The organism is Candidatus Kuenenia sp. (assembly GCF_027493735.1).
GTDB classification, from domain to species: Bacteria; Planctomycetota; Brocadiia; order Brocadiales; family Brocadiaceae; genus Kuenenia; species Kuenenia stuttgartiensis_A.
In genome coordinates this window covers 1-57,671 of the sequence record NZ_JAOSKF010000020.1, presented here as the reverse complement: position 1 = coordinate 57,671, position 57,671 = coordinate 1, and the positions used below count along the sequence as shown (strand labels likewise).

The 57,671-nt window shown below is 41.7% G+C and carries 54 protein-coding genes and 1 tRNA gene (1 of these 55 running past the window's edge); 34 read left to right on the top strand and 21 right to left on the bottom strand.

What is annotated here, in order from left to right; translation table 11 throughout:
* The 9 genes from M5U24_RS13035 to arfB all read left to right on the top strand — a co-directional run.
* On the top strand, positions 1–2,000 hold the 3' portion of the coding sequence (locus M5U24_RS13035; protein ID WP_164994377.1) for a glycoside hydrolase family 15 protein. The gene continues 331 nt to the left of window position 1, outside the view; 2,000 of the gene's 2,331 nt are visible here — the last part of the coding sequence; its start codon lies off the left edge, out of view; its stop codon occupies positions 1,998–2,000.
* Complete coding sequence (locus M5U24_RS13030) at positions 1,997–4,453, top strand: response regulator (RefSeq protein WP_099325111.1); 2,457 nt, start codon at positions 1,997–1,999, stop codon at positions 4,451–4,453. Before M5U24_RS13035 ends, M5U24_RS13030 begins: the two co-directional genes overlap by 4 nt.
* Positions 4,454–4,626: 173 nt before the next feature.
* Positions 4,627–4,998: a response regulator gene (locus M5U24_RS13025; protein WP_099325112.1), complete on the top strand. Its 372-nt coding sequence runs from the start codon at positions 4,627–4,629 to the stop codon at positions 4,996–4,998.
* A gap of 96 nt (positions 4,999–5,094) precedes the next feature.
* Positions 5,095–5,811 carry a response regulator gene (locus tag M5U24_RS13020; RefSeq protein WP_099325113.1) on the top strand — a complete coding sequence of 239 codons (717 nt, stop codon included), beginning with the start codon at positions 5,095–5,097 and terminating at the stop codon, positions 5,809–5,811.
* A 20-nt stretch (positions 5,812–5,831) separates the two neighbouring features.
* Entirely contained in the window at positions 5,832–7,316 is a 1,485-nt protein-coding gene (locus M5U24_RS13015) for a PAS domain S-box protein (RefSeq protein ID WP_099325114.1), read from the top strand.
* 354 nt (positions 7,317–7,670) lie between these two features.
* Entirely contained in the window at positions 7,671–8,117 is a 447-nt protein-coding gene (locus tag M5U24_RS13010; protein WP_099325115.1) for a response regulator, read from the top strand.
* 16 nt (positions 8,118–8,133) lie between these two features.
* Positions 8,134–10,707 carry an EAL domain-containing protein gene (locus M5U24_RS13005; RefSeq protein WP_099325116.1) on the top strand — a complete coding sequence of 858 codons (2,574 nt, stop codon included), beginning with the start codon at positions 8,134–8,136 and terminating at the stop codon, positions 10,705–10,707.
* 697 nt (positions 10,708–11,404) lie between these two features.
* On the top strand, positions 11,405–12,445 hold the full coding sequence (locus M5U24_RS13000) for a zinc-dependent alcohol dehydrogenase family protein (protein ID WP_099325117.1): 1,041 nt from the start codon (positions 11,405–11,407) through the stop codon (positions 12,443–12,445).
* An 18-nt stretch (positions 12,446–12,463) separates the two neighbouring features.
* Entirely contained in the window at positions 12,464–12,877 is a 414-nt protein-coding gene (arfB, locus tag M5U24_RS12995) for an alternative ribosome rescue aminoacyl-tRNA hydrolase ArfB (RefSeq protein WP_099325118.1), read from the top strand.
* Positions 12,878–12,922: 45 nt separating this feature from the next.
* Here arfB and M5U24_RS12990 read toward each other — a convergent pair whose 3' ends face one another.
* A complete protein-coding gene (locus M5U24_RS12990; protein WP_099325119.1) occupies positions 12,923–13,621 on the bottom strand; it encodes a hypothetical protein in 699 nt (232 codons plus the stop codon).
* A 303-nt stretch (positions 13,622–13,924) separates the two neighbouring features.
* Between M5U24_RS12990 and M5U24_RS12985 the strand changes: the two genes are divergently transcribed.
* Together M5U24_RS12985 and M5U24_RS12980 are read left to right on the top strand one after the other, a co-directional pair.
* Entirely contained in the window at positions 13,925–15,151 is a 1,227-nt protein-coding gene (locus tag M5U24_RS12985; protein ID WP_099325120.1) for a tetratricopeptide repeat protein, read from the top strand.
* Between the two features lie 80 nt (positions 15,152–15,231).
* Positions 15,232–15,711: a response regulator gene (locus tag M5U24_RS12980; protein WP_157820505.1), complete on the top strand. Its 480-nt coding sequence runs from the start codon at positions 15,232–15,234 to the stop codon at positions 15,709–15,711.
* A 256-nt stretch (positions 15,712–15,967) separates the two neighbouring features.
* Here the strand turns inward: M5U24_RS12980 and M5U24_RS12975 are convergent, their stop codons facing one another.
* The 7 genes from M5U24_RS12975 to lon all read right to left on the bottom strand — a co-directional run bounded on the left by M5U24_RS12975 (position 15,968) and on the right by lon (position 23,698).
* Positions 15,968–16,450, bottom strand: coding sequence for a gluconokinase (locus M5U24_RS12975; RefSeq protein ID WP_099325123.1), 483 nt, complete (start codon positions 16,448–16,450; stop codon positions 15,968–15,970).
* 103 nt (positions 16,451–16,553) lie between these two features.
* Positions 16,554–17,948, bottom strand: a complete 1,395-nt coding sequence (locus M5U24_RS12970; RefSeq protein WP_099325124.1) for an aspartate ammonia-lyase — start codon at positions 17,946–17,948, stop codon at positions 16,554–16,556.
* A gap of 89 nt (positions 17,949–18,037) precedes the next feature.
* On the bottom strand, positions 18,038–18,742 hold the full coding sequence (gene tmk / locus M5U24_RS12965; RefSeq protein WP_099325125.1) for a dTMP kinase: 705 nt from the start codon (positions 18,740–18,742) through the stop codon (positions 18,038–18,040).
* Between the two features lie 54 nt (positions 18,743–18,796).
* A complete protein-coding gene (locus tag M5U24_RS12960; RefSeq protein WP_099325126.1) occupies positions 18,797–20,248 on the bottom strand; it encodes an RtcB family protein in 1,452 nt (483 codons plus the stop codon).
* Between the two features lie 70 nt (positions 20,249–20,318).
* Complete coding sequence (locus M5U24_RS12955) at positions 20,319–20,735, bottom strand: archease (RefSeq protein ID WP_099325127.1); 417 nt, start codon at positions 20,733–20,735, stop codon at positions 20,319–20,321.
* A gap of 83 nt (positions 20,736–20,818) precedes the next feature.
* Positions 20,819–21,292, bottom strand: coding sequence for a universal stress protein (locus M5U24_RS12950; RefSeq protein WP_099325128.1), 474 nt, complete (start codon positions 21,290–21,292; stop codon positions 20,819–20,821).
* A gap of 15 nt (positions 21,293–21,307) precedes the next feature.
* A complete protein-coding gene (gene lon, locus M5U24_RS12945; RefSeq protein ID WP_295102370.1) occupies positions 21,308–23,698 on the bottom strand; it encodes an endopeptidase La in 2,391 nt (796 codons plus the stop codon).
* A 264-nt stretch (positions 23,699–23,962) separates the two neighbouring features.
* On the opposite strand from lon, the gene nadC reads away from it, so the two are divergent.
* Positions 23,963–24,865, top strand: a complete 903-nt coding sequence (gene nadC / locus M5U24_RS12940; RefSeq protein WP_099325130.1) for a carboxylating nicotinate-nucleotide diphosphorylase — start codon at positions 23,963–23,965, stop codon at positions 24,863–24,865.
* Positions 24,866–24,886: 21 nt separating this feature from the next.
* Here nadC and purD read toward each other — a convergent pair whose 3' ends face one another.
* Complete coding sequence (gene purD / locus M5U24_RS12935) at positions 24,887–26,152, bottom strand: phosphoribosylamine--glycine ligase (protein ID WP_099325131.1); 1,266 nt, start codon at positions 26,150–26,152, stop codon at positions 24,887–24,889.
* Between the two features lie 216 nt (positions 26,153–26,368).
* On the opposite strand from purD, the gene M5U24_RS12930 reads away from it, so the two are divergent.
* From M5U24_RS12930 to trpC, 4 genes are all read left to right on the top strand, one after another.
* A tRNA-Met gene (locus M5U24_RS12930) sits at positions 26,369–26,445 on the top strand.
* A 268-nt stretch (positions 26,446–26,713) separates the two neighbouring features.
* On the top strand, positions 26,714–26,986 hold the full coding sequence (locus tag M5U24_RS12925; protein WP_099325132.1) for a TMEM165/GDT1 family protein: 273 nt from the start codon (positions 26,714–26,716) through the stop codon (positions 26,984–26,986).
* Positions 26,987–27,436, top strand: coding sequence for a hypothetical protein (locus M5U24_RS12920; RefSeq protein ID WP_099325133.1), 450 nt, complete (start codon positions 26,987–26,989; stop codon positions 27,434–27,436).
* Positions 27,420–28,199 (top strand): indole-3-glycerol phosphate synthase TrpC, encoded by a 780-nt coding sequence (gene trpC / locus M5U24_RS12915; protein WP_099325134.1) that lies wholly within the window; start codon positions 27,420–27,422, stop codon positions 28,197–28,199. The genes M5U24_RS12920 and trpC overlap by 17 nt, the downstream gene beginning before the upstream one ends.
* Positions 28,200–28,204: 5 nt before the next feature.
* Here the strand turns inward: trpC and trxA are convergent, their stop codons facing one another.
* The 7 genes from trxA to M5U24_RS12880 form a co-directional block, all read right to left on the bottom strand.
* On the bottom strand, positions 28,205–28,531 hold the full coding sequence (gene trxA / locus M5U24_RS12910) for a thioredoxin (RefSeq protein WP_099325135.1): 327 nt from the start codon (positions 28,529–28,531) through the stop codon (positions 28,205–28,207).
* 38 nt (positions 28,532–28,569) lie between these two features.
* Entirely contained in the window at positions 28,570–28,860 is a 291-nt protein-coding gene (locus tag M5U24_RS12905) for a ferredoxin-thioredoxin reductase catalytic domain-containing protein (RefSeq protein WP_197705391.1), read from the bottom strand.
* Positions 28,861–28,945: 85 nt separating this feature from the next.
* Complete coding sequence (locus tag M5U24_RS12900; protein WP_157820506.1) at positions 28,946–29,239, bottom strand: TIGR04076 family protein; 294 nt, start codon at positions 29,237–29,239, stop codon at positions 28,946–28,948.
* A gap of 163 nt (positions 29,240–29,402) precedes the next feature.
* On the bottom strand, positions 29,403–30,173 hold the full coding sequence (locus M5U24_RS12895) for a transglutaminase-like domain-containing protein (protein ID WP_099325137.1): 771 nt from the start codon (positions 30,171–30,173) through the stop codon (positions 29,403–29,405).
* A gap of 120 nt (positions 30,174–30,293) precedes the next feature.
* Positions 30,294–30,659, bottom strand: coding sequence for a response regulator (locus M5U24_RS12890; protein ID WP_099325138.1), 366 nt, complete (start codon positions 30,657–30,659; stop codon positions 30,294–30,296).
* Between the two features lie 33 nt (positions 30,660–30,692).
* Positions 30,693–32,768 carry a cache domain-containing protein gene (locus tag M5U24_RS12885; protein ID WP_099325139.1) on the bottom strand — a complete coding sequence of 692 codons (2,076 nt, stop codon included), beginning with the start codon at positions 32,766–32,768 and terminating at the stop codon, positions 30,693–30,695.
* A gap of 79 nt (positions 32,769–32,847) precedes the next feature.
* Positions 32,848–34,737, bottom strand: coding sequence for a radical SAM protein (locus M5U24_RS12880; protein ID WP_164994374.1), 1,890 nt, complete (start codon positions 34,735–34,737; stop codon positions 32,848–32,850).
* 409 nt (positions 34,738–35,146) lie between these two features.
* On the opposite strand from M5U24_RS12880, the gene M5U24_RS12875 reads away from it, so the two are divergent.
* Positions 35,147–35,881: a tetratricopeptide repeat protein gene (locus M5U24_RS12875; protein WP_099325141.1), complete on the top strand. Its 735-nt coding sequence runs from the start codon at positions 35,147–35,149 to the stop codon at positions 35,879–35,881.
* A 178-nt stretch (positions 35,882–36,059) separates the two neighbouring features.
* Here the strand turns inward: M5U24_RS12875 and M5U24_RS12870 are convergent, their stop codons facing one another.
* The 3 genes from M5U24_RS12870 to M5U24_RS12860 all read right to left on the bottom strand — a co-directional run bounded on the left by M5U24_RS12870 (position 36,060) and on the right by M5U24_RS12860 (position 38,434).
* Complete coding sequence (locus M5U24_RS12870) at positions 36,060–36,263, bottom strand: hypothetical protein (RefSeq protein ID WP_099325142.1); 204 nt, start codon at positions 36,261–36,263, stop codon at positions 36,060–36,062.
* Positions 36,264–36,329: 66 nt separating this feature from the next.
* Positions 36,330–37,016 carry a tetratricopeptide repeat protein gene (locus M5U24_RS12865; RefSeq protein WP_099325143.1) on the bottom strand — a complete coding sequence of 229 codons (687 nt, stop codon included), beginning with the start codon at positions 37,014–37,016 and terminating at the stop codon, positions 36,330–36,332.
* Positions 37,017–37,219: 203 nt separating this feature from the next.
* Positions 37,220–38,434 carry an ISAzo13 family transposase gene (locus M5U24_RS12860; protein WP_099325144.1) on the bottom strand — a complete coding sequence of 405 codons (1,215 nt, stop codon included), beginning with the start codon at positions 38,432–38,434 and terminating at the stop codon, positions 37,220–37,222.
* 514 nt (positions 38,435–38,948) lie between these two features.
* Between M5U24_RS12860 and M5U24_RS12855 the strand changes: the two genes are divergently transcribed.
* Both M5U24_RS12855 and M5U24_RS12850 read left to right on the top strand, forming a co-directional pair.
* Positions 38,949–39,710, top strand: a complete 762-nt coding sequence (locus M5U24_RS12855; RefSeq protein WP_298202649.1) for an AAA family ATPase — start codon at positions 38,949–38,951, stop codon at positions 39,708–39,710.
* A 183-nt stretch (positions 39,711–39,893) separates the two neighbouring features.
* Positions 39,894–40,499, top strand: a complete 606-nt coding sequence (locus M5U24_RS12850) for a hypothetical protein (protein ID WP_099325146.1) — start codon at positions 39,894–39,896, stop codon at positions 40,497–40,499.
* A 94-nt stretch (positions 40,500–40,593) separates the two neighbouring features.
* Here M5U24_RS12850 and M5U24_RS12845 read toward each other — a convergent pair whose 3' ends face one another.
* Positions 40,594–41,400, bottom strand: coding sequence for a biotin--[acetyl-CoA-carboxylase] ligase (locus M5U24_RS12845; RefSeq protein WP_099325147.1), 807 nt, complete (start codon positions 41,398–41,400; stop codon positions 40,594–40,596).
* 466 nt (positions 41,401–41,866) lie between these two features.
* Here M5U24_RS12845 and groL (M5U24_RS12840) point away from each other — a divergent pair, with 466 nt between their 5' ends.
* The 13 genes from groL (M5U24_RS12840) to M5U24_RS12780 all read left to right on the top strand — a co-directional run bounded on the left by groL (M5U24_RS12840) (position 41,867) and on the right by M5U24_RS12780 (position 55,358).
* Entirely contained in the window at positions 41,867–43,540 is a 1,674-nt protein-coding gene (gene groL, locus M5U24_RS12840; protein WP_211435976.1) for a chaperonin GroEL, read from the top strand.
* Between the two features lie 89 nt (positions 43,541–43,629).
* On the top strand, positions 43,630–43,920 hold the full coding sequence (groES, locus tag M5U24_RS12835; RefSeq protein ID WP_099325149.1) for a co-chaperone GroES: 291 nt from the start codon (positions 43,630–43,632) through the stop codon (positions 43,918–43,920).
* A gap of 49 nt (positions 43,921–43,969) precedes the next feature.
* Positions 43,970–45,589 (top strand): chaperonin GroEL, encoded by a 1,620-nt coding sequence (gene groL / locus M5U24_RS12830; RefSeq protein ID WP_099325150.1) that lies wholly within the window; start codon positions 43,970–43,972, stop codon positions 45,587–45,589.
* Between the two features lie 518 nt (positions 45,590–46,107).
* The gene (gene dnaJ / locus M5U24_RS12825) at positions 46,108–47,226 is read left to right on the top strand and encodes a molecular chaperone DnaJ (protein WP_099325151.1); all 1,119 of its coding nucleotides are present in this window, start codon (positions 46,108–46,110) and stop codon (positions 47,224–47,226) included.
* 76 nt (positions 47,227–47,302) lie between these two features.
* Positions 47,303–47,590 (top strand): zinc ribbon domain-containing protein, encoded by a 288-nt coding sequence (locus tag M5U24_RS12820; RefSeq protein ID WP_099325152.1) that lies wholly within the window; start codon positions 47,303–47,305, stop codon positions 47,588–47,590.
* Positions 47,577–47,780, top strand: a complete 204-nt coding sequence (gene yacG / locus M5U24_RS12815; RefSeq protein ID WP_099325153.1) for a DNA gyrase inhibitor YacG — start codon at positions 47,577–47,579, stop codon at positions 47,778–47,780. Before M5U24_RS12820 ends, yacG begins: the two co-directional genes overlap by 14 nt.
* Complete coding sequence (locus tag M5U24_RS12810) at positions 47,773–48,978, top strand: hypothetical protein (protein WP_099325154.1); 1,206 nt, start codon at positions 47,773–47,775, stop codon at positions 48,976–48,978. The genes yacG and M5U24_RS12810 overlap by 8 nt, the downstream gene beginning before the upstream one ends.
* A 144-nt stretch (positions 48,979–49,122) precedes the next feature.
* Positions 49,123–50,313: a ribosome biogenesis GTPase Der gene (gene der, locus M5U24_RS12805; RefSeq protein ID WP_298202648.1), complete on the top strand. Its 1,191-nt coding sequence runs from the start codon at positions 49,123–49,125 to the stop codon at positions 50,311–50,313.
* Positions 50,314–50,684: 371 nt separating this feature from the next.
* Positions 50,685–51,239 (top strand): class I SAM-dependent methyltransferase, encoded by a 555-nt coding sequence (locus M5U24_RS12800; protein ID WP_230408063.1) that lies wholly within the window; start codon positions 50,685–50,687, stop codon positions 51,237–51,239.
* Entirely contained in the window at positions 51,236–53,425 is a 2,190-nt protein-coding gene (locus M5U24_RS12795) for a UvrD-helicase domain-containing protein (RefSeq protein WP_298202646.1), read from the top strand. Before M5U24_RS12800 ends, M5U24_RS12795 begins: the two co-directional genes overlap by 4 nt.
* A gap of 21 nt (positions 53,426–53,446) precedes the next feature.
* Positions 53,447–54,610: an IscS subfamily cysteine desulfurase gene (locus M5U24_RS12790; protein ID WP_164994370.1), complete on the top strand. Its 1,164-nt coding sequence runs from the start codon at positions 53,447–53,449 to the stop codon at positions 54,608–54,610.
* A 28-nt stretch (positions 54,611–54,638) separates the two neighbouring features.
* On the top strand, positions 54,639–55,085 hold the full coding sequence (gene nifU, locus M5U24_RS12785) for a Fe-S cluster assembly scaffold protein NifU (RefSeq protein ID WP_099325158.1): 447 nt from the start codon (positions 54,639–54,641) through the stop codon (positions 55,083–55,085).
* A 42-nt stretch (positions 55,086–55,127) separates the two neighbouring features.
* Positions 55,128–55,358, top strand: a complete 231-nt coding sequence (locus M5U24_RS12780; protein ID WP_099325159.1) for a sulfurtransferase TusA family protein — start codon at positions 55,128–55,130, stop codon at positions 55,356–55,358.
* A gap of 143 nt (positions 55,359–55,501) precedes the next feature.
* On the opposite strand, the gene M5U24_RS12775 is transcribed toward M5U24_RS12780, so the two are convergent.
* Entirely contained in the window at positions 55,502–55,714 is a 213-nt protein-coding gene (locus tag M5U24_RS12775; RefSeq protein ID WP_205713351.1) for a phage integrase N-terminal SAM-like domain-containing protein, read from the bottom strand.
* A gap of 853 nt (positions 55,715–56,567) precedes the next feature.
* Between M5U24_RS12775 and M5U24_RS12770 the strand changes: the two genes are divergently transcribed.
* Positions 56,568–57,443, top strand: coding sequence for an Rpn family recombination-promoting nuclease/putative transposase (locus M5U24_RS12770; protein ID WP_164994369.1), 876 nt, complete (start codon positions 56,568–56,570; stop codon positions 57,441–57,443).
* 20 nt (positions 57,444–57,463) lie between these two features.
* Positions 57,464–57,671: hypothetical protein (locus tag M5U24_RS12765; RefSeq protein WP_298202645.1), on the top strand; the 208-nt coding region annotated here is incomplete at its 3' end.

The window sequence follows — 57,671 nt, the reverse complement described above, 5'->3', positions numbered from 1 at the left end:
AAAGAGAAATACGCCTTTTTTTCCATCAGGATCTGAGTGTTATGGAAAATGAAATCGGCGATACGGTGTTTTACGACGCAAAACAAAACTGCCTCATTCATTATAAAGGTCCCCGTTACTTTTTAATCAACTGTTCGGCCGGAGACGTGTGGGGGGTGCGCGAATACGCTACCGGCATAAAACGGCACCAGGGGGCGGAAGGCACCTGGCGTGATGCGGAAGACGGCATTCTGGGAGGTAATCCAATTGCCCAGGGATCTGTAGACTCGACAATCGGCATTTCCCTGAAAATCCCTCCTTTCGGAGAATCGGTTGCATACTATTGGATTGCCGTCGGCAGGACGTATGCCGAAGTAAATTTGTTAAATAATATTCTTTTAAGCGAAAAGCCGCAAGCCATACTCGACCGTACTGCAAGCTACTGGAAACATTGGGTCAATAAAGAGGAATTTAATTATGGGAACCTTCCGGCTGAAGTAATTAATCTCTTTAAACGCAGTTTGTTGGTGCTTAAAACACAGATCGACAACGGCGGGGCAATTATTGCTGCAAATGATTCGGATATCCTTCAATACGCAAAAGATACCTATAGTTATATGTGGCCAAGGGATGGTGCTTTAGTTGCCCATGCGCTCATGAGCGCTGGCTATAGCACTGTCTGCAGAAAGTTTTTTGACTTTTGTGCGAACGTGGTTGCTCCGTACAACTTTTGTGCAAGTGTTATGGTCGAAGACGGCTTTTTATTGCACAAATACAACCCTGACGGTTCATTCGGCAGTTCGTGGCACCCTTGGGTAAGAGGAGAAGAAATACATGTGCCTATCCAGGAAGACGAAACAGCCCTTCTTCTCTGGGCGATTGGGCAATATTATGACATGTATCGGAAAATCGATGTAATACGCCCGCTATACCATTCGTTTATTGAAAAGGCCGCAGATTTTCTTGTAAGCTACAGAGATGATGAAACGGAATTGCCCCTCCCTTCGTATGATCTTTGGGAAGAAAGACGCGGTATTTTATCGTTTACAGTAGCTACCGTATACGGAGGCCTGATGGCCGCGTCCAGGCTCTCCGAAATATTCAATTACACGGAAAAGACAAAACTATACCGGCAGACTGCTGAAAAAATTAGAAAAGCGATGGATCAATATCTTTATAGTGAAAAGCTTAACCGGTTTTTACGCATGATAGTTCCGAAAGAAGAAGGTGGATTTGAAATAGACGAAACTGTTGACGCAAGCCTTTACGGGCTGTTTGCCTTTGGCGCTTACCCACCGGATGATGTCAGAGTACAAAACACTATGAAGGCAATTGAAGAGGTCTTGTGGGTAAAGACGGAAATAGGAGGAATTGCCCGATACGAAAGGGATTTTTATCAGCGTGCCGGCAATGATGACTCAATTCCAGGGAACCCCTGGATTATTTGCACTATGTGGCTGGCGCAGTATTATATTGCAATTACAAAATCCGTGAAAGACCTTGATAGGTCAATATACTATTTAAAATGGGCTGTTTCACGCGCACTGCCTTCCGGCGTGCTTGCGGAACAAATTAACCCCTTTACCGGAGAGCCGATGTCTGTCTCACCCTTAACATGGAGCCACGCCACCCTCGTTCAAACAGTCATGGACTACCTGAAAAAATTACAGGAACTGCATACCTGCGGGCAATGTGGCAGATCAATATTTCTGCATGAAAGGGATGGCAGGCAGCAAATAAAAAAACATCTGCCCGGGAACCTTGTTTCTTTTGAGGAACAAGATGTCCGCCAGTATGCCGATAACGTAATCTTAAAGAAAAATGGCGCGGCTATCTCTGTAAATATAGACAAAAATAAATGTGTTGGCTGCGGAATTTGCGCAGTAAGAGCCGGCGATGCGATTGCACTTGTAAATGATAAGGCAAGGCTTGTTCCGGAGAAAACAGGCACGTGGGATGTTGAGGAAGGATTTGAAAAGTGTTGTCCGTTAGGGGCTATTCTCGTTAAAAAAGAAACATGAAAATAAGACATAAACTGGTAATCATTTTGGCAGTTTTACTGATCGCATTGAACGGTATCGTGGGGTTTTTTATCTACAAGCAAACACGCCAGGAATTCACAAAAGAAATCCGGGGAAAGGCAAAAATGCTGGTGATACAACTGGAAACGACACGGAATTATCTTGCCTCCATCATGCATAAAATAGAACTTAACGAGCAAACAAAAAAATTTATTCCTGCCGTTGCCACAAACGCCATCAGTAAAAATTTTGCAGAAAAAACGGGTTATGTCATTAAACAGACGAGCTTAAGATACCGGAATGAAGAAAACAAACCCGATCTCTTCGAAGAAAAAATACTCAGGAAAATGGAAGAAGACCCTACTATTAAGGAATACTGGGCAGACGATGTTTTTGATGGAAAAAGAGTAGAACGTTACCTATATCCGCTATATGTAACAAAAGACTGCCTTCTTTGTCACGGGCCAAGAGAAAAGGCACCACCGGTTGTGCGGGATTATTATGATGCGGGCTATGATTACCAACTGGGAGAAATAAGGGGGGCGTTCAGCGTCATTATACCAAAGGAAATAGCTGAACAGCGGTATGCCGCGGCTATTATATTTTTCATTATTATTGGAACGGCAAGCATTTTACTGGTAGTGGTCATTATATTTTTCACTACAAACAAATTCCTGAAGCCTATAGAAAAATTAACTGCCGCCGCCACGGCCATTAAAAAAACCGGCGATTTAACAACAAGGGTAGAAATTTCAACCAATGATGAAGTCGGGCAGTTGGGAGAAGCTTTTAATGACATGTCGGACAAGTTGAGGTCATCGTATGCTATGCTGGAGCAGCGTATTACTGAGAAAACAGAACATTTACAAAAGGCGGTCTCTGCGCTGAAGCGTGCGAACAGGATGAAATCAGAGTTTTTAGCCAATATGTCTCACGAACTCCGTACCCCTCTTAACGCAATAATCGGATTTGCGGAGGTGCTGAAAGATAAACTCTGCGGAGAGTTAAATGCCGAGCAGGAAGATTTTGTTAAGGACATCCACAGCAGCGGGAGACATCTTCTGCAAATGATTAACGATATACTGGATTTGTCAAAAATCGAAGCCGGCAAGATGGAACTGCAGTATGAATCATTTCTTGTATCCGACGCCATCGAGGATGTCTATACTATTTTAAAAGGCCTGGCCAAAAAGAAGCAGCTTCAGTTAAAAACGGTTATACAAGAAGATGTGAAAGATATTGAAGCAGACCGGGTGAAATTTAAACAGATATTATACAACCTTCTCTCAAACTCCATAAAATTCACGCCGCAGAATGGTACAATTACAACAAATGCAGCTATTGTGGACGGAAAAATGCAGGTTTCCGTGTCTGATTCAGGCATAGGGATAAAACCCGAGGACCGTGAAAAAGTGTTTAAAGAATTCTGGCAGGCAGACAGCTCGTTTTCAAGAAAATATGAAGGCACAGGGTTGGGACTTGCTTTAACCAGGAGGATTGTTGAGATGCACGGGGGAAAGATTTGGCTCAAAAGTGAATATGGGAAAGGGAGTACTTTTTATTTTACGATTCCAGTAACAAAATCTCAAAGAATCCTGCATCCGGAGGATGAGATGGCTACGGTATGTCCCATATGCGGCGAGGAGGTAGGGGATGAAGGAACACATGTGCATAAGCTGTCCCCGGTAGTAACAAAAGGAAAAAAAACTATTCTCGTTATAGAAGATAATCGTATGTCTGCCAATCTCCTTACCTTATATTTAACGAATGCCGGATATAACGTCGTTGTAACGGCAGACGGAGTAGGTGCAGTTGAAAAGGCGAAACAATGCAACCCGTTCCTGATTACGCTTGACATTTTGCTGCCGGGAATTGACGGATGGGAAGTCATTTCTAAACTGAAGGGCGATAAAGATACCGCTCACATACCGGTAATAATCGTTTCAATCTTTGACAACAAAGAACTTGGGTACAGTCTGGGTGCTGCTGAATATCTGATAAAACCTGTAGGCAGAAAACAGCTAGTAGATGCAGTAAATGCGGTTGCCAATACCTTAAAAACAAAAGAAGAACCAGTGAAAATTCTCGTGGTGGACGATGACGAGAAGGCGGTCAAACATATAACCACTATTCTAAAAGAAAAGGGGTGTGATGTTTTAAAGGCGTACAGCGGCGAAGCAGGCATCAACCTCGCTTTAGAAAAGCACCCTGATATTATCATCCTGGACCTGATGATGCCGGGCATGAGCGGATTTGAAGTCATAGAAATATTAAAAGCACATCCGGTTGCAAAAGAAATCCCTATTATTATTTGCTCCGCAAAGGATATTACCCCGGAAGAGAAAAAAGAATTAAACGGCAACATACTGGCCTTAATTCAAAAGGGAAGTCATACTGAGGAGGATCTCCTTATGGCAATCAGGAAAATAGAGCAAACCCACCATAAAGGATAGTGGTACCCCTATAATAAAATGAAACATCCATAAGCCGTTGCTCACAAGGGGAGATAAAACTTCCACTAGTCGAAGGCTCACAAAAGGGCATGAAAAATTTTATTTTTAAACAGCCAAATTCATTTTCGAAAGAAAATTACTATACAACCGATATATCGGGAAGGGGACAATGAATGTCGAATAAAAACGTAATGGTAGTAGAAGATAATGAAAAAAACAGAAAATTGATACGCGTCGTGCTTAAAGCAAAGGGATATAATGTCATCGAAGCAACTACCGGCGAGGAAGCATTAAGTTTGTTGAAAGAACAAATACCGGATATCATTCTTATGGACATACAACTTCCAGGGATTGACGGGCTGACACTGATACGGCAAATCAAAGCCGATGCCGGTAAAAAAGATATTCCCATAATAGCGGTAACTGCCCATGCAATGAAGGGGGACCAACAAAAGATACTGGATACGGGTTGTGACGCATATATGAGCAAACCTATTGATACAAGAGAATTGCCTCTTACTATAGAAAAATATTTAAAAAAATAAATAGTCTGTTCAGAACACAGAAAAAAGGACTTTGTAGTTGCTATTCCTGTATTTTGACAGGCATTACTTTTATCAGAAAGAGAACACGGGTATTCTATGGCAAAAATACTGGTAGCCGATGATATAACACAAAATGTCAAACTGCTGAGGGTTATTTTAACAGCATTCAAATATGAAGTAATCGAAGCATATGACGGAGAAGAGGCTTTAAACAAGGCAAGAACGGAAAACCCCGATTTAATTTTGCTTGACATAATGATGCCTAAGATTACCGGATACGAAGTTTGTAAAAAATTACGCGCGGATGAGGCCACAAAAAACATCCCGATAATAATGATTACCGCTTTGCATGAAATGGACGACCGCATTAAGGGGATTGAGGCAGGTGCGGATGATTTTATCAGCAAGCCCTTCAACAAAACAGAACTCCTTGCAAGGGTAAAATCATTGCTTCGTCCGAGAACTGTGGCAGGCAGGGAGGATGAATCTGAAGTACTCAACATAATACTGGCAAATATAGATGAAGGCGTTGTTGTGGTCAACGGTCAGTGGGAAATTAAAAATATTAATCAAACCGCACAGCAACTATTGCAAATCCCAGGAACGGAGCAAAAGGACATGCTTGCCTGCCTCTCTCAAATGGAGCTGACAACGCCCGTTGATACGCTTGCCAACGCACAGGAAAAAGACACAAATTTTCAGATATCCATTTCCAAAGGACAAACGCCGGTAAAAATAAACGCCCGATTAATAAAGATTTTCGATGCAGATAAAAAGTTGTCAACCGGTGTACTGATTATGAAGAATCCATAGAGAAAAAGAAGATAACTAAAATGACTACATTATTTGAAGATGGCTTGCACGGTCTTAACAAGCAACATCTTTCCATGCTCATACATAGCATAGAACATGGCTCAAGATCCGTTATCGTTACCGACGTAAAGGGCTGTATCCAATATGTCAATCCTGCCTTTGTTAAAATAACCGGATATGCCAAAGAAGAGGCCATTGGAAAAAATCCACGCATATTAAAATCCGGAGAAACCCCTCAGGGACAGTACAAACAGCTCTGGGAAACCATTGTCTCCGGAAACGAATGGGAGGGGGAATTCCACAACCGGAAAAAGACCGGAGAATATTATTGGGTCTTTGCAACCATTTCCCCAATGAAGAACGAAGAAGGGGCCATTACCCATTTCGTTGCAATTCAAAGAGAAATCACTGAACGCAAGCGTAAAGAAGTACGCTTCAATGCGTTTGTCAAAAACACGGCGGACGCCCTTATTGCCATCGATGAACAGGGCGTTGTTGAACTATTTAATCCTGCCGCAGAAAAGATGTTTGGTTATAAAAAAGAAGAGGTTGTTGGCGAAAACGTTATTATGCTAATGCCGGAATCATACCGCAAAAAACATGAAGATGGGTTAAAAAGATATTTGAACACGGGAAAGGCCAGAATACTTGGCACAGGGCCTATCGAACTGGAAGCACTGCGAAAAGACGGAACGGCTTTCCCTATAGAATTAACGATAGGAGATGCCCGCCTGGATGAATATTTTACCTTTATTGGCATTATCCGCGATATTACCGAGCGCAAATGGGCGGAACAGAAATTGATACACTCTATGGAAGAATTGTCCCGTTCCAACGCAGAACTTCAGCAATTTGCCTATGTCGCATCGCATGACCTGCAGGAACCGCTGCGTATGATTACCAGTTATACCAAACTACTGGAGCGCCGTTATAAAGACAAACTTGATTCCAATGCCAACGAATACATTGCCTTTGCAGTGGACGGCGCAATGAGGATGCAACAGCTCATTAATGACCTGCTGGCATATTCGCGTGTGACTTCCCGATGCAGGAATTTTGAACCTGTTAATTGCACGGAGGTGTTTAACCGTGTTGCCAAAAACCTTAAAATAGCCATTGAGGAAAGTGGGGCTGCAATAACCCAGGATCACTTGCCGGTTGTAATGGCCGATCCATCTCAGCTCACACAATTATTTCAGAATCTTATTGGCAACGCCCTTAAATTCCGCGGCGAAGCGCCTCCGCGTGTACATATTTCTGCAGAGAAAAAAGAGAGTGAATGGATATTCTCTGTCAGCGACAATGGTATCGGAATAGACCCGCAGTATTACGATCGCATATTCATTGTTTTCCAGAGATTGCATGGCAAAGAAGACTATCCAGGATCCGGGATAGGGCTTTCCATTTGCAAAAAGATCGTTGAACGCCATTCCGGACGGATATGGTTAAAATCAGAGCCGGGGAAAGGCGCTACATTTTATTTCTCACTGCCCGTAAGAAATTAATTCAAAGGATAGTACCTTACTGGTAATTTCTTTGCACACTTCCATTCGCCAGTGCGTGCTTTTTGGCAAAATATTTAATGGTAAAATCCGAAATTCTAAATTTCAATTTTCAAATATTTAAAAACCCGGTTTTTTAAAAAACTAAAGTGTTACGGTTTTGTTCATTGGGATTTTGTATTTTGGAATTTGTTTCGTGCTTCGTATTTTTTATCTCGTGATTGTTTGGTTCTGGCGATGACAGCGTAGGAATTTCAATGTTAATGTAGAGACGCATTGCATGCATCTCTACATTGACATCAATAACAGAATAAAGTCGCTGCTAAAGGCAGCCTAATTTATGGAGATGATTCATATATGCATACTTTATCAAATATCAGGCCTGTTGAAATTCTGCTGGTGGAAGATAATCCGGGCGATGTTCGCCTTACGCAGGAAGCCCTCGAAGAAAGCAAGTTGTACAATAATCTCACGGTAGTTACCGACGGTGTTGAGGCGATGAGATGCCTCCGCAAGGAAGGTAAATACGCTGATGCAACAAGGCCCGATATCATCCTGCTGGATTTGAATTTGCCAAAAAAGGATGGCCGCGAGGTGCTTGCAGAAATTAAAACTGATGAAAAACTGAAATTAATTCCTATTGTAATCCTGACCACATCAAGCAACGAGGAAGATATACTTAAGTCGTATGGCCTCCATGCGAACTGTTACGTAACCAAACCTGTTGATTTTGATGAATTCATAAAGATTGTGCAGGCTGTCCATAATTTTTGGTTTAGTATTGTGAAACTCCCCGCAGAATAAAAGAGATGCTATTGTTATGAAAAATGAAATAAAGGTGCTTTTGGTAGAAGACAACCCTGGCGACGTATACCTGGTTAGGGAAATGCTGGATGATATACAAAGCGTATCCTTCAGCCTTGAGTGCGCCTACCGCCTTTCTTCCGCATTGCAGAAACTGGAAAATGATTTTATAGACGTTATTCTCCTGGACCTTTCACTGCCTGACAGCCAGGGATTAAAAACATTCTGTTCAATACAAGCACATGCTTCAAGAACGCCAATTGTTGTGTTAAGCGGACTTGGCGATGAAGAGGTCGCAGTTGAAGCATTGAAGAAGGGTGCGCAGGACTACCTGATTAAAGGGAAAATAGACGGAGATTCACTTGCCCGCACCATGCGCTATTCCATGGAACGTAAGCAGATCGAACTGGAACTGCAGGACGGAAAACAGCGCTATAAACGACTTGTGGAAATACTGCCCGATATTATCTATAGAATTGACGCAAACGGCTATTTTACCTTCATAAATGAAGCCGTGCAGGTCTTTGGCTATGAGCCTGACGAACTCATCGGCAAACATTTTAGTGAACTGATACACCCTGATGACTTGAAAAAAGTAAGTCGCTCCGAAGTGCTGTCAGAATATTCAGGAAAGACAAGCGACTACAAAACCACGCCTAAATTGTTTGACGAACGAAGAACCGGACAAAGAAAAACCACAGGTTTGCAGATACGGGTAAAATCAAAGAAATCCCCGGAGTACATGGAATACACCATTCAGATTATAAAATGGCCCAAAAAGCATGAAAAGATCATTGAGGTTGCCGCTACAGGACATTACGACTCCGATATTATGAAGAACGATAAGCGATTCGTCGGAACCGTCGGCGTAATAAGAGATATTACCGGGAGTAAACACGCGGAGGAAATGATCTGTACGTTGTCCCTTGCCGTTGAACAAAGCCCGGCAATGATTGCCGTCACCGATACGGATGGCCGCATTGACTATATTAACCCGAAGTTCTGCAAAGTGACCGGCTTTGAACCGGAAGAAGTTCTGGGAAAAAATCTGATAGACATCATACAGCCCGGCGGTGAATCTTTATCCATGGCGGATAAAACGTTGTGGAAAGCAATCACCTCGAAAGGAGAATGGAAGGAAGCATTTTCCAGCAGGAAAAAACACGGAGAACTCTTTTGGACATCACTGTCTCTTTCCGCTATCAAAAGCAATGAAGGATTTATTTCCCATTATCTCGCAATTATGGAAGATATCACAGAGCATAAACAGGCGGAAGAAAGAATCCATTATCTGGCGTACTACGATTCACTGACTGCTTTGCCAAACAGGGAATTATTTCACGACCGTCTTAATATGGCAATAATACACGCTCATCGCAAACAACAAATGCTGGCAGTGGCATTCATTGATATCGACAGATTCAAAAAAGTCAACGATACACTGGGGCATAGCACAGGAGACCGCCTCCTGAAGATAATCGCAGACAGATTAAAAAGCTGCATACGCGAAGAAGATACGGTCAGCCGTCAGGGAGGAGACGAATTTGTGCTATTATTGACGGAAATTTCCAGGATGGAAGATGCAAATGACGTCACACAGAGAATTTTAAAGAAATTAAAAGAGCCGGTAATCATAGACGACCATGATCTCTGCATTAGCGCCAGTATTGGAATCGCCCTGTATCCGGGTGACGGCACAACAGCGGAAGCATTGCTGAAAAATGCCGATTCCGCCATGTACATTTCAAAGGAAAGCGGCAGGGACAACTATCATTTTTACTCCTCAACTGTGCAGGAAAAAGCCTACGAGCAGCTCCTCGAAGAAATGTACCTGCGCCGTGCCCTGGAGAACAGGGAGCTGGTTTTATACTATCAGCCGCAGGTGAATATTGCTACAGGGCGATTGGTTGGCATGGAAGCCCTTTTGCGTTGGAAACATCCTAAAAAAGGATTGATTTCCCCCGCAGAATTTATACCATTGGCGGAAGACACCGGGCAAATCGTGCCTATCGATTTCTGGGTGTTGCACACGGCCTGCAAACAGAACATGGCATGGCAAAGAGCCGGCCTCCCTTCCGTACCCATAGCGGTAAACATTTCAGGACATACTTTTGGACGCGAAAACCTGATAGATTTTGTGAATAACGTCTTACATGATACCCGTATGTCTCCCGATGCCCTTGATCTTGAGATCACGGAAGGTATTGCCATCCAAAACCTGCAAACCACCATTTACAAACTGAATAAATTGAAAAGCCTCGGGATTCAGATCACTATTGATGATTTTGGTACGGGCTTTTCCTCTTTAAGCTATCTCAGTAAATTCCCTATACAAAAACTCAAAATTGGCATGACATTTATTCATAACCTACATAAAGACCCGACTAATTCAGCGATTGTAAAAGCAGTTATCGCCATGGCAAAAAGTCTTCAACTTACGGTAATTGCTGAGGGCGTAGAGACAGATGAACAATTTGAATTTCTCCAGGGGCTGCAATGCGATGAATTCCAGGGCTATCTTTGCAGTAAAGCAGTGACGTCAGAAGAAATGGGAAGGTTTCTGGCAAAAAATGCCGGGAAGTTACTTTAAATTTATGTTTAGGAATTTCAATATTTTTATAGAGACGCATTGCAAGCGTCTCCCCGTTTACTATACCGGCCGCATTCCCGATTTTTTGTGCAACTATTAAGCGTAAACATTACACGACTCCAGGCGGGTTCAGGTTACAAATCTGAACCCGCGAATGTAGTTTCCATTGCCATTACGTTCCCAAACAGATACTTCACTATGTTCAGGACAAGATTTGAGAACGAGTTGTGCTTCGGTAGTTTAATAGATTACGCTGAATAGTTCTTTTTTGTAACCGTTCAGAGGGGTCAGGACGACACAACCCTGACAGGGTTCAGAACCATGTCAGGGTTAACACTACGGCAACGTTTCATTAAAACATGGCAAAAGTTACAAAAAATCAGGAATACCCCCCATTTTTCTTGGTATTGTGTTTGCCATGTTCTACTTTGGAACCCTGTAAGGGTTGTTTCGTACGGAGCCGATTTTGCGCCAGAGTTTCTATATCAACAGTTATGCCTTAACTACGCGCTTAAGCCGACGCCAAAAACTTAAAGCGGCTCTGGTAAGCGGAAAAACAATAGCGTAAAATGTAACTTCTCAATAAGTTGAGGTTTTTATAATAATTTCTACAGTCTACAGTAGGCAATCCACAATTTGCCGACTGTACGTATTCCCAAAAAATTGATACCGTGTTATTATAAAATAAGGGCATCTTATGAGAGTGGCAGTATATGAAAAATTTGCTCAACCATTGACTATTCAAGAGGTGCCTGATCCAGCGCCTGAGAAAACCGGCGTGGTGATTCGCGTGGGAGCTACCGGAATGTGCCGGAGTGACTGGCATGGATGGATGGGACACGATCCCTGCATTCGTTTGCCACATGTTCCCGGACACGAAATTGCAGGTGTTGTTGAAGAAACCGGGAAGGAAGTGTCACTGTGGAAGAAGGGAGACAGGGTGACCCTTCCGTTTGTGTGCGGATGCGGTGCATGCCCGCAATGCGCTTCTGGGAATCATCAGGTTTGTGACCGTCAGTCTCAGCCGGGATTCACCCATTGGGGTTCTTTTGCGCAGTACGTGGCAATCGATTATGCAGATGTTAATTTAGTACAGTTACCGGAAGATATTGATTTCGTAACCGCGGCGAGCCTCGGATGCCGCTTCAGCACTTCGTTTCGCGCAATTGTTGCACAGGGGAAGGTTTCAGCCGGGCAGTGGGTTGCTGTGCATGGATGCGGAGGCGTTGGTTTGTCGGCAATTATGATTGCAAGCGCCCTGGGGGCGAATGTTGTGGCGGTTGATATACAAAAAGAGAAACTTGATTTTGCCGGATCGGTTGGAGCTGTTGCGTTGGTGAATGCCGGGGAGGTGGAGGATGTGGCAGGAGCTATATTGGACATAACAAAAGGCGGGGTGCATGTTTCTGTCGATGCGCTTGGAAGTTCAAATACATGCTTTAATTCAATAGCTACTTTAAGAAAACGGGGGAAACATCTCCAGGTCGGACTGATGCTGGCGGAACACCGGCATCCCCCTATACCCATGGACAAGGTGATCGCAAATGAACTCGAAATACTGGGATGTCATGGAATGCAGGCGCATGAATACGGCGCTATGTTGGAGATGGTTTGCGAAGGGAAATTACGTCCGGAAAAATTGATTGGAAAAACAATCGGCCTTGAGGATGCGGCGCGTGAACTTCCAGACATGAACCGCTTCGGGTCTGTTGGTGTGATAGTAATAAATGAGTTTTAAAGGTAAGTGTAATACTATATGGTAAAAATATCCAATAAGGTAACCATTCCGATAGACGAAATATCGATGCACCCAATTCGTGCGCAGGGTGCGGGAGGGCAGCATGTCAACAAGGTTGCCACTGCTGTTCAGTTGCGCTTCGATATCAATGCGTCGTCGTTGCCTGATTTTTATAAAGAAAGGCTTTTATCGCTGAGTGACCGCCGTATTTCAGGAGAAGGGGTGATCGTTATCAAGGCGCAGAAATATCGCAGCCAGGACAAAAATAAAGAGGATGCGCTCAACCGGCTGCGGGATTTTATAAAAAGTGCGGTTATTGTGCAAAAAAAACGGAAGCCCACGAAACCTAAAAAAGCTGCAAAGGAAAAGCGTTTGGAAAGTAAGACGAATCGTGGACGATTGAAGATATCGAGAAAACCAGTGGAGTATTAAAATGCATTTGCCTGTGGGGCTGATTTTTTGCAGTTTGCGTTTTTATCAGTACTGAACGAAGTAGGCATCTTTAAAGGTACTCCCTTTATAGTTGATGCCTCTGATCTTTTCCCTAAGTTTTTTTGCCTCATCCGTAGAAACATCGGCAAAATCACCAACGTCCACCGACAATAGCTTGCCGTATTGATATATCCTTGCTTTATGGATGCCATTGCTTTGCAGATATGCTATCAGTTCTTCCGCGCCTTTTTTATTCTTTTCTATGTTCTGCAGGGTAACTATCCGGAGACTCCACATGTTATTTTGGGGTGCGGCGTCTGTTAGAATGGAAGTCTCTTCTGTTTGGGGTGACTGGCTATCCTGCGCTTGTTGTAGTTGCGCTGAAGACATGTTTGCTTCTTCAGATACCGGCTTCATTTTGCGGAATTCTTCCGATAAGGTGTTGATAGTTTGCAATATGCCTTGATTTATACTGCCCATTTTGCCGACTGATTTGGCGAGTTCCGCAATGTCTTTGTTGTGTTTTTGGGTTGCATGGTCAACCATGTCTTCCATCACGCTTATTTTGGCGTCATAACCGGCAAAGCGACGGCTATTGTCTCTGCTGGTTTTGCCCGTGAAAAAAAGCATAAATAAAAAAGCAACTATTGCCTGAGATGCGAGTATGGCCGCCACTTTTATTGCAATTCGTTTAAGGCGGTTTCCCTCTTCGTTGATTCCTCGTATTTTGTTAATAAAATGCATATCGGATACCGGGGTTATTTTATGGTTTCTGTTGATAAACGGTAATAGTTTTGTATTTTGAAAATTCTAAGTAAAGTGAAACGTAACCCGGCAGGCCATGTTGTTTTCCCCTGACGGACACCTGATAACCGGACGATACACGTCACTATCCAATTCATTATTGGGAAGTATGGTACTACATGAGAATACGCAAGTCAATGCGTTTTATGTATTTGGACAGTGCAACGCAAAAAACTTCTAAAAATCGTATCTGATTGCTAAGGAAACACACAATATTTTGCCAAAACAGGAAGGGGTAAGTGTATGAATAGATGCTTTCAAAACGTTATACTTGGTGCAATTTTCGTATCTGTGGCGGGAGGTTCTGTCTGTGTAATGGCGCGGGATGCGGCTACTTACCTGACGAATAAAATCAAACCCGCGGTTGTTTCTCTCACGTCTTTCGATAAAGACGGGAATGAGTTTAATCAGGGGGGTGGGTTCATTATAAATGAGCGAGGCGATATTATTACCCATAGTAAAGTATTCATGGATGCGCATAGTATTCGGGTTAAAAACTTTCAGGGCAATAGCTATTCCGTAACAAAAATTCTTGCGGAGGATAAAGAAGGCGGCCTTGTGCAATTGGCAATCGACAATTTTGAAAGCAGGGCGTCTCCTTTGCCGTTGACCATGATCCTGCCCGGTGTAAATGAACAAATCATGGTGATAAATAATTCATTCGATTCAGGACATTTTGCGGTGACTGGAGTTGTCTCCGGGGTTTCTGAAATTCCGTTGTTCGGAACTATAATAAGGATAAAGGCGTCGTTTCCGCTTAGTTGCATTGGAAGTCCTGTGGTAAATATGAATGGTGAAGCCGTGGGTATTATGGCCTTCATTTCTACCGGTGGGGAAGGTTACGCTCTTGCCTGCGAAAGGCTTAAAAGCCTTGTTCCGGTAAAGGAGCAATCATTTTCTGAAAGGAGAGGTTTGGGGGAGATTTCCGAAGAGGCATTTTATGGGGAAGGAATTTTCCTTATCGGAAATGAAGAATATGAAAAGGCAATTTCCTTATTGGAAAAGGCAATAACTAAAGACAGGAACTATGCCCATGCATACTTTCAGATTGGTTACTGTAAAAATAAGCTTGGCAATTATCCCGATGCAATAAAAAACCTGAAACAGGCGGTTCGTTTGAAACCGGAATTTCCGGAAGGGCACTTCCAGCTTGGCATGGCATATTTTATGCAAAAACAATATAAGGGGGCGGTTGAATCTCTCCTTGATGCGGTGCGCAGCAATGCGCAATTTTTTGAGGCATATTTCATGCTTGGTTTAGCCTACACGGCTCTTGAGCGGCATCGTGACGCCATTGAGGCATACTGGCAAGCCATTGGTATTAACAAGGATGTTCCGGAAGTACATTTTCATCTGGGTATGGCATATTTGCAAACAAAAAATAAGCTAATGGCATATGAGGAATATAAAGTACTTAAAAATATGAACAAGCATCTTGCATCAAAGCTTTTTAAGATGATTTATCAATGAGGCCGGGCTTCACTTCATACCTTCATACCTGAGGATGCGTTATTTACCCGGATTTAAATGAAAGAAAGCCTGCCATGCGAATGCGTAAAATACTCATTGTTCACGAAACCAGGATATTGCGAACATTACTCAAAACATACCTTATCTCCGCGCTTAATGATGTTGTTATCATCGAGGCGCCTTCCGCAGCAGAAGCTTTGGAAAAATTTAAAGAACAAAAATTCGAGGTAATTATTTGCGGTATGCAATTTAAACAAGCAAACGGCATTGCTCTTTTCAAAGAGTTAAAAAATGAGGAAATAAACAAAGATACGCCCTTTATTATTGTGACTTCCACAGGTTCGAAAGAAAATGATATTCAGCATTATTTTTTATCTCCCTTTACACCTATAGAATTAAGGGAAAAAATCAATACGGTTTGCGACCCACGTCAATGGTGTGCGCACGACAGTATAAGTATGCCGGATGCCAAGGCCATAATCCACGTTAATAATGACCCCATTGATGCAGGCATAATCAATGCGATAACACCTGCACAAAATCTTACAACGACTTGCTGAACAGCACCCATCTCACCGTTATATTCCCTCCCCGGTTTGATAACATACAAATAAAAATCTTATGGTGTAAGCTCCTCCGGGTAAATGTCTTTCGCTGGGATGAAGTATACTTTCCGAAGTGTACTCCGGAGCATATGAGGGTTGTTTGGCAGATAATAAAAATATCTGATGAAGATAAAGAAAAATTTGAAGAAATCTGCAGAAAAATCCAAAAAGAGCATAAGAGTATAGATGAGATCAAAAAACACTAAAAGAATTACAAAAACTCTTTTTTTATGCTGGTAACAATTGCTTCCGGGGATTGAATAATGTCGACAACGAAGGCGTCTTCCGGTTCTTCCAACGTTTCAAACTGGCTTAAAAGAAGGTTTTCGTTCAAAAAATGCCCCTTCCGCCTATTTAACCTTTGACATATGAGTTCCCGTTCCCCTTTTAAATATACAAACCGGACAGATTCATGCTTATCTGCCAAAAACCTGCGATATGATTGCTTGAGGGCAGAACAGGCAATAACGGCATGCTCTTTCTTTGCTATTGTTTTTTCAATGATTTTTTGCAAGACCTCTAACCATGGCATTCTTTCTGCATCTGTTAAGGCAATTCCCTTTTTAAGATTTTCAATATTTGAAGGAGGATGATAATCATCGCCGTCGTAAAATGTCCATCCAAGATCATCGGCAAGAATACGCCCGATTGTTGTCTTGCCGGAACCCGATACACCCATTAAAATAATAATCATGTACCTGTTTCGTCTGTAGTAAAAAACAATAGTGACCGGATATCAAAGGGTGTTTTTTTCGTCATAATATTACTCCTCATTTTTTAATACTTCCGCCGCAAGGTTAGGTCATAGACTTGGGAGATAATAATGTATCCACCTGCGCTTTCGTAAGTATCTTTTTCTCGAGGATAATTTCCTTTACAGACCGCCCGGTTTTCATAGACTCCTTCACTACTTCCGCAGCATTTGCATAACCAATAATTGGGTTTAATATCGTAACAATCCCCAAACTTTTCACTGCATAATCCTCACACTTCTCCTTATTTACGGTAATCCCCCGCACACATTTTTCATCAAACACTTTCACGGCGTTTGTAAGGATTAAAATAGAATCCAGTATTTTATGCTGAATCAACGGCATCATGACGTTTAATTCAAATTGACCCGCCTGTGCTGCAAGCATGATTGATGTGTCGTTGCCAATAACTGAAAAACACACCATCGTTAACATTTCCGGAATAACGGGATTGACCTTGCCTGGCATAATAGAAGATCCGGGTTGTACCGCAGGCAGGTTAATTTCCGCCAGTCCCGTATTTGGCCCGGAATTCATCAGCCGCAAATCATTAGCGATGCGTATCAGCTCCACGGACAAAGCGCGAAGCGCCCCGGAAAATTCCACAAACGGCCTGTTGCTTTGCATGGCTTCAAAACGGTTTTTTGATGCGACAATATCAAGTCCGGTAATCTCTCTCAGATATTCAATCATCTTCGGTATATACCCTGGAGGTGTATTGATGCCGGTACCCGCAGCGCTTCCCCCTATGCCTGATTCCTTCAATGATTCACCTGCCTTTTCAATACCCATGTTTGCTTTCCGCAAAGATTCTTTATACCCGGAAAATTCCTGCCCCAGACGAATGGGAACAGCGTCCTGCAGGTGTGTGCGGCCTGATTTCACAATAGTGTCAAATGCCTTTGCTTTAAGGTCAAATGAATCCGTTAAATCAGATACATTTGCAATCAGTTTTCTTGATGAAAGCAACGCGGCTATGCGCATGGCGGTGGGATATACATCATTTGTGGATTGTCCGCAGTTTACGTGGTCATTTGGATGAACAAGAGAGTAGTCGCCTTTTTCCCCGCCCAGCATTTCAATCGCAATATTGGCAATTACTTCATTCACATTCATATGGTGTGATGTCCCTGCCCCTGCCTGATAAACATCAACACAAAACTGTTCCTGAAACTCGCCTTTCAATATGCGGTCGCATGCTTCAGTAATCGCCTCGCCAATTTTTCTGTCAAGGCGCCCTGTTTCGCTATTTACCATGGCAGCGGCCTTTTTGACGTAAACAATTGCAGTGGTAAAAATTGGCTGGGACGTACTGTCACTAATTGGAAAGTTTTCGATAGCCCTTGCTGTTTGTACGCCATAATAGGCATTCGCAGGTATTTTCATCTCGCCCAGATAATCTTTTTCTTTTCGAAACGATATTGTTTGTTTATCGCTCATTTTGAAATTATAAGGATTTCTCAAAAAACTAAAGTGTTACCAACTATTACCCATACGGTGAAATGCAATGATTTCCCTCTTGCCGTCATTTAAGGAAGAATCTTCGCAACTGCCTGCCAAATCGTATCTGCAATGACATGCTCCGGCAATAAGGTGTTGTTTTTTGTGCAATCAACGGTTTTCCAATTAGGTTTCCCCTTTGCAATTTCTATAAAAGTTTCCTGTGCGGATTTCATATGATGCATATCTTCTTCGTGGATGTCTTTTTTTGCACCGGCAAGATATTCGCGTTGCCCTTTCTTTTCTACAAGGAAATAGGCAATTTCTGCAGGTACATAAAGCAGTATACTGAGATGCGGACGTGGGATTCCAAAAACTGTATGTTCCAGTTGGTCCAACCATTGGAAGAATTGTGCCCTTTCTTCCGAATTCTTTATTTTTCCACCCTGATGAGCCATATTATCACACACATACCGGTTCGATATAATTATTTTCCCTGCATCAATCCATGTCTGTATCTGATCTTTTTTTTCAAAGCGATCCCCTGCGTAAAGGATAGAGGCAAGGTACGGGCTTACAGCATCCGCTGCGCCGAAGCTACCCCTTAAATATTTTGCAACCATTTCGGCAAAGAAGGTCTTGCCGTATTGGGGGAAATCGATAGTCGCCACGGGATATCCCTCTTTAAGCAATCTTTCGTAAAGAAGTTTTGTTTGAACCGTTTTGCCGCTTCCGTCAATACCGGTAATAACGATAAGTTTTCCCTGCATAATACATTCTCCGTATTGTGCCATTTTTATAATGGTCTTCTATCGTTTTGTGGAAAATATTTTGCTACTCCGGAATAATCATCCTTTGATAACACACAACGGTTTCAACTGCGCAACTTTCTTGCTGATGCCTGCGTGTTGCACGACATCCACTACCTTCGTCACATCCTTGTATGCATCAGATAGTTCCTCCTCCAGAGTAGCGCGGCTGTCTGCGCGGACGAGTATCCCTTTTTCTTTCAGTTCCTGTGCGATACTCCGGCCCTTGGCCACCTTTGTAGCCTGATTTCTGCTCATGACCCGCCCCGCCCCGTGACACGTACTGCCGAAGGTATCGGAATATGCCTTCTCCGTGCCGACAAGCACATAGGAACAACGTCCCATGTCGCCCGGTATGAATACCGGCTGGCCTACTGCTTTGTATGCGGCAGGAGTGTCGGGGTGGTTTGGAGGAAATGCGCGGGTAGCGCCTTTCCGGTGAACACACAGCCGCTTTTTCTGCCCATTCACGAGATGGTCTTCAAATTTGGCGATATTGTGACAGGCATCATACACCAGCGATATCCTGGATTCCTTAGGACTTACGTGCAATGCCCTCTCAAAGGATTCCCTAACCCAGTGGGTAATCATCTGCCGGTTGGCAAAGGCATAATTGGCTGCACAGGCCATTGCTGCAAAGTAATCCCGCCCTTCCGGAGAATTAATCGGAGCGCAGCATAGCTGCCGGTCAGGCAGTTCAATATTATATTTTCCGGATGCTCTAATCATTACTTTAATAAAGTCATCACACACCTGATAACCCAATCCCCTGGACCCCGTGTGTATCATAATAGTAATACCGTCCTTTTCGAGCCCTAACGTGCGGGCAATTTTTTCGTCGAAAATCTCCGATACGTAGCCAACTTCGACAAAGTGGTTGCCGGAACCGAGGGTGCCTAACTGTGCCAGCCCCCGCTCAATTGCCCTGGTGGAAACCAGTTCCGGATCTGCTCCAAAGATGCATCCCTTTTCTTCGATATGTTCTAAATCTTCTTTTGATCCATAGCCGTGAGAAACCGCCCATTGTGCGCCGTTTTTGAGTACATTTTTTACTTCATGTTGTGATAGTTTCAAATCCTTGCGATGCGACCCCACGCCGGAGGGAATGTTGACAAACAGGCTATCAACAATGGACTCCAGTTTGCCGGAAATCTCCACTCGACACAATCCCGTTTTGAGCAATCTTACCCCGCAGTTAATGTCGTAGCCTACTCCTCCAGGGGATACCACGCCATCCTCCATATCAAACGCAGCCACACCACCGATGGGGAAGCCGTATCCCCAATGAATATCGGGCATTCCAAGTGAATGACCAACTATTCCAGGTAGACATGCGACATTTATTACCTGTTGCAGACTTTCGTCTTTTTGTATTTCCTTCATCATCGATTCGTCGGCATATACGATGCCATCCACGTGCATCTTTCCTTCTCTGAGAATACGCCAACGGTAATCATCTATCTTTTGTATTTTGTAGTTGCGTTCATTCATAATATCTCCGGTTTTTCTTTTAATGATAATAATTGAAGCTTACTCTGGTTTTAAGAGCAGATTTATCTGGCTATAAATCGAAAATAACACGTGCTCTCCAGCGGCTGTTTTCTTGTTTTATTACCAGATTATGATGGGTTACTGCCTTTATCGCTGTTTTAATAACGTGCCTCTTTTCATCCAATAGTTCGCCATGTATTGTTGCCTTTAACTGAAGGTCATTCATATCGTTAATGTAAAATTCTTTAAACAGCATATTTTTTATTTCATGCAAATATAATAATTCGCTCAGCCAGTTTACGAGCAATTGTTCTTTGTCAATTCCATCCACAGCAATGATACGTGTATCTTTTTTTTCGACAGTGGAGAGATCGGCGATTATATCAAACATGGCGAATGCGGCATTTGAGAATAATTGCGGCATTGTATCTCCGAAGATATCAATACCGATGTCTGCAGTATGATCTATTAATTTGTATTTAAGCATGATAGTAAGATTGATTTTACATTGTTGTTGTGTAAAAATTTTTGGTTGCAGCGCAGCCGTGTTGTGCCAGATAAAAAGAATTTTTACGGCGATACAAAATCGTGTTCCGGATGCCGTATGGTAAGTACCGGGCAGGACGCTTTCCGCACCACTTTTTCCGCAACACTGCCCATAAAGACATGCGCCAAACCTGTTCTGCCATGAGTGCCGAGCACAATGAGATCCGTATTGTACTCCTTTGCCGTCCTGATAATTTCTGCAAACGGAACACCCTGGACAACGACCGCTTCTACGGATATCTTGCCTTGTGTTTCTTCGTTTACCGATTTAAGCAGCCTGGATTTCAGCATATCAATCGTTTCTTCGTTTATAATATTTGTAGTAACAGGGATGTAGGGCAATTCAGGGTTATTTACGTCAAGAAATCGTGTATCCAATACATGCAGCAGGTAAAGTTTTGCCTGAAATTTTGTTGCAAGTTCTATTGCATAGGCCAGCGCTTTTTCCGAATAGATGGAATAATCCACCGGGCAAAGGATGTTGTTTATAGTAATCATGATTTAGGCCTTTCATTAAGGTTTTTGGGAAAGGACTACATCTATTGCCTCGTCTATTTTTTCAATATAGACGCATTGAATCTTTTCCCGGATTTCCTTGTCGATTTCTTCGAAATCGTCTTTGTTTTTCAATGGCAATACAATTGTTTTTACTCCCGCCCTTATAGCGGCGAGGATCTTTTCCTTTACCCCTCCTATAGGCAGCACGTTACCCGTTAAAGTAATCTCACCTGTGAGTGCAACCTCCCTTTTTGCAGGCCTGCAGGTAAGCAGCGAGATAAGTGCGATGCACATGGTAATGCCTGCTGACGGGCCATCCTTTGGTATTGCCCCAGAAGGTACATGGATATGTATTTCCGATGTGTCATAGAAGGTTTCGTCGATGCCCAGTCGTTTCGCATTACTACGAATATAGCTGAGCGAGGCGATGGCGGACTCCTGCATGATATCACCCAGTAAACCGGTGAGGGTGAGTTGTTTTTCGCCCCGCATCCTGGATACCTCTATGAAAATAATGTCGCCGCCTGTTTCAGTCCACGCAAGGCCTGTGACCACTCCAATTTTATCTTCTTCCTCGGTTACCTGGTAAAAGAATTTTCGTGGGCCAAGAAATTTTTCAACCGTTTCCGGGAGTATAATTTTTGTGACCTGAGCTTCTCCCACGATTTCTTTTGCGATTTTTCTGCAGATCGAAGCAATTTCCCTTTCTAAATTTCTTAAACCAGCCTCCCGTGTATATTCCAGAACAATTTTGGTTATTGCAGCATCCTGAAAGTCTACAGGATATTTTTCCAGGCCGTTTTCTTTTATTTGCTTCGGAATGAGAAACTGGTGTGCAATTTTCAGTTTTTCATCCTCGCTGTATCCTGAAAGATATATCACCTCCATACGGTCTCTTAATGCGACATGGACGGTATCAAGGATGTTTGCCGTAGTAATAAATAATACATCGGAAAGGTCAAAAGCCACGTCAAGATAATGATCAACGAAGCTGAAATTTTGCTCCGGGTCCAGCACTTCCAACAAGGCAGACGCCGGATCTCCTCTGAAATCTTCGCCAATTTTATCTATTTCATCGAGCATGAATATCGGATTGCATGCTCCCGCACGGCAGATTTCCTGCATGATACGACCAGGAAGGGCGCCGACGTAGGTGCGCCTGTGTCCCCTGATTTCTGCTTCATCTCTTATTCCTCCCAGAGAGATGCGGATAAACTTTCTGCCAAGCGCACGTGCGATGGATTTGCCCAGCGAAGTTTTGCCTGTTCCAGGAGGGCCGCAAAAGCAAAGGATCGGTCCCTTTAATTTTTCTTTCAATTTGTGCACAGCGAGAAATTCGAGTATGCGTTCTTTCACTTTTTTCAGGTCATAGTGGTCTTCATCTAGAATTTTTGACGCCTGGTTAATATCGAGATTATCTACCGTTTTCTTATTCCAGGGGATATTGATAAGGTAGTCGAGGTATGTGCGTGAGACGGTATACTCCGGTGATGCGGGATTTATATCCCTTAACCGCTCCAATTCTTTGGTGGCAACAAGTTCTACCTCCTTTGGCATTTCCGCCTTTTTGATATTTTCTTCCAGTTTGATGAATTCCGCCATATGGGGTTCGTCTTTACCCAGCTCTTTTTGAATTGCCTTCATCTGCTCTTTTAAAAAAAATTCACGTTGCGCCTTTAACATTTCCTTGGCGACTTCGTCGTTTATTTTACCTTTTAGTTCCCGTACCTGAATGTCTTTGTTGAGATAATGAAATACTATCCGCAACCGCTTCTGAGGATCAACCATTTCCAGAAGTTTTTGTTTTTCGTCAATGTGCAAGTCCAGATATACGGTGACAAGGTCGGCCATGATGGATGGATTGTTTATGGTATCAATCATCGGGATAATGTCCTTGGGAAGTGCTTTTCCCAGCATTGCGCTCAATTTGAAAAGCGTTTTGACGCTTTGTATTAATACGTCTATCGTTTCAGATTTTTCCGAGAACTCCCGGAGTTCTTCGATTTTTGCCGTGCAATACGGTTCAGTTTGCGTATATTCCGTTACTTTTATTCTCATAAGGCCTTCAACAAGGCATTTTATAGTATCGGAAGTGGATTCGAATATCCTGACAACCTTTGACGCCGTGCCAATATCATAAAAGTCTTCATGTCTCGGAGAGGCGACATGGTATTTTAATACGACGATACCGATACATTCATTTTTTGCATGGGCTTCATTTATAGCCGTTATGAGTCCTTTTCCATATAATTCTATTACACGGACAAGCCGGGGAAATACTATGTCCTCTTTTACCGGAATAATGCTAATTATTTCGGGCAAAGGGATGCTATCGCCATTCTTGTGTAAAGTAAAAGTCGTTTTTTCCATAGAGGGGTTAAGTGAGTTGTTAAATGTAACCTGCATTTTGCAAACCCTGTTGCATAATCAGGTTAGAAAAGGTAGAATTCCCATGGTATTAGAGAAGAAAAAAACATTTTAAAAAAATATGAGCCTGTTCGTTGTTGAATATAACACAAAAATACGGTCAAAAACAGCCAAAAAACAATACAGAAATGAGCGGAAAGGGATTTCCAATCTCGTTCCCAGGCCGGAACTCCGGAACGAGCATTTTTATTTTTTCGAAAACGAAAAGGATACTTTTGTCGTAATTCAGGATAAATCATACGAATGAATTTTGTACCGGAAAAGATAGATATACTTATTCAACTTGCGATTCGGGAAGATATTGGATCGGGTGATATCACAACGGAAAGTATTTTCCCCCCGGATTTAACGGGTGAAGGGGAATTCCTCGCAAAGGAAGATGGGGTCATCGCAGGGTTACCTGTCGTTGAGCGCTTGTTTTCAAAAATTGACAAAAATATTCTTTTAAAAAAGGGTATTTCGGAGGGGATGTTTGTCAAAAAAGGCGATGTTATAGCTTCCGTCAATGGCAATGTTCGTCCGATACTTTCCGGAGAAAGGATTGCTTTAAACTTCCTTCAGCGGCTTTCAGGTATTGCGACCCTTACTGCGCAATTTGTTGAAGAGGTGAAACCCCTGAAGGTGGCGGTTATGGATACAAGAAAAACAGCTCCCGGCTGGCGTTATTTGGAAAAATATGCCGTTGCTATCGGAGGGGGAGTTAATCATAGAATGGGTCTTTATGATCAGGTGCTGGTAAAAGATAACCACCTTGATTTTATGAAAAAAGAGTTGTTGGCGGAGGAAATTGCCGGTATCAGTGTCATCGAAAAAACGGTCTCAATGCTAAGGAGGAAAATAGGGAATCACGTTTTAATTGAAATGGAGACGCGAACGTTATCTGAGGTGGAAGATGCGATCAAAGCGGATGTTGACGTCATATTGCTTGACAACATGGACGCCGAAAAGATAAGGTCGGCTGTTTCGCTGGTCAAAAACGGGAAGTATTGTAAGGGAGCGCATCGTCCCCTTACGGAGGCCTCCGGGAATATTACATTAGACAATGTGAAATCAATAGCACAGACAGGCGTTGACCGGATTTCTATCGGGGCACTTACCCACTCGGCAAAGGCGCTGGATATTTCGTTAAAAATCTCCCTGCAGTGAGTGGTATTCTGTTATGGATGGTTAAATAGCGTCAACGCCAATATCTTTTCTGTAATAAACCCCCTCAAAAGACAAACGATCAATTGCGTCGTAAACAAACGTCCTTGCCTCCTTCAAATCCTTTCCCGTGGCGGTTATCCCCAATACACGCCCCCCGTTCGTTACAATATTGCCGTGAACGTTAGCGGTGCCGGCGTGAAATACCTGTATGTTTTTTAATGCTTTCACCGCTTGTAAGCCTGAAATAGGCAGCCCTTTCCTGTATTTGCCAGGATATCCTTTTGACGCCAATACCACGCAGACGGAATGGCTGTCGTACCATTCCAGTTCCGCTTTGTCCAATGTGTTGTTGCTTGCCGCCAGGAGAAGCGATGCCAGATCGCTCTTCATTCGTACCAGAAGCGCCTGTGTTTCCGGGTCTCCAAACCTTGCGTTAAACTCAAGCACTTTTGGCCCCGCATTGGTTAGCATTAGCCCCGCATAAATGATGCCACTGTAAGGGCGGTTTTCTCTCTTCATGGCATGGATGATTGGCACCAATATGTTTTCCTCGACATAACGCTGCATCTCATTTGTAATGAGATGCGAGGGGGAATAGGCGCCCATACCCCCTGTGTTTGGGCCTTTATTTCCCTCGTAAATTGCTTTATGATCTCTTGCGGAAGAAAGCGGGATAATTGTTTGTCCGTCGGTAATAGCAAGGATTGACACTTCTTCTCCATGTAAACATTCCTCAATCACCACCCTATCTCCTGCGTTGCCAAATATCCTTTCCACCATTATCTCTTGTAAGTGTTCCTTCGCTTCTTCAAGCGTTTTGCATACAAAAACACCCTTTCCTTTGGCCAGGCCATCCGCCTTGATAACAATGGGAGCGAAACATTTCTCCAGATATTTTTCAGCCATTTTTATGTCTTCGAATACGCGAAAGTCGGCGGTGGGAATACTGTGTTTTTTCATAATGGTTTTTGCAAAGACCTTGCTTCCTTCGATAAGAGATGCCCTTTTGCTCGGTCCGAAAATATCCAGATTGCCATCCTTGAATGTATCGACAATGCCGGAAAGCAGCGGGTCTTCGGGGCCTACAACGGTCAGATCGATTTTTTGCCTGATAGCGAAATTGAACAGGCCTTCGATATTATTGACGTCAATATCAACGCATTCGGCAACTTCCGCAATCCCGGGATTTCCCGGGGCGCAAAATATTTTCTTTACTTTCGGCGATTGCGCTATCTTCCAGGCAATAGCATGTTCTCTTCCGCCGCTTCCAATAATCAATATTTTCATGTGTGTTGTTTCCTTCATTGTAGTTGGATGGTATTCATACATTTAGTGATATTTAAGGTGCAAGGTTAACGCAGGTCGAAACATTCTATCAGAATAAAAGGAAGAATGGGAAAGTTTTTTTGCCCTTGACAGTTTTGCATTGACTGATATACTGAGTAACATGATTGCACACGAAAGATGTGCGGTTTGTTTTAAATAGGTCATTTATTTTGGCAACGCGGGGTAGAGCAGTCTGGTAGCTCGTCGGGCTCATAACCCGGAGGTCGCAGGTTCGAATCCTGTCCCCGCTACCAATAAACGAAAGGGATTGCGGTTTTTGCCGTAATCCCTTTTTTATTTATTGCGCTATTTTTTCTCCTGAGTGCTTGCAAATAGTGGTTGGTATATCCAAAACCAAAATTGTGAAATCCTAAATACGAAGCAAATACTAAATTTTAATTTTCAAATGTTCAAAACCCGGTTTTTTTCATTGGGATTCTGTATTTTGGAATTTGTTTCGTATTTTTTGTTTCGTGCTTGTTTGGTTCTGGCTGTGCAAGTTTAGGAGGGAGGGATAATTATATGCACTGGAAGATTATTATTACCACATTTATTACTATTTTTTTGGCGGAGCTTGGAGATAAAACACAAATTGCTTCTATACTTATGTCAAGCAAAACGGACAAGCCGTTGCTGGTATTTATCGGTACAATGCTTGCATTTGCATTAGTGACAATACTTGGTGTTACCGTAGGAACGGTAATGGCCAGGATGTTGCCTCTGAATTACATCAAAACGGGGGCGGCCATTACCTTTATTATGGTAGGGATTCTTATTTTATTTGGGAAAATATGAATGGGAGAAAAATACGGCTTTTCTCAGGCGCAGCAAGTAGGTAAGACGGCGAATCTTGTTATTTTCCTTGGAATCTTAGGCGTAGTTTTGAGTGTTGCGGCCTTAACCATGAGTGATAGCCTTGCCAGGAGAGGGTACGGAACTTTCTATGCTTTCACCGGACTGCTTATGGTCGGGCTTGGTTATGGGGTCCGATACCGTTATAAATATTGCTTAAATGCGGCGCTGATATTATTTGTAGCACTTTCCTGTCACTTTCTTTACAGGTTTGTTGTTTATCACACTGCATATATTTTATTACGATTATTGTTAAGTATGTGGGTTTCTTACCGCCTTTTTCAGGCACTTTCGCCAATGAAAATACTTATTGAAACGAATACATTTCCTGACAAAACCAATCGATTTATTGGATTTTTATCGAGACAAAAAAAGCATGACCATTCTGGATGAGATTTATCAATATAAATTATCGGAAGTAGCGGAGAACAAGAAGCTTGTTTCTGTGGAACAATTAAAAAAAAACATTCTGCAAAGAGCCCCTGCCCAATCTTTTGGTCGTGCATTAAAAACAAGCGGAAAAATAAACATTATTGCTGAGGTGAAAAAGGCCTCGCCCTCCCTGGGGATCATCAGGGAAGATTTTCAGCCGGTAGCAATTGCCAAAATCTATGAATCAAACGGAGCGGCCGCGATATCGGTATTGACTGACGTTAAATATTTCCAGGGGTCTCTGAAATATTTAACGGACATTAAAAATACCGTGCGTTTGCCCATTCTGAGAAAGGATTTTATTATTGATTCGTATCAAATATATGAAGCACGTTCCGCAGGAGCTGACGCAATACTTCTGATTGCGGCGCTCCTTTCGGAAGATGAAATACAATCCTTTTTAAATACGGCGGAAAAACTGGGAATGGATTGTCTTGTTGAAGTCCATTCTGCGGATGAATTAGAGAAGGTTTTACGGACAAAAGCAACTATTATAGGCATTAATAATCGCGACCTTAAAACCTTTCGCACCGACCTGGAAATTACCTTTCAACTAAAAGCCATGATTCCCGAAGACAAAATTGTCGTGAGTGAGAGTGGTATTAAATCACGGCCAGACATACTAAAATTGCAGGAACACGGCATCCATGCAGTTCTTATCGGAGAAACGCTGATGAAAAGCGACAATATCCAGTCAAAATTATGCGAATTATCAGGTACGTAGCAAGATTATAACTGAGCGTCCAGCGCTGTTTTTAAATCATTTTTAGACTTTACACCCACTATTCTATTTACCGCCTTTCCATTCTTGAAGAGTATAATTGTGGGGATTGACGTAATGCCAAATTTTGCAGGGGTACTGTTGTTTTCCTCTGTATTAAGTTTTCCAATCTTCGCCTTTCCGCTATATTCTTTTGCCAGTTCCTCAATAACTGGAGCGAGTTGTCTGCAAGGGCCGCACCAGGATGCCCAAAAATCAACCAGCACCGGAATCTTTGCATTTGTTACTTCCGCATCAAAATTTGCGTCTGTTATTTCAACCAAACCTTCTGCCATAATCCATTTTCCTTTCAATTGATATATATTAAGTTATTTTAATTACCACGCACAAAAAGATTACAGTGGCATTCACCGTCACGTTCAATTTCTTCTTTGTGGTAAACGCAAGGGCATATGGCCTTTTTGTCTTTTTCAATATCACCGCTAACGATGCGGCAAGGACAATAGGCATGCCCGTATTTTGATTTACGCATAACGAGCCCTTTGACGACTCTATCGACAATTTTTTTATCCGGATTTAACTTGTAAGGGCTATTGGTGACATAGGTATTGAGCATTTTGCGAATGTCCGCTTCTTCGTCTACCATTGAATCTTTGTTATCCATAGTTTAACCGTTTAAAAAAAGAAAAAACTGAATATACCGCTTTCAAAAACACTGTGAATCCTCACGCGAAAGAAAAATATATGTTTTAGTGAGCAGGTTCTGTATCATTTTTTTCACGCGGGGTTCGTTTCAGTTCCCATACGGCTCCCGTTGGGTCAGGGCAGTGGGCCAATAATGTATCTTCGCTTGTCTGCCATGGCAACCTTGCTCCATATCGCAGTGATTGGGCATCCCTTGAAAGAACAGCATATGCGCAATCACAAAGCCCTTTTGGGGTAAATCCCGTTAAGGGAAATGAATCACCTTTCTTATAATAATTACAACTTCCTTTTTCTGCTACCGTTGCTACCACTTTGAAACTGGAACTTTTACACTTCACAATAGGGACTCCAATAAATGTTAATGTGCCTCTTTTATTTTATAATAGTTCATTATATTTTATGAAATAAACGTATTGCAAGAACAAAAAACAAACTTGACACAGAGCAACACTTTGGTTTTTTTAAAAACCTCAGCAAGATCAAACATTAGGCGAATCCGGGTTAATAGACTATTTGCTGAGTGTTTTTTTTATCGCATAAACTTTTTAAAAGGAGGTGTGTTTTATTGAAAAATTTTCTTTCGGCAGGATATTGCTCAAGATATTTGTCCAGATGGAGAAAGGCAAGTTCATACTCCTTTTTTGCAACGTAGTTATCGATAAGCAGGATCATCGGACGATTATCATCTGGAATACACATCATTGCCTGTTCGCAAAATCTGATTGATGCGTCAAAATCCCCGTTAATATTGTGATTCCGGGCATTGTACAAGAAAATCTCTCCCACAAGTCCGATATCCTTCATGATCTTCTTTTTGGGATGATACCTGTCCTTCTTTTTAACAATCCCATCGCTGTGCGTGTGTTCAAATAAATATTCATGAGTATTATCAGAAACCATATTATAAATATGGCCGGGAACAAAAATATTTTTTACGTCAATGTCAAAATGCCGGCATAGAATGGTAAATCGTATTGCATAGGAAAGACAATTCCCGACCTTTATATTGAGAGTATCCTTGAAATCGTAGCAATCCCTGTATATTCCTTCGCACGCATACTCTTTTAGCCAGGCAAAGATTATTTTGGCTTTTTCAATAGGATTATCAATGTTATTGACGTCAGTTTCTTTTGTAATTCGCGAAATAAGAAGGTCGATTTTTTTCTGATACGCCTGAATCTTTTTATCACTATGTACGCCCGAAGCGATAAGGCATGCGCGGTCAAACGGCATATCAAGACAGTTGTCTTTAATATCCCTGAGAAGAGACATTTCGCTCTCATTGTATGCATATTGACTTGTCGGATACGTTTGCCGGGCTGGTTGGCAACCAGGGAAAAAGAAGAAGTGTATGAGACAAAAAAGGAGCGGCAAGAAAGTTTTTTTCATGTGTTATTCTATTTTTCTTTTAATAACCTCCATTAATCGTTCCTGAGTGAAGGGTTTTTCCAGATATGATACATCAGGGTCGATCTCAAATATTGTTTTATTCGAGTGGGGAGAAAAACTGCTGGCAACAATAACAGGGATATCTTTGTATGGTGGACTGGATTTTAGTTGTTTGAGGAATTCATCGCCGGGCAATTTATCAAGCAATAAGTCGAGAATGATGAGATCCGGTTTCTCTGTTTCTATCATTTCCAATGCCTGTTTCCCGTCAAGGGCGTGAACGATGGTGTAATCAGTATCTTCAAGCATCATTTCGTAAAAAAAGAAAAACTCCTGCTCGTCTTCAACAATAAGTATTTTTTTACTCAAGTATCGCTCCTTTTTAATGAAATAGTGCCTTGTTTAGGAATTTTCGGACGGCGCCACCGGTAGTGTAAATTTGAAAGAAGCTCCTTTTCCAATGCCTTCGCAATCAACCCAAATCCTTCCTTTGTGTGCCTCGACAATATTTTTGCATAGTGCAAGCCCCACCCCGGAACCATACATAGTGGGATGTTCCTGGAAAAATCTTTCAAACAGTTTAGAATATTCTTCTTTGGGAAGCCCAATACCCATCCCGGTGTCTTCAACGGATATTTCCAGATAAGAACCTTTGCATTTCCCATAAATATTAATACTGCCACTCTCCGTATATTTTATTGCATTATCGATCAGATTAATAAGTACACGTGAAATCTCGTTTTTGTCGCCAATGGTCACAGGTAAATTTCCTGAAGAATGATATGTTAATGTCAACCCCTTTTTTTTCGCCAGAAGCTTCATGCCCATAACAGTTTGATGAATAATTTCTTCCATTTGTATGGGTTCTTTTTTAAAGACGAAGCGGCCTGATTCAAGGACGGATAAATCGAGTATACTTTCAATCGTTTTCCTTAACCGTTGCAAACTGCTGTGGATAATTTGTTCGAATCTTTCTTCTTTTGAACGGTCGAGACTATCTTTTTTAATCTCATTCGTCCATAAATCTATGGCCATTTGTACTTGTGCAACAGGAGACTTTAATTCATGAGACACGTCCCGAATCATTTTGTCTTTCATTTGATCGAGGGTGAGTAATTCTTTGTATGCTTTTTCCAGATCATGGCTTTGTTTTTCAAGTTCTTTGTTTATTTGTGTCAGGTCCTTTGTGCGCTCTTCTATAATTTTCTCCAGATTGGAAGTGTATTCTTCCAGTGCGTGTGTTTTTTCTTCGACAAAGTCCGCCATTTTGTTGAAGAATTTTGATAATTCACCTATCTCGTCTTTTGCGGAGATGTTAACGCGTTTGCTGAAGTCGCCTTCAGAGATGCTTTTTGTCACATCGGTAAGATATACAATAGGCTCTGAGATTTTTTTCCCGAAGACGAATGCAAAAGATACAACGGCCAACGTGAGTAAAAACAAAATCGAGAAGGTTATTCTATGTAATTTTTTGACAGACACATACCATTCATCTTTGTCGATTTCTGCAATAATTCCCCATTCCAGTTCTGGCAACCATTGCCAGAACCCCAGAACGGTTTTTCCCCGGTAATCAATATAGCCATTTGCATCATATCCGGAACCGCCTTTTAAACATTCCGCAACGCCTTTTGTAAAATTGCCGGTAAAGGGGGCGATTAATTTTAATTCAAGGGTTGTTCTTTGTTTTACCAGTCCGAAATCTTTGAGAGAACTTAAAAACTTTGATTCAGAGATCATATACCCTTCTTTGTTAATGAGATATGTCTCTCCTGTTTTTCCAAGACGAACACTTCTCATGAGTTTATTGATTTCCATGACATCGATTCGCAGACACACGACGCCGATAATCTTACGTTCATATATTACCGGGGTAGTAATAAACAGCGTTGGCATGCCTTGCTCCAAACTACTATATTCGTTTATGATGGGAATTACAGAGGGAACTATTGGTGATACATATGTCGTACCTATTATTGCCTGTTTAAAGAATTCAAAGCCGGACACATTGGTAATAACTTTCCCGGTTGAAGTGGTAATCTTTAAATCTCCGTTTCTGTCACAAATAAAGATTTCTTTATAACGGTAAGTGTCTCTCGTGTATTTTAGATGGTGTAGCAGCCTGTAAAAATTTTCGCTGCCTTCAGATTTATAGATTACGCCGGGGACGTTAGGATTTTCGGCAATCAACCAGATGTCCGCCTTTCGTTCTTCAATCCATTTTTCGATAAGTTCCGCCTGTTTATGGCCGATACTGTCGAGGTTTTGGATTAAAGCATCACGCAAAGCATGTTCTTCCTTTGGATAAATATATACTATCGTAATAAAGATGGGAAAGGTGGAAAGAAGGATTGAAGAGAAAATAATTTTTTGCTTTATGGAAGTAAAAGAAAAAAAATGAAAATTATGAGCTATTGCGGAGCAGTAGTTTTTCAGGTGCGAATAATGTTTCAATAACTGTTGCAGTAAGTTCTCCATACGCCACGCGCTAAAATAATGCTAAAATGTCATGTTTGTAAAACGTAATTTGAGGCCGAAATTATTTAGAAGTTGTTTTCTATTGGGATTTTTTTCTTATAAAAGAAGGAATGTTTTTCAAGTGTTGGTCAATTATTTCATTGGTAATTTCTTTTACCCCTATTTTTAGAGCAAAATCTTCAATTGATTTCTTTGCCTTGCTGCGAATGAACACCGGAATTCTTTTCAGGCGGATTTCGGCGTCTTCTGTCCATACAGGTGCTGTTCGCAATGTCTTTTTATTAATGGCAGAGTTGTTTAAATATGCCTGAAATTTTTTAATAATGCCGTCATTTTTGATAGTGCGTTCATTAAGAAATGCCTTGATTTTATCAACAACTTCTTTTTTATGGGAACCGGTAAATTTTTGCTTTGCTTTGTCCCACGCTTCCATACGAAGTTCATCAAAACCGATGTTTTTAATGCGTTGCGATGCAAGCATCATTGATTCGTCCCGTATCGCAGAAAGGAATTGAGAGCTGATTTCGTGGTAACCGTGCTGCATCGCTTTTTTTTGCATAAGTTTGTAAATTCCCGGACGTACAAAATCCGGCGCGTTTAAAACGCGTTTCTTTGCTTCTTCAGACCATGGTATTTCATTATTTTCAGGATTTTCCGGTACAATATCTTCGGGATGTTCAGATACGGGTTTTGTTGTGGCAGCGTCCGGGAATGCTGTTTTATTGTTCGACATCATTTCTTCCCGCGCTGCCCTCATAACCCAGAGCGTTATTTCCTGATAATTATTTTGCGCTGCAAAACGTTCCACATTTTTTATAATCATTCCTCTTCCGAAAGAAGGTATTTGTTTCAGGATGGCGTGTGCTTCATGGCTCCAGTCCATGGTAAAACATTCTTCCGTGCCAAAGGTTTCAGAAGGTTTCAGTTTTATTACTTTGCTGCCCGACTTTCCAGGAATATAATTACACCAGGGATCTTCATCCATTTGGTTGTCTGTTGCGGTAAGGGCGCGGGCCCGGCATCCTTTGCAAATTTCTTTAAATTCACATATTCCGCATCTCCCGTTTAAATCAGCATGCCGTAAAGTTTGAAATCCGGCATTGTTGTTCCATATATCAACAAAACTTTTTTCTCTGACGTTTCCGCTAATGTCGGGTATGTATGGGCAAGGGGTGACGTTTCCTTCAGGGGTTATTCTGCAGTAATGTGTTCCCGCAGGACATCCACCGGCATATGTTCTTATCAGCGGCGAATTATTGTCATGTTCATATACAATTCTTCGGTAGTGCGGGGCGCATTTTGCACCAACCATCATCTTTCCCTTATATTTTTCATGAAGGGTGTACAGTTGCCGCAATGTTTGATCGTACTGTTCCGGTGTGATATCGGTTAAATCCTGCCCTTTGCCGGTGCATACCAAAAAAAACAAGTTGAACACCTTAGCGCCGAGTTTATAGGAAAAGTCGATAATATCGGAAATCTCCGTAATGTTATCCCGTGTAACAGTAGTTTGTATTTGAAATCCTATTCCCTGACGGCGGCACGCTTCTATTCCATTGAGAGTATCATCCCATGCGCCGGTTATTCCCCGAAAGGTATCGTGTTTTTCCGGGTGAATAGAATCGAGGCTGATGCCTACCCCTGAGACCCCGCATAGCTTTAACCTTTTTGCTTTATCATCGTCGATTACGTTTCCATTTGTTCCCAATACTACCATCATGCCTTTTTTAGATGCGTAATGCGATAAATCATAAATGTCATTTCTTAAAAGCGGTTCCCCTCCTGTCAAAATGAGTAAAAGATTGGGGTTGAGCTCCGCCATTTGATCGATAAGTTTGAATCCCTCTTTTGTATCAAGTTCATAGGGAGATTTTTTGGTTAATGCATTGGCGTCGAGATAACAATGGTCGCATTGTAAATTACAACGATAGGTTGTGTTCCATGAAATGGCGTATGGTTTGTATTGCATCAATAATTTCTATGGAATAAATTGAATTTCAGTGTATTCATTTTAAAATAAAAGACCGGTTTGTTTTGAGTATTGTACAAACGGGTTTCTTTATCTGCATCCCTTGCACATCATATACATACAGTAAAGTTTCTAGTCAAAATATATAAAATAAAAGAAAAAAAAACAATCATATAATCAAAAGAAGAAGGGACGGGGGCTTCGGTTTTAAGCATTTTTTGGCAAAATATTTAATGGTGAGATACGAAATACGCAACAAATTCTAAATTCATTCAGTTGTATAAAATTCAATTGTAAAAAAATGCGTATGAAGTAAATTGCCTTGAATCCATTGGGATTGCTGATAGAATGAAAAAAGACACCTTTTTACAGTCGGTTCGTTCATTTTAATGTGGAGATAATAAAATTAATGAAAGTGATTATAAATAATTTGAATAAAGTCGTTCCCTGTGTCCTGATGCTCTTTGTTTTCTACGGATGCGGCAAGCCTCAATCCCCGGATAATATTGAGGCAAAGGATGCGGGTAATGTTGTTGAAGGTTATGCTGCATCGCAGGAAGAAAAAAAGATAGTCAAAATTCCTGAAAATATGACCGCGGAACAATATTATAATTATGGATTGGACAATATTAAAAAAGGGCAATTTGACGTATCAATTGCGGCATGGGAAAAAGCGATAGAGTTAGACCCGGCAATGGTGGCGGCATACGAAAAACTGGGAAAGGCGTATTATACGCAGGGTGAGTTTGATAAAGCCGGCCGCATTTATAGAAAAGCTATTGAGTTTGATCCCTACAATACAATGTTATATTTTAGTTTGGGGGTTGTGTACCGGATGAATTTGCAATATGAGGATGCAATTGATGCGCAACTGAAGGCATTATCACTGGACCCGAATCTCGCTATAGTCTATAATGAAATGGGCTTGATTTATTGTAAACAAAAGAGATTGGATGAAGCCGTTGCCGCTCATAAAAAGGCTCTTGAGCTCAATCCAAACCTGGGGAATGCGCACAATTATCTTGGTGTTGTTTATTTGTTGAAGGGTATGAGTAAAGAAGCAGAAATGGAATTTGCTGAATACAAAAAATATGAAGCTGGCGGCAATATGCCTTCAGGTCATGGTGCACCTTCTGCTCACTAAGGGAATTGGAAAGGCGTGTCAATTTTGCGGAAAAATTCTTTAATTGAGATTTGGTATTGCAATGTGTGGATGCTACGTTGTTATATGAATTTACACTCAGGTGTTGGTCGCTTAATGTCCGGCGCCATGATGAACAATGGTCGTGCCTTGCAATTGTTTCCCTTATGAATAAGCGCAACTAGTCGGAATGATCCTGCTTTTCCATGTATTTTAAGAGTGCCATTTGTGTGATGGCAAATTCTTCTATTTTTCTGGACTTATGTAAAACGTGAAGCCAGTCTTCCGTTGTGCCGTAAGGGCCTCCTTCATTTTTTAATGTTTTCTCTAAATTCTTTAAATCTAATTCCAATAACTCGAGTCTGTTCTTTATTTCTTTCATCATTAGTAGCTCCTGCTGTATTGACTAATTTGCCGGTTTCGCACAGACTCACGGGAAATAGTAAATTCATCACTTTCCTTTTTTGTCCAGCCCTTTAGCACGGTATGCGAGAACTAGTTTTTTTTGGAGCGCCTTATCTTCCGGTTTAAACCCTAATGCTTTTTTGTATTCATCAATGGCTTCATCAATTGCACCTGATGAAAAATAAACATCGCCAAGATTATAATGAATATTTGCCCTTTGCAGGGTTTTATTTGCCGGAATAAGGTGCAACGATTGTTTATATTCATTTGTCGCATCACTGTACAGTCCTTTGCTTTGATAAGCATACCCCAGGTTGTAATGTGTTTCCGGCGAGCCTGGATTCTGGGCAAGGTCTGTTTGAAAGGCGCATATTGCCTCGTCCTGCAACCCCATGTCACGATATAACAAGCCAAGGTAATAATAAATCCTGGGATAGCGGGTATCGTTTTCCAGTATTTCGTTATATGCGGCAAGCGCTTCTGAGTAGTTTCCCTGATTTCCACATGCAAGGGCGAATTGAAAAATCTCGTCTTTGCTCATTTGTTTTAATTTTGCACCGATGTTTTGCCGGGTGGGATTTGCTTTGTTTGTGTCGGTCTGAGCATTTTTAACGGCGTAATTTGCCGGAGCATAAAGCGTCCCTATGTTTGCGTATTTGGGATCTTCTTTGCCGCATCCAAGAACCGAACAAAAACAAAATAAACTACATAATATAGGGTAAGCAACTTTCATATTTCATTTGGCAGTAAAAAAAATTTTGGAGATCTAATCTCAATAGGGTAAATGAAACATGCGTGATTTTCAAGGAAAATAAGTGGCATTATCAATGTAAATTAACTGTTTGAAAAAGGATATGGAATTTATTAGCAGTGAGAGCAACAAAGGTTTGCGGGCGTTTTATAAACGTATTTAGGCTCTGTAAATAAATAAAGGTATCAACTTTTCACTATTGCTTTTGGTCTTATGACGTAGTTCCAGTCGCCGTGAAATTTATTGCGCTCCACATTGATGTTTTCCATTTCTTCATCACTAACCTTTCGTCCTGTCGGATATTTCCGGCGATCCAGCCTACAGGTTACTTTCAGTCCCTTTGCAGTGGTCGTTTTGGCGATAAGATTGACGATCGTTTCGTAATCCCGCAACGGTTCACCCCGCCAATTTGACGTAATAAAGGAAAAGAGTCGGTGCTCGATCTTGTTCCATTTGCTGGTTCCAAGAGGAAAATGACAAACTGAAATACACAGACCGGTTTGATCAGCAAACTTCTGCAATTCCAACTTCCATAGTCTCAAGCGCGACCCATTACTCCCCCCGCCATCGGCTGTGATCAGAATCATGTTCGCATCCGGATAAAGCCGCCGTCCTTCAAAACGCCACCATCCGCGAATCGACGCTACCGCAAATGCGCCGGTATCATGGTCGGTTCCAACATTGACAAAACCGGAATTGCGCCCGAGGTCGTAGATACCGTAAGGATAGGCGCGTGGGACTTCTGGGTTGGGAAAGTCGTGGCCTTGAACCTTCCTCGGTTGTTTTGTAGGAAGCCACTGTTGACCGGCATTGTCGTAGTTGCCGATGAGTTCTTTCTTCTTTGTGTCCACTGAAATCACAGGAACGCCTTGCTTCAGACACTTCTTTACCGCGGCATTGATATGCCGGAATTGCTCATCGCGATCCGGATGGTCTGCTCCCTCTTCCGTCTTCCGGTTGCTCTGCAGACTATAGTTCAGATCGTTGAGTATCTGCGCCACCTTCGCGTGACTGACCGGATACTTCTTCCTGGCGAGTTGCGCGGCAATCGTCCGCGTACTCTTGCAAATCCATCGCAGGGGAGATTCCGGATCGCCGCGTGTTTGGCTATCGATCATTGCTTCCAGCGCCTCCAACAAACGCGGGTTCGATTCTGTGAGGGATTTGCGACCAGCGCCAGGGCGACGAATGCGACCAGCCGGAGGCACTATCCCTTTTTGAATCTCGTCAATTCCCTTGGCAATGGCTTTGCGCGACAAACCACATGCGCGGTGGACCTCAGAGATTCCACCAAAACCCAAACTTAAGGCTTCATTTGCTGCCATGACACGGCGCGTACGCTCATCCAATAACGGCCATACCGCATGCAACTTCTGTTTCAATCCAAGTGGAGTATACATGGACTGAAAGTATAGCATTACCCTGCGCCAATTGCTACCTTTATTTATTTACAGAGCCTTAATACGTGCAAAATATGACATGAAGATTCATTATTTTGAAATAGTTCGATACTGTTGTCAGTAAATAATTGAAAAAGCGGAAGACCTGGATGGAAAAGTTTAGTTGCAAATATAAAACGATTTTTGTATAGTTAACTTATTCTCAAATCAGGGGTTGCTGTTATATGTACGAGAAACAAAGGTATTGTCATGATCTAAGTCACTGGTATCGGCATTTTGATATAACTATTTGTTGTATTACAGGTTATATTAGCTGCTTACTAAAATACAAATTTATCGGTACATTACTCATAAACAATCAGAAACCTTTACGAAAAATAAGGAGAGTTTTGTTTTTTAAGTGAAATACAAATAATACACCTTTTTTGTTCCACGGAAAAATATTTAAACAGTAGTAGTAATTAATAAATTACACAACCAACCTGTAAAAGGAGGGTATACAAAATGAGAAGTATTGCATTGCTCAATCAGAAGGGGGGTAGGGAAAACTACTACAACTGCGAACCTGAGCGCATGTCTTGCGGCATTAGGGAGGAAGGTGCTGGCTATCGACATGGATCCTCAGGCTAATTTAAGCGTGCATCTTGGGGTGGACATTCATAATTTACAAAATTCGGTGTATAGTTTAATCATGGGGAATTGCAGTCCTTCGGAGGTGATTTTGCACACGGCAAATATTGGCCTTGATATTATACCCTCTACGATAGACCTCTCTGGGGCGGAGATTGAATTGGTAGGTATTGTTGGAAGAGAAACCGTTCTGAAAGAATATTTGGGGGACTCAATAAATGCGTATGATTATGTGCTTATTGATTGCCCCCCCTCGCTTGGGTTATTGACAATCAATGTTATGACGTTTGTGAATGAATTGTTCATTCCCGTACAAACTGAATTTTTTGCGTTGCAGGGAGTAAGAAAATTACTTGATACGTATGAGATTGTGAAAAAACGATTAAATCACAATCTGGAGATTACCGGCGTCATTCTTTGTATGTATTCAAGTCGCGCACGGCTTTGTAACGAGGTGGTGGAAAAAATTAGAGAATATTTTGACGAGAAAGTTTTTGACACGATTGTAAGAAAAAATATTAAACTTTCGGAATCTCCCAGCCATGGAAAGCCGGTTATTACCTATGCACCCGATTCACATGGATCCGAAGATTATATGTCTCTTGCAAAAGAGGTGATAAAAAGGGAAAACAATCATAGACGCTAAGAAATAGTATTATCCGTGTGTTTAAACCTCTCGATAGTTTGTTTTAGAGCTGATTTTCAATAGTGCAGATTTATTTTTGCAGAAGAAGATTTGTTCATTTTCCGGTAAAAGCGATCCTTCCTTTATAGCATTATATTGTGCATGAGGGTTGCGGTTATTACACCGAAAATTTCGAGGTAAAAGATGAAAAAGAAAAATGTACTCGGACATGATCCCCTGGCATGGATGAATTTGGAACGGGAAAGGAAGTCGCCGTTGCCTGAAGGTGTCAAAGAGGGAGATAAAAACGTGGTAGAAAACAAACAACAAAAAGTGCAGAATGCTGCAAAACAACAATCTTTCCCATTGCTGAAGGGGGATGAAGATAATAGTATTTCAAAGGGTAATCAGGCAGAAAGGGTTTTTAATGTTATCACCGGCAGTAATGAGCCTCCCCCGAAGCCAAAGGTCGTAATCGACCGTTTGTATGAAGAAATATCTAAAAAAGCTGCAACTACCATTTCACCGAGTAACGAGGCGATTGCAACGCCTGGCGCAGCAAATAGGTTTCAAAAAACAGAACCACCTTCCTCAGGCTATGGTGCAGCAAAGACAGGCATGGGCATGCCGTCAAGGGTAAATAAATTACCGGCTACTGGTTCTGGAGTACAGTTTTCTACGTATCTTATCGTTGCATACACGGTGTTGTTGCTTATTCTGGGATATTTTGTGTATACGGACTTCTCGAAGCGCACAAATAGACTGGAGGCAAAAATATATGCAATAGAGAGGGCATTGCGTTTAAGATAATAGTGGGAAAATGCGGACAGTTTTTTTGTAAAGGGCAAAAGGATATGATATTTTGTTTCTGAAAAATATATGCTTAATACCTTGCATGCTGTTTTCAGCTTTTTATTGTAGCGTGCTCACCCCGGAATATTTTCGTACCTCCATTCTGTAATTTTAACATTAACCCGCCGTTGTAGGATATTCCGATTACTTTGCCGGAATATTCCTTTCCATTGTCAGTGATTATCAGATCTTTCCCCACAGTTACACAATATTCTTTCCACTTTTCAGTAATATATTTAAAGTGTTCATCCCGAAGAATTAAATACCACTTATCGATATATTGGAGCAGTGTTCTGGCGAAAGATATACGGTTAACGTATTCTTTTTTTTCTATTGCAATTGATGTTGGAAGTATACTCGTTTTTTTCGGCAATTCGGTTTCTGTTGTGTTGATATTTATGCCGATCCCTATTAAAAATATGGGTTGTTTTTTGTGATTCTTTTCCATAGTTACCAGTACCCCCCCCCATTTCTTTCCTCCGATTAACAGGTCGTTTGGCCATTTGATTTCCGCTTGTAATAGGAAGGATTCACGAACCATTTCCGTTATTGCCACCGCTATAGTGCCTATTAACAGGCATAAATTGTCAGGTTTCATAGTATATTTGAGCAGAATGGTAAGGAGCAAGCCCTTGTATTTTGGGCAAAACCAAATATGGTTTGAACGGCCCCTGCCGTTCGTCTGTTCTTCGGCAAAAATGGTAGTGCCGTTTTTAAAATCTGTTTGTATAAGTTCCCTTGCTGCATCCATTGTGGAAGTGATTTTTTCATGATAAATAATTTCACTTCCGACAATTTTTGTCTTTAAGCCATCCATGATTTCTTCTGGTCTTAAAAGGTATGAGGCTTTTGTTTTCATTTAAGAGGGTGCTTTACAGTGTTTTTATACAAAATTATTATAGAAGAGTATTAATGAAACGCGGTCAATATCTGATATGCTTTCACTATATGTCAAAATTTATTTTGAAAGTCAATAGTATAAATAGAAAAAACAATTGTATCTTGTTTTTAGAGCAAATTTCCTTAATTTTATTTGGTTAAGCCTCTCGTCTTTGTCATAAGGATTTTTTGAGGAAATGAAAACTCTGCCATACTGACAGTTGCGATAGATGGCGGTTTTTTAATTCTGTCACTATGGCATATTCAATGGCTATAACTATATTGTTCCGCAAGGTGTAAAACTTAATATTTGTGCTGGTTAAGGCATATTATTAACAACAATTTGGCTGAGGCATGTGTTTTGCTCGTTACTGTTGGGTTAGTAAGTTTTATGATACTATCATGAGCGTAGTATAATCTCTATCCGGAATTTTGAAAGGAGGTACTTGATGGCGAAGCAATTGGCCTTTAGTGATGAGGCAAGAGCCGCGATTGCCAGAGGGGTGACAAAACTCGCAAGGGCAGTTAAGGTGACTTTGGGGCCAAGGGGCAGAAATGCTGTGTTGGATAAGGGGTACGGGAGCCCAACCGTAACTAAAGATGGAGTAACGGTAGCAGATGAGACGGAGCTGATAGACCCTTATGAAAATACAGGCGCCCGGTTGGTGAGGGAGGCTGCTTCAAAGACAAGTGATGTGGCCGGGGATGGCACCACAACTGCCACGGTTCTGGCTGAGGCAATATTTTTGGAAGGACTAAAGTGCGTGACGTCCGGCGCAGACCCAATGGCGCTCAACAGGGGGATGCGCAAGGCCCAGGAAAAGGTGGTAAGCAAATTAAAAGAAATGAGCAAAAAGGTTCAGAACCAAAATGATATTGCTAATATCGGCTCCATTGCGGCAAATAACGATAAAGAAGTTGGTAAAATGATTGCCGATGCAATGGATAAGGTTGGGAAAGATGGTGTGATCACCGTCGAAGAAGGAAAAGGTCTTGATACACGCGTGGAAGTAGTGGAAGGCATGCAGTTTGACCGTGGCTACCTTTCCCCGCATTTTGTAACAAATCAGGATACTATGGAGGTGGAATTAAAGGATCCCTATATTCTGGTATTCGAGGATAAGGTATCGACGATTAAGGGGCTTGTGCCACTGCTGGAAAAATTGGCGAAAACGGGAGTTCCTCTTTTAATTATAGCGGAAGATGTGGAAGGGGAGGCATTGGCAACCCTTGTTGTTAATAAACTTCGTGGCACTATAAGTTGTGCAGCAGTAAAAGCGCCGGGTTACGGAGACCGCAGGAAGGCTATGTTGGATGATATTGCAACCCTTACCGGCGGGAAGGCCATATTTAAAGATCTTGGAATTCAGTTGGAAAATATTGATATTCGCGATTTGGGGCGCGCTAAAAAAGTCACTATCGACAGTGATAACACTACGATTGTGCAGGGCGCCGGCAGCTCTGACGCCATATCCGGCAGGATCAATCAGATAAGAAACGAGATAGAAACAACAACCTCGGATTATGACAGGGAAAAGCTGCAGGAACGTTTGGCGAAGCTTGCGGGCGGCATTGCTCAGATTTTGGTGGGAGCCGCCACGGAAAGTGAGATGAAAGAAAAGAAGGCACGGGTTGAAGACGCGTTGCATGCTACGCGGGCTGCTGTTGAAGAAGGTATTTTGCCAGGCGGCGGTGTTGCTCTCCTCAATACCATTGAAGTTTTAGAAAAGCTTAAACTGGATGGTGATGAGGCAATGGGCGTTGATATTGTAAAAAAGGCTCTTTCCTCTCCGGCAAAACAAATATTTAAAAATGCCGGGCTTGAAGGGTCTGTAATTGTAAAGAAAATACTAGACGCCCGTGATTCTATGTATGGCTATGATGCAGACAAGGGAGATTACTGCAATATGATAGAGGCCGGCGTAATCGACCCTACGAAGGTGACGAGAAGCGCTCTCCAGAATGCCATAAGCATTGCCGGAATATTATTGACCACCGAATGCATTATTACCGATATCCCTAAGAAAGAAGGCGAAGGCATGCCATCTGGTATGGGTGGCATGGGCGGTATGGGTGGTATGGGTGGTATGGGTGGTATGGGCGGCATGGGAATGATGTAGCCGTCAGGTTCGTTAAAAAGAGTATATAAAAGTTTTAGGGAAAAAGATTTTTTCAATCAATTTATTGCTAAGGAGGTAAATAAAAGAGTATGGCAAACATTAAACCGTTAGATGACAGGGTAGTTGTTCAGCCTATGGAAGCTGAGGAAAAAACAAAGGGTGGTATCGTTTTACCTGAGACAGCAAAAGAAAAACCAATAAAAGGAAAAATAATAGCAGTTGGCGAAGGAAAATTATTGGAAAATGGTAAAAGAGCAGATTTATTGGTAAAGGTGGGCGATGTGGTTTTATACGGAAAATACGCAGGAACAGAGGTTACGGTTGACGGCAAAGAATATTTGATTATGAGAGAAAGCGACATTTTGGCGAAAGTTAACTAAGCTTGAGCAATGGCAAATAATTAAATTGTAATTTCTTGGAGGTTATAACATGGCAGCAAAGCAGTTGATTTATGATGAAATTGCCAGGGGGTCGCTTCGAAAGGGGATAAGACAATTAGCAGACGTCGTTCGGGTAACTATGGGGCCTACCGGAAGGAATGTGATACTGGAAAAGGGTTTTGGCGCCCCCTCTGTTACAAAGGATGGTGTAACTGTCGCAAAAGAGGTTGAATTAAAAAATCCCTTTGAAAATATGGGCGCTAAAATGGTATGTGAAGTGGCGTCAAAAACCAGTGATATTGCAGGCGATGGTACGACTACTGCGACCATTCTGGCAGAGGCAATTTTCAATGAGGGGATGAAGTATGTCACCGCAGGCGCTAACCCTATGGCGCTCAAAAGGGGTATTGACAAGGCGGTGGACGTTGTGGTCGCAGAACTGAAACAGTTAAGCATCCCCATAAAAGGACGCGCAGAGATTGCGCAAGTGGGTACAATTTCTGCAAACAATGATGCTTCTATTGGAAATCTTCTTGCAGACGCGATGGATAAGGTAGGGAAAGACGGCGTGATTACGGTTGAAGAGGCGAAGGGGATAGAGACTACTTTAGAAATTGTTGAAGGTATGCAGTTTGATAAGGGGTATCTCTCTCCTTACTTCATAACAGATGCTCAAAATATGGAAGTGGTGCTGGAAAATGCATATATATTAATTCACGAGAAGAAGATATCCAGCATGAGAGATCTCCTGCCCTTGTTGGAAAAGATTGCAGGTAGCGGAAAACCATTTTTGATAATTTCCGAGGATGTTGAAGGTGAAGCGCTGGCAACTCTCGTTGTGAATAAGCTGCGCGGTGTATTAAGCTGTGCGGCGGTTAAGGCTCCAGGGTTTGGCGACCGCAGAAAGGCTATGCTGGAAGATATCGCAATATTGACGAACGGAAAGGCAATTACCGAAGATTTGGGATTAAAGCTGGAGAATATCGGGATAGAAGATCTTGGAGTGGCAAAGAGGATTACCATAAATAAAGATAACACGACAATAATCGAAGGTGCGGCTACGAAAGAAAACATTCAGGCCAGGATCCGGCAAATCAAAAATCAGATTGAACAGACAACGTCAAACTATGATAAAGAAAAACTCAGCGAGAGGCTTGCGAAGCTGGCTGGCGGGGTTGCGGTAATACACGTTGGGGCGGCAACCGAAGTCGAGATGAATGAGAAAAAGGCACGCGTGGAAGATGCTTTACATGCAACCAGGGCTGCTGTTGAGGAAGGTATTGTGCCAGGGGGAGGCATCGCTTACATACGTACGATACCTGCACTGAAAGAGGCAAGTAAAAATGCTAACGGCGATGAGAAGATCGGTATGGATTTAATTGCAAAAGTGCTGGAAGCTCCCTTACGGCAAATTGCGAATAATACCGGGGCAGACGGTTCGGTGGTTTTTGAGGAAGTGAAGGGGCTTTCCGCAAATATGGGCTATAATGCCAATACTGGCGAGTATGTTGATATGTTCGTGGCGGGTATTGTTGATCCTGCGAAAGTATCGAGAGTGGCATTGCAAAATTCGGCAAGTGTCGCCGGTTTATTGCTGACAACTGAGACTATGGTGACGGAATATAAAGAGGATGAGGATGAAAAAATTATAAATGGCAGCATTCATTAAAATAATTTCAGAACTACTACTCATTATTAAAGTGAAAAGGCTGCTACATGTAGCCTTTTTGCTTTTGTACACACCACCACACTGTCATAAAAATCAGATACCCCTTCGCAGGTGATTTAAAATGACCATGTCAAAGCAGGAAAAACTATTAGGAACACGAGGAAATAGTGGTGACGTTCTGTAGCGGCAATTAATGAATTGCCGCTACAGGGCTTAATACCCGTAACTATTCAGCGTAAACGATACACGGCTCGTTCCCAAACCTTATACTGAACATAGTGAAGTATCTGTTTGGGAACGAGTTGTGCTCTGATCTCCGGTAGTTTAATAAATACGCTGAATAGTTACTAATACCCTGTGATTGCAAAGACCTTTCAAAAGGTGGACAATGTTTTAAGGCCGTACTGACGGCAGAATGGGTGTTTTAAAACTTCCTTGATTTTATTCTGTTCTATGCACTATAATTTTTTTGGTACTTTTTAAATAATTAGAGATAAAATTCGAAAAATAAAATACTTATGGGACGAGATTACTATCAAATATTGGGAGTAAGCAGGAACGCGGGCAGCGATGAAATAAAAAAAGCGTATCGACAACTGGCGATGAAATATCACCCCGATAGAAATCCCGGTAATAAAGAATCTGAACAAATGTTTAAAGAAGCGGCGGAAGCATATGGAGTATTGAGTGACGCCGAAAAGAAGAAATTATATGATCAATACGGAGAAGAAGGCCTGAAGGCCACAGGCACTCGTGGTTACAGCTCCTATGAGGATATCTTTGATGCGTTTGGAGATATATTTGGTGGCGGAAGTATTTTCGATGAATTTTTTGGCAAGGGAAGAGGCGGTGGAGAAGCCGGTAAAAGAGGGGCAAGTTTAAAATGTGATATCGAGATGGGGTTTAAAGAAGTTGCTACCGGCGTAGAGAAAAAGATCGAACTTATGCGAAGGGAAATATGCGATGCTTGCCGTGGTACTGGCGCTAAGGAAGGTACTTCTCCGGTTACGTGTCCTTACTGCGGAGGGAAGGGACAGGTGCAACAATCGCAAGGGTTCTTCACATTGCGCACTACATGTCCTAAATGCCGTGGCACTGGCAAAATTATCGAATCGCCATGCAGAAAATGCGGCGGAACAAAACGATATCCAAGAAGGGCGACAATATCGGTAAAGATCCCGGCAGGGGTAGAAGATGGCACAAGACTGAGACTGGTGGGACAGGGCGAACCAGGAGAGAATGGAGCACCTTCCGGTGATTTGTATTGTGATGTCCACGTCACGCCCCATCCAATCTTTCAGAGGCATGGAAACGATGTATTGTGTGAAGTCCCCATTAGTTTTGCACAGGCGGCATTAGGCTGCAAACTTGATGTCCCGACATTGTCTGGCAATATCATTCAGGTGAAAGTGCCTAAGGGCATACAAAATAACGAGATTATCCCTATTAAAGGTGAAGGGTTTCCTAATATACACAGGCATGGCAAAGGTAATTTGCTGGTTCAGGTGGTAGTTGAAACACCAACGAAGATTTCTTCGCGTCAGGAAGAATTGTTAAAAGAATTCGCCGAGCTGGAAAAAAATAATATTTCTTCCAGACAAAAGAAGTTTATTGAAAAAATGAAACAGGTATCATAATATTTTTTATTGAAAGGAGGTACAACTTAATTGTATTGCGGCTCTTTTGTGCTGCTGTAAAAATTAAGTATGATATATGCCAACATACGAATACAGATGTAATGAATGTAGTCATAAATTTGAAATGTTTCAATCTATAAAATCAGATCCGGTGAAGGAATGTCCTTCCTGTGGTCGTTTTTCTGTGGAAAGAATTATTGGGACGGGTGGGGCAATAATTTTTAAAGGTTCAGGATTTTACCAGACGGATTACCGGAGCGAAGAATATAAATCCAGTGCAAAAAAAGAATCAGAAATAGCAAAGCCGGAAACAAAGGATAAAAAACAAGAGAAAAAGACAGAAAAAACGCATGCAGAAAATTAATTGTCCGAATTGCAGAAAAATACTCTTTTACCAGGTGATTAAGGATTTGCCCTATTTCCCTTTTTGCAGCAACAGGTGCAAATTGGTTGATTTTGGTGCCTGGTTGGATGAGAGTTACTGTATAGGGGAGCCGATGGGGAGTGACGGGTCAACATGTATATATGAAAAGGGAGAGGAAATGGATGGTTAAAACAAAGACACACGTACATAGCTGGCGCGATATTTTTGTTGCTTTTAAAATGGCATTTGATCCTAAGATGATGTTTCTCGGGTATGCAGGCCTTCTTATCAGTTTAGCCTGGTGTATGACGGCGGCATCTTTTTTTTCTGCACTAAAAATAATAAATTTATCACCGTTCTTTTTTACGAAAATTATTTTATCCCCGATGCGGGATAATTGCCCCATACATGGAGCAAATTTTTCATCTGCCGCAGCGATGTTCAGTGTGGGCGGATTTATATTCTTTATAACAATTGCTCTGGGACTCCTGGCAATATGGTCATTTTTTGGCGGTGCAATTACCAGAATAGCTGCACTGGATTATGCGAGGGATGAAAATGTTAGGTTAATAGATGCTGTTATATTTGCCAGAAAAAAATTCTGGTCATTTTTTTGGTCGCCAATGATTCCTTTTATAGGGGTGTTTTTTTTCGGAATATGCAATGTAATTGGCGGTTTAATAGGAAGGATACCGGTATTGGGGGAATGTGTGGTTGCTTTAGGGTTTCCCTTTGCCTTTGTTGCCGGCTTATTGATGGTGTTAGTCGGGATAATAGGTGTATTGGGTATGTGTTTTATGTACCCTACCATTAGCGCTGAAGGGTCGGATGCATTTGACGCGGTAAGCCGTGCATACAGTTATGTAATTTCAAGACCAAAACGGTTTTTGGGGTATTGTGGAATATATATAGTATATGGCATTATTTGCGTTTCAATAGTTGCTTTTTTTGCATGGCTGGTGATTCATCTGTCTTTCTGTACGGTAGGATTTGGGATGGGAGAAAAATTTTATACCGTTAAAGCATATATACTGCAACGATATAATATTGCATGTTTAGGCTTTTGCATGAAGCCTGCTGACGAATCAAAGGCAGTGGCATCTGTTCTTGCCGGGTGGTCTCTGAAATTCCTTGCGGGCATGTTGATTGTTTATATCTTTTGTATTAAATTGGCCGTATGGAATTTTTTTATTAACTATGTATTTTCCGCGAAAACAGTTATTTATTTTTTATTGAGAAAAGAAATAGATAGTACCAATGTTACCGATGTGTATTTGGAAAATAACAGCCGGAATGAACTGACGACTGATATTAAAAATGATGATATAAAGAAACTTTCCGAAAATACACACAATGATGATGTCCGGAGTGACCAATTTAAGGAATAATCGTATTGCCTTGCCAATTCAATTCATGCAGAGCATCAAATGCATTTCCTTCCACACTGTTTGATGGAGCCGTGACACAATAAATAATTGTGACAGGTCTTTTAAAACCAAACCTAATTTAATAGCAATCAATTTGGGGTAAAAATGCAAATACCGGTAGCAGTAATTGTCGGAAGGCCAAACGTGGGAAAATCTGCGTTGTTTAATTGTTTTTCCCGACGGAGAATATCTATTGTTGAACCTACCTCCGGTGTAACCAGAGACCGGGTATCAACCGAAATACGCCATAAGGATTGTGTGTTTGAGTTGGTTGATACTGGCGGCATGGGGATAACAGATTCAGACGGCCTTACAGAAGATATTGAGATGCAGATAGAAGTAGCGCTTGCGGCGGCGGATGTTGTTCTTTTTGTTGTTGATGTACGCGAAGGCGTCACGCCTTTAGATAGAATTGTCGCAGAAAGATTACGGCATGTAAAAAAGGAAGTAATCCTTATCGCAAATAAGGTCGATACACCGAAATTTGAGCATTCAATGGGCGAATTTAACGAACTGGGTTTTGGAGAACCACACCCGGTTTCTGCAATAGAAGGATATGGCAGGTCGGACTTGCTTGACAAAATCATTTCTCTTTTTCCTCTCCAGGAACCTTACGACAATACAGATTCCGTACCTATTATGAAAATGGCAATAGTAGGGAAGCGAAATGCGGGAAAATCCACTTTAATTAATACCCTTGCCAGAAAGCAACGTGTCATTGTAAGCGAGGTGCCTGGAACGACAAGGGATTCAATTGACGTGAAATTTGAAATGGATAATAAACAGTTTTTAGCAATAGATACCGCCGGTGTACGCAAAAAAAGCCAGGTAAAAGATTCTATCGAATTTTACAGCATGGCTCGTGCGGAAAGGTCTATCCGGCGGGCAGATGTGGTATTGTTCCTGATTGATGCAACCCTCAAAATCTCAGATGTAGATAAGAAGTTAGGGGCGTACATCGACCTGGAAAGAAAACCATGTGTGATCGTTATTAACAAATGGGATTTGGTTAAGGGCATTGAAACAGAAGAATATCATGAGTATATAAATAAAAGCCTGCCGGGTCTTTCATTTGTCCCTATTTCATTTATTAGCGCCAAAAACAACGATCACGTTGCCGAGATGATTCACCTTGCGATGGATCTTTATGAGCAGGCCAATACAAGGGTTTCAACGTCGGAGTTAAATAAGGTGGTAGAAGATGCCCTGAAGTTGCAACGTCCCGGGCAAAGAAAGTCAAAAACACCGAGGATATATTACTGTACTCAAATAAGTGTCGCCCCCCTACATTTGTAATATTTGTAAATGACCCCACACTTTTTGATAATAATTATGAACGATACCTTGGTAATCAGCTTCGCCGCAAACTGGCATTCCCGGAAATTCCTCTTAAATTTTATTTCCGTCAAAGATCACAGACAAAACAGAAAACGGAACATTCATAGTTCATATTTAAATCAGTTGTGGATTCAAAAGACAAAAACCCAACAAATTTTCCCTGTAAGTATTTTCTACAGATAAACCGCAAATAAATTTCTTAAAACCCATCCCCGAATGCATCCAAAAATGCTGAAGATCATAAAATATAATAGTTTTTATCTTGGTTTTTTGTTTATAATGTTTTTTTAATATGTGTAACTGTATTATTTGCAGGTGACCAGGATAAATTGTTTTGGGATAGCAGATATAAGACGGAGGAATATATTTTTGGCAGGGAGCCTACCGCATTTTTAAAGGAACATATTAGTCTTTTACCCAAAGGAAAAGCATTGGATGTTGCAACGGGCGAAGGCCGCAATGCCGTTTTTTTGGCAAAAAACGGGTTCGAGGTGGACTGCTGCGATGTTTCTGCCGTCGCCATTGAAAAGGCAAAAAATCTGGCAAAAGAAAACAATGTCCGCATTAATGCATTTGTAGCGGATTTGAAAGACTATAAATTGCCCAAAAATTCCTATGATGCAATAACCTGTTTTTACTACTTACAAAGGGATCTCATTCCTCAAATAAAGGACTCTCTCAAGGTCGGGGGAATGATCATGTACGAGACCTTTACTGTTGAGAATGCTGAACGCGGTTTTGACGGGCCTAAGAACAAAGAATATTTATTAAAACCGAATGAGCTGCTGTATTTTTTCATGGATTTTAAGATTATTTATTACCGGGAACTCGTTTTAGACGATAAAAAGGCGATAGCAAGTTTAATTGCGGAAAAATACAAATGAAATTTTTAGAAGATGTTACGGACAAACAGCGTGAAGCGATTACCCATATTGACGGTCCTCTTTTGATTGTTGCGGGCGCGGGTAGCGGAAAAACACGGGTAATCACACGGCGTATCGGCTATTTAATGTCGGAAGGTATTTCCCCATACAATATATTGGCCATAACATTTACCAATAAGGCGGCAAATGAAATGGCTGAAAGGGTGAAAAAATTTTCCTCTCATAAAGGAATGTGGGTCTCCACATTCCACAAGATGTGCTCAAGAATTTTAAGAAAAGATATAGAATTGCTTGGTTATTCAAAAGATTTTACCATTTACGATACGGTGGATCAATTGAACAGGATTAAATCCATCATGGCCGATTTAGAGATTGATACCGCCCACTGGAAGCCGAGGAGTATTATAAGTTCCATCAGCAATGCCAAGAACAAACTTATCGACCATGAACGATTCGCTGCAACAGCGTCAGATATTTATCACCAAATGGTTGCAAAAATTTATAAAAAATATGATACCATGCTAAAATCCGGCAATGCTCTGGACTTTGATGACCTTCTCATAAAGACGGTTGAACTTTTAAAAATACGCCCGGATGTATTGTCTTCATATCAGGAACGGTTTAAATATATCCTCATCGATGAATATCAGGATACTAATTTTGTTCAATATGCTATTTCACGGCTGCTAGCACAGAAATACAAAAATATTTGTGTGACGGGAGACCCTGACCAGTCGATTTACGGCTGGCGCGGTGCGGATTTAAGAAACATAATGGATTTTGAAAAAGACTATCCCGACGCCAGGGTCGTGCTACTGGAGCAAAATTATCGTTCGACAAAGAACATCCTGCTGGCGGCATCGAGTGTTATTCAAAAAAATAAATACAGGAAGCAGAAAGAAATCTGGACGGAAAATGAACATGGGGAAAAGATAAAGACAATACATTGCGAGAATGAACATAGCGAGGCGGAAGAAATCGCAAAAACAATCAGGGCGCTGCGCGGAAATGGAATAAAATATACGGAGATAGCCCTGTTTTATCGTACCAATGCCCAATCCAGGACGCTGGAAATAGCACTCAGAAATGCCGGGATTCCCTATGTAATAGTTGGCGGCGTCGAATTTTACCGGCGAAAGGAGATAAAAGATATACTGGCGTATATTAGATTATGCGTAAATCCATGCGATGACTCGGCGTTAGAACGTGCGATTAATACGCCGGCCCGCGGTATTGGAACTACTACAGTTAAGAAAATAAAAGAATGGGCTGAGAGCCGGGAGTCAACACTATTCAACGCCATTGGGATTGTGGATGCAATTCATGAAGTCACCGGCAAATCTGCCGCGGCAATAAAAAGGTTTTATGAACTAATTATGGTCTTGCGCCATATGCCGGAGACGTCAGTGGAAAAAACACTTAAAAGCATAATTGACAAAACAGGGTATATCCATTTTCTCAGAAAATCTGAAGAAAAAGAGTCTGAGGACCGCATAGCGAATGTGGAAGAATTGGTGAATGCTGCCCATGAATATGATGCAAACCATACTGACGGTTCTTTACAGGGTTTTTTAGAGGAGGTGGCGCTGATTTCCGATTTGGATACGGTTGAAGACATGGCGGAAGCGGTGACACTTATGACATTGCATACGGCGAAGGGGCTGGAATTTCCGGTCGTGTTTATTTCCGGTATGGAAGAGGGTTTATTACCTCATTCAGAATCGCGGATTTCAGAGGAAGAAATTGAAGAAGAACGGCGGTTGTGCTATGTGGGCATAACCCGGGCGATGAAAAGGCTTTTTCTTACGTACACAAAAAGGAGGATGAGATACGGTCAATTGATACCATGTGTAGCATCCCGGTTTTTAGATGAAATACATGCTGACTGCATGGATAGGCTGGATAAGACGGAAAACCATTTTTCTTACGAATATCAGGGGAAGAGTAATTCATGGGAAAACGACGCAGTGGAAGCCTGCGATGTGTTATCAGAAAGTGACGTATTTCTCTCCGGAAATGTCCGGACTTTTTTAAATGGCGAGGTGGTACGGCATCCTGTGTTTGGCATCGGAAGGGTACTGGAAATGCAGGGAAGCAATGAGAAGGCAAGTGTTAAAGTGAGTTTTAATATCGGCGGAACAAAGAATCTCATGCTGGCATATGCGAAATTGGAAAAAGTAACTTAGGATGAAAAGAAGGGAGGTATAATGAAAAAACTTTACATGGATAATACCGCGGGAACGCCAATGCATCCACAGGTGATAGATGCAATTATCCCATTTTTAAAAGAAGGGTATGGCAACCCTTCCAATATACATCAGTTTGGAAGATTTACAAGCGATGCAATACGAAGTGCGCGTGAGAGTGTGGCAAATCTTATTAACGCAAAAGCAAACGAAATTATTTTTACCTCAAGCGGAACTGAGGCAAATAATTTTGCAATAAAAGGCATTTCTGCCGCAAACAAAAAGAAAGGTAATCATATTATTACCTCTGCAATAGAACATTTTTCCGTACTTAATCCCCTGAAATCCCTGGAGAAATCAGGATATGAAATTACCTGTTTGCCTGTTGATAAGTACGGATTGGTAAATCCTGACGATGTAAAAAATGCGATTAAACCGACAACGATATTGGTCTCGATACTGTTTGCCAATGGCGAAATCGGGACAATCGAACCGATCAGAGAAATTTCGGCGGTTGTTAAGGCAAAGGACATTATTTTCCATACAGACGCCGTTGCCGCGGCAGGAAATATTCCTATAGATGTTGCAGATGTGGCGGTTGACGTGTTAAGCATGTCTGCAAACCAATTTTATGGCCCGTCAGGAACAGGTGCGCTTTATGTGAGAGAAGGGGTAAGGCTTCTTCCCTTGATAGAAGGCGGGGTGCAGGAAGGTGGCAGAAGGGCTGGAACGGAAAATGTTATCGGCATTGTTGGTATGGGAAAAGCGGCTGAATTGGCAAAGAGCGAAATGCCACAACGAACAAAACAGATACAGAAATTAAGAGACATGCTGCACGACGGGTTGTTGGGAAAAATCAGCCATATCCATATAAACGGGCATTTGACAAACAAGCTTCCGGGAAATCTGAGCGTGTGCATAGAATTTATTGAAGGTGAATCGGTGCTGTTGTTTCTGGATATGCAGGGCATTGCAATTTCAAGCGGTTCCGCATGCACTTCACGCTCTTTGAAGGCGTCACATGTAATAATGGCGACAGGCGTAGACCCTGCGCTGGCTCAGGGTACGGTACTTTTTAGTATCGGGAGGGAGAATACGGAAGAAGACGTTGAATGTGTCCTTGAAAAAATGCCTCCCATTGTGGAACGTCTTCGACAGATGTCCCCATTGTACCAGCAGAAATAACAGAAAATAATAATAAGGAGGTATATATATGCAATATAGCGCAAAGGTAATGGATCATTTTGCAAATCCGCGTAATGTAGGAGAAGTTGCTGAGGCAGATGGCGTTGGCGAGGTGGGAAACCCTGCATGCGGCGATATCATGAAGATGTCCATTAAGGTGAAGGATAATGTAATAGTTGACGCAAAGTTTAAAACATTCGGCTGCGGGGCGGCTATTGCAACCAGCAGTATTTCTACAGAAATGATTATAGGAAAAACGCTTGACGAAGCGTTGCGGCTTACCAATAAAGCAGTCGCAGAAGCATTGGATGGCTTGCCGCCGGCAAAAATGCATTGTTCTGTATTGGCAGAAGAAGCAATTGAAGCCGCTATCGATGACTACCTTAAGAAAACAACTGGAAAAGGCCTGGAGAAAAAGAAGGGGCATTCACACGAAGAGCATCACCACCATGAACCCGATTTCCGGCCAAATTAACGCATTGTGTTTTATGCAATAATAAAGAGAGGATTCATAGCAATGAAAGCGGATGAAACACTCGATTGTTACGGACTTATGTGTCCGATGCCCATTTTTAAAACCGCAGGCAAGATGAACGAAATAGCGCCGGGCAAAATACTTGAGATAATCGCTACAGATGAAGGAATTAAAAAAGACATTGTTTCGTGGTGCAATAGCACGGGAAATGAGCTTTTAGAGATAAACGAAGAAGAAGGAGAGATTCACCTGTTTGTGAGAAAATCGAGTTAGGGTTTAGGTTTGACCCCAAGCCCCTCCCAAGAGGGGAATACTTGGAGTCCCCTCTTGGGAGGGGCAAAGGGTGGGTTCACGTTATAATGAATAATTTTGAATGCTCTCTCCATGAATTTACACACATTCAAGTAAAATATCAGTCAACGGCTTTCTTTTTTACAAAAAATCGGGAATATACCCAATTCCATATAGAGCACCTGCTTGTAGTGGAAAACAAGGGCATTTAACGCCTGATTCATGGTGTTTGCTGCAACATTTGCGGTGGCCAGAAATGAAATATATTGTGCAACTTCCTCTTCTCCCAGTCTCAAATCAAACAAATCAAATTCGTGAAGGCTTAATTTTCGTAACACTTTAGTTTTTTGAAAAATGTATTACCTATAAGCTCCGTAGGAGTGGCCTGTTTGTAGCAAAATAGAATATTATAACAGATATTAGCTCCGTTAGGAGCGACCTGTCTCTTGTAAATCCATATTAAACAGGTCTGCCTGAATACGGACAGGCCGCTCCTACGGAGCTATTTACCTTATTGAATTTTATTGCGCTACAAACAGACCGCCCCTGACGGGGCTACATGGTATTTTTTCTATCACGGGAATTTTTCAAAAAACTAAAGTGTTACTAATTTTCTCATATCACAAAACGCATGTTTGAATCCGTAAGATTCTGCAAACATCGGAAACAAATTTTTTCCAAGATACCGTGGGACGCAAAAGTATATCCCGCATGCAGTCACAAAAAAAATATTGCTGCAATAATAACCTTTCGAAATAAGAGCCTGTTGTTTCGATGTCTTTTAGTGATTCTTTCACCCGGATAAGATAATTTATTTCATAATTACAGAAAAGTTGTCATAACAAAGTTGCTCGGGTTTAAGGATTTTTGGTATGTATCATATTCTCGGTTGAGGGTTATTTCTGTCATGAAACGAATGAACAAATCAGCTTCATATATTTATGAAACAAAATCGTTAACCGCACGGAGTATCTCTAATCACATATTGTAACTATTAAGCGTAAACGATACACGGCTCGTTCCCAAACCTTGTACTGAACATAGTGAAGTATCTGTTTGGGAACGAGTTGCGCTCTGATCTCCGGTAGTTTAATAAATTACGCTGAATAGTTACTTAAAATCAAAAATAGATAAAGGATAAACCTGCTTTGAGGTAAAGATTTTTACAGAAAAAACGGAGGACTTGCATTTATGGAGGTTTTCAATCCACACGACAAATTCTTCAAAGAGACATTTTCCATACGGGAAAATGCAATCGATTTTCTTAGCGGGACGTTTCCGCCGGAAATTTTAAAAAAGCTGGATTTATCCACTTTAACACAGGATAATAATTCATATATCGACGAGGAACTCAAAGAACATTTTTCAGACATTGTATACACCTGTTTCTGTAAAGACAAAGAGATCAGGATAACCCTTTTATTTGAGCATAAGAGTTATGCCGTAGCATGTCCATATCTTCAGTTGATGAAATACCTTTTAAAGATATGGGAAGCAAACAGCAAGCAGACGCAAAGGCTCATACCGGTAATTCCGGTAATATTGTATCATGGCAAAGAGACGTGGAAAGTCAGGCGATTCAGAGACTATTTTGAAGGGATAGACGAGGTATTCTTTAGATTTATACCGGAATTTGAATATCTGCTGACGGATCTAAGTTGCTACAGTAATGAGGAAATAAAGGACAGGGCATTCAGAAGGGTATCCCTTCAAATAACCATGTTATTAATGAGGAACATATTTGATGAGGAGTATCTGGAAGACAAGCTAAAGGTTTTCTTCGAAATAGGGAGGCAATATTTTGAAGAGGATGAAGGGTTAAAGTTTCTGGAAAGTGCAATCAGGTATTTGTACTATGCGTCGGATATAGAGGAAGAAAGGGTAATAGATACCCTAAAGGAAATATCGGAGGAAGGAGGTAAATTAAGTATGACAATAGCGGCTCGATTAATAGAGAAAGGCAAGTTGGCTGGTATAGAGGAAGGCAGAAAGGAAGGCAAAGAGGAAGGCAGGATAGAAGGCAGAGCGGAAGGTGCGATAGAGGGGGCGAGAGGAAGGGAAGGTTAAAAGGTAGGATAGAGGGCATAATGGAGGGCTGGAAAGATGGCGAGTGGAAGGGTGAAAGGAAAGGTCGGATAAAAGGTCTAAAGGAAGCAATAGAGATTGGTTTGGCGCTAAAGTATGGCGTTGAAGGTTTAAAGCTTCTGGAACGTATCAGGAAAATAGTAGTAATAGAGAAGCTGGAGGCAATAAAAGAGGCGGTGAAAATATCAAAGAATATGGAAGAAATTGAAA

Excerpts from the sequence above, each read along its gene's own strand:
- nadC (WP_099325130.1), top strand. The coding sequence starts at position 23,963 with ATGAATTTTGTACCGGAAAAGATAGATATACTTATTCAACTTGCGATT.
- M5U24_RS12895 (WP_099325137.1), bottom strand. The coding sequence starts at position 30,173 with ATGTCTCTTCTCAGGGATATTAAAGACAACTGTCTTGATATGCCGTTT.
- der (WP_298202648.1), top strand. The coding sequence starts at position 49,123 with ATGCAAATACCGGTAGCAGTAATTGTCGGAAGGCCAAACGTGGGAAAA.
- yacG (WP_099325153.1), top strand. The coding sequence starts at position 47,577 with ATGCAGAAAATTAATTGTCCGAATTGCAGAAAAATACTCTTTTACCAG.
- M5U24_RS12860 (WP_099325144.1), bottom strand. The coding sequence starts at position 38,434 with ATGTATACTCCACTTGGATTGAAACAGAAGTTGCATGCGGTATGGCCG.
- M5U24_RS12875 (WP_099325141.1), top strand. The coding sequence starts at position 35,147 with ATGAAAGTGATTATAAATAATTTGAATAAAGTCGTTCCCTGTGTCCTG.
- arfB (WP_099325118.1), top strand. The coding sequence starts at position 12,464 with ATGGTAAAAATATCCAATAAGGTAACCATTCCGATAGACGAAATATCG.
- M5U24_RS12960 (WP_099325126.1), bottom strand. The coding sequence starts at position 20,248 with ATGAATGAACGCAACTACAAAATACAAAAGATAGATGATTACCGTTGG.
- M5U24_RS12975 (WP_099325123.1), bottom strand. The coding sequence starts at position 16,450 with ATGATTATTATTTTAATGGGTGTATCGGGTTCCGGCAAGACAACAATC.
- trpC (WP_099325134.1), top strand. The coding sequence starts at position 27,420 with ATGACCATTCTGGATGAGATTTATCAATATAAATTATCGGAAGTAGCG.
- M5U24_RS13010 (WP_099325115.1), top strand. The coding sequence starts at position 7,671 with ATGCATACTTTATCAAATATCAGGCCTGTTGAAATTCTGCTGGTGGAA.
- M5U24_RS12870 (WP_099325142.1), bottom strand. The coding sequence starts at position 36,263 with ATGATGAAAGAAATAAAGAACAGACTCGAGTTATTGGAATTAGATTTA.
- groL (WP_099325150.1), top strand. The coding sequence starts at position 43,970 with ATGGCAGCAAAGCAGTTGATTTATGATGAAATTGCCAGGGGGTCGCTT.
- M5U24_RS12845 (WP_099325147.1), bottom strand. The coding sequence starts at position 41,400 with ATGAAAACAAAAGCCTCATACCTTTTAAGACCAGAAGAAATCATGGAT.
- M5U24_RS12790 (WP_164994370.1), top strand. The coding sequence starts at position 53,447 with ATGAAAAAACTTTACATGGATAATACCGCGGGAACGCCAATGCATCCA.
- M5U24_RS12905 (WP_197705391.1), bottom strand. The coding sequence starts at position 28,860 with ATGGATAACAAAGATTCAATGGTAGACGAAGAAGCGGACATTCGCAAA.
- M5U24_RS12795 (WP_298202646.1), top strand. The coding sequence starts at position 51,236 with ATGAAATTTTTAGAAGATGTTACGGACAAACAGCGTGAAGCGATTACC.
- M5U24_RS12820 (WP_099325152.1), top strand. The coding sequence starts at position 47,303 with ATGCCAACATACGAATACAGATGTAATGAATGTAGTCATAAATTTGAA.
- M5U24_RS13000 (WP_099325117.1), top strand. The coding sequence starts at position 11,405 with ATGAGAGTGGCAGTATATGAAAAATTTGCTCAACCATTGACTATTCAA.
- M5U24_RS12950 (WP_099325128.1), bottom strand. The coding sequence starts at position 21,292 with ATGATTACTATAAACAACATCCTTTGCCCGGTGGATTATTCCATCTAT.
- nifU (WP_099325158.1), top strand. The coding sequence starts at position 54,639 with ATGCAATATAGCGCAAAGGTAATGGATCATTTTGCAAATCCGCGTAAT.
- dnaJ (WP_099325151.1), top strand. The coding sequence starts at position 46,108 with ATGGGACGAGATTACTATCAAATATTGGGAGTAAGCAGGAACGCGGGC.
- M5U24_RS13030 (WP_099325111.1), top strand. The coding sequence starts at position 1,997 with ATGAAAATAAGACATAAACTGGTAATCATTTTGGCAGTTTTACTGATC.
- M5U24_RS13005 (WP_099325116.1), top strand. The coding sequence starts at position 8,134 with ATGAAAAATGAAATAAAGGTGCTTTTGGTAGAAGACAACCCTGGCGAC.
- purD (WP_099325131.1), bottom strand. The coding sequence starts at position 26,152 with ATGAAAATATTGATTATTGGAAGCGGCGGAAGAGAACATGCTATTGCC.
- M5U24_RS12770 (WP_164994369.1), top strand. The coding sequence starts at position 56,568 with ATGGAGGTTTTCAATCCACACGACAAATTCTTCAAAGAGACATTTTCC.
- M5U24_RS13020 (WP_099325113.1), top strand. The coding sequence starts at position 5,095 with ATGGCAAAAATACTGGTAGCCGATGATATAACACAAAATGTCAAACTG.
- M5U24_RS12885 (WP_099325139.1), bottom strand. The coding sequence starts at position 32,768 with ATGGAGAACTTACTGCAACAGTTATTGAAACATTATTCGCACCTGAAA.
- lon (WP_295102370.1), bottom strand. The coding sequence starts at position 23,698 with ATGCAGGTTACATTTAACAACTCACTTAACCCCTCTATGGAAAAAACG.
- M5U24_RS12920 (WP_099325133.1), top strand. The coding sequence starts at position 26,987 with ATGGGAGAAAAATACGGCTTTTCTCAGGCGCAGCAAGTAGGTAAGACG.
- M5U24_RS12925 (WP_099325132.1), top strand. The coding sequence starts at position 26,714 with ATGCACTGGAAGATTATTATTACCACATTTATTACTATTTTTTTGGCG.
- M5U24_RS13015 (WP_099325114.1), top strand. The coding sequence starts at position 5,832 with ATGACTACATTATTTGAAGATGGCTTGCACGGTCTTAACAAGCAACAT.
- tmk (WP_099325125.1), bottom strand. The coding sequence starts at position 18,742 with ATGGCACAATACGGAGAATGTATTATGCAGGGAAAACTTATCGTTATT.
- groES (WP_099325149.1), top strand. The coding sequence starts at position 43,630 with ATGGCAAACATTAAACCGTTAGATGACAGGGTAGTTGTTCAGCCTATG.
- M5U24_RS12850 (WP_099325146.1), top strand. The coding sequence starts at position 39,894 with ATGAAAAAGAAAAATGTACTCGGACATGATCCCCTGGCATGGATGAAT.
- trxA (WP_099325135.1), bottom strand. The coding sequence starts at position 28,531 with ATGGCAGAAGGTTTGGTTGAAATAACAGACGCAAATTTTGATGCGGAA.
- M5U24_RS13025 (WP_099325112.1), top strand. The coding sequence starts at position 4,627 with ATGTCGAATAAAAACGTAATGGTAGTAGAAGATAATGAAAAAAACAGA.
- M5U24_RS12985 (WP_099325120.1), top strand. The coding sequence starts at position 13,925 with ATGAATAGATGCTTTCAAAACGTTATACTTGGTGCAATTTTCGTATCT.
- M5U24_RS12880 (WP_164994374.1), bottom strand. The coding sequence starts at position 34,737 with ATGCAATACAAACCATACGCCATTTCATGGAACACAACCTATCGTTGT.
- M5U24_RS12865 (WP_099325143.1), bottom strand. The coding sequence starts at position 37,016 with ATGAAAGTTGCTTACCCTATATTATGTAGTTTATTTTGTTTTTGTTCG.
- M5U24_RS12970 (WP_099325124.1), bottom strand. The coding sequence starts at position 17,948 with ATGAGCGATAAACAAACAATATCGTTTCGAAAAGAAAAAGATTATCTG.
- M5U24_RS12780 (WP_099325159.1), top strand. The coding sequence starts at position 55,128 with ATGAAAGCGGATGAAACACTCGATTGTTACGGACTTATGTGTCCGATG.
- M5U24_RS12990 (WP_099325119.1), bottom strand. The coding sequence starts at position 13,621 with ATGCATTTTATTAACAAAATACGAGGAATCAACGAAGAGGGAAACCGC.
- M5U24_RS12980 (WP_157820505.1), top strand. The coding sequence starts at position 15,232 with ATGCGTAAAATACTCATTGTTCACGAAACCAGGATATTGCGAACATTA.
- M5U24_RS12955 (WP_099325127.1), bottom strand. The coding sequence starts at position 20,735 with ATGCTTAAATACAAATTAATAGATCATACTGCAGACATCGGTATTGAT.
- M5U24_RS12810 (WP_099325154.1), top strand. The coding sequence starts at position 47,773 with ATGGTTAAAACAAAGACACACGTACATAGCTGGCGCGATATTTTTGTT.